Below are 57,671 nucleotides of genomic sequence, written 5' to 3'. Positions count from 1 at the left end.
AGAATTTCGTTCAAAGCTGTGGTTAAAGTTCATGGGATGGATGAAACTCTACCCACGCTTTGATGTGGACAACCACAGTAAAATAACGATTCTCATTGTTTCTTAACAATCAACTTGTTTTCTTTTAGGGAAACGGGATGTCGAAGAGACCTGTCGAAGAATGCGCTTTCAAAATCTGATGGATGCTCCTCCCCCGGATTGGAGTGGCAAGTTTCGTTATTTTTCAACAGCGAATGTCACCACTTTCACCAGGAGGGGGCTCTTCAAGTTGAGTTTTGTCAGCTCGTCGAGAATCAGGTGGCGAGCTTTTTCGGCAGGAAAACCTCCCGAACCGGCACCTATCAGAGGGATGGCCATCGAGGAAAAGCCCTGCTGTTCCGCGAGTTGTACGGCATTACGAGTCGATTGGCGGATGGAATACTCACTCGCCAGCCAGCACAGGTTGATCCCCGCGACATGAATAATGCCTCGAAAGTGCAGACGCCCAGCCGACGTTAAGACTGCAGAGCCCAGGGGCATGATTCCAGCTCGGCTGAGCTCACGGAATGGGGCTGTCCCGGCATGACGTTTGATCGCACCTGAAACACCTTGGGGTAAAAGCAGCCACCAGGGAATGAAGTTTCGATTCCAGGAATTGACAATCACATCCACCGGTTGTTTAAGGAGATCTCCCGAGACGAGTTCGACCGTGGGTGCAGCCATGAGTTCACTTCGGCTCTTAAATTGTGATAAACCAGCAGAGAGAACTCACTGCCAACTGGGTATTCGAAGACTCCGCCGATCAAGGCCTTGAATTCTCACTCGATCTGCAGGCATTTTTGAGTCATGCTGGCGAAGAGTTCATGAACTGTCGTTTTTGATCTGAGGGGAACCTCAGAAGTGCGGGATTCGTAATGATGTCCAAACAAGCTGCAGGTAATCAAGGAAATTGGATCAGTCATCTGATTGGAGTCATCGGGTTTGTGATTGTACCGACGGTGATCACGATGATCGCACCTGTTTCATACGTCATGCTGGAGAACCGGGAAGGACGACCAGTCGCGCAGGCATCGACGTGTCTGCTCTTTGTGATCCCCTTTCGCTCAGCCGTCATTGATCCTTTGCTGGCTGTCGAAACCAGGGTGCGGGCTGCACGGGAAAGAACCGCTGAAGAGCGGCGTCGACACAATCAGGGGCGGGGCCAGATTGACGGCGAAGGAACACTCACGTTTGTCGGTGAAGGACAAAGTTCCTTTTCGATCTCGGTTTCTCCGGTCAGTATTGAGGGAGCCAAAACGCAGGTCGAGAATTTCATCAACCACAAAGAGACAGATTCGAAGTGGCTTTTCTTACCAGCCAATTGGAAGTTCAGCGTCTTTTTTGGAGGTTTCTGGGCATTTCTCACACTGCTTTATGTGGTGGGTGTGACTCTCAAGCTGCTGATGGGCTTGGTCTGGCTGCTGGGCATTGGTCGCCGGTCTGCTGGATTGGAGGAATCCACTTCGTCTGAGGTGGCTTCGTGAGTTTTTTGGTTCGTAGCGAAAGGTAAGTCTTTATGAATCTGGTGGTCAGGAACTCTCTGGTCATTGTTGCCTTGGTCTTTGCTGGCTTTGGCCACGCGCAGGGCGCCGATTACACGACCGATTCACTCGATGTGGTCAAACAGCAGGTTCAGGAAAAGAAAGCCCTGCTGGTCGATGTGCGTGATCAGGCGGAATGGGATCGTGGACATGTCGAAGGAGCCTTGCTGGTTCCCTTTCGTAAACTGCAGAAAGGGATGACGCAGGCAGACGTCGAGAAAATATTGCCCAAAAATCAGATCATTTATACTCACTGCGCGGTGGGTGCCCGATCGCTCGGAGCCGCTGGAGTGCTGAAGGATTATGGCTACGATGTCAGGCCACTTCAGAAAGGTTACAAAGACCTTGTCAAAGAAGGCTTCCCTGTCGCCAAGTAAATTTGAATGGCGGTTCACTCAAGAATGACTCAGAACCATCCATCCACAAAAAAACTCGACCTGCCATGGCAGATCGAGTTTTTTGCTTTTCGCCGACAGGCCGAATCCCGCTTTATCAAAACACGCAGTCATGACACCGAACAAAACGGTCCTCCTGCGAGATGTTTCGATTAGCAGCGGCGGCGGAACTCGCCGGTCTCCGTATCAATTTCAATCTTGTCGCCAATTTCTACGAAGGCCGAAACCTGAAGCTCGTACTTTGAGTGCTTAAGGACCGCTGCCTTGGTAATCTTTCCTGAGGTATCACCGCGGGTCACAGGTTCGGTGTATTCAACTTCGCGAATGATGACCTTCGGGAAGACCACAGAAATTGGCTTACTTTCGTAGAATGTCACTTCGACGACATCTGTCATTTCCGGCATGAGGTATTTTTCAACATCAGCCATCGTTTCGGCATCGATCTCGTACTGGTTGTAATCGCCGTCAACGAACACGTGAACCGGTGGAGCTGAGTAGGAATAGGTACATTCTTTCTTGTCGAGAATGATCTGTTCCATTTTTTCGTCGGCTTTGACGACCGTTTCTGAGACGCGACCTGTCAACAGGTTCTTCATCCGCAGTTTGACAACGGCAGCGTTGCGACCTGACTTGTTGTACTGGGCTTTCAAAACAACAAGGGGATTTCCTTCGACGATCACCACATTGCCCGACTGCAGGTCGCCTGCCAGCTTAACACTCATGAAACAATTTCCTGGAAGATGGTCACAGTCTGATGGGGAGGAACCCAGGCTCTCAAGAGCTTGAAGTTTCCTCACGGATTTTTCTTACGAACATTTCCAGATTGTTTGCGAGATTGCTCTTACGGTCAAGCCGGTCGGCCCATTCCTCGCTGTGTCGATTCCATTCTTGTCGAAAATGAAGCAGTTTTTCCCAGGCGTCTTCGATGCCGCTGGTATGTGCCCAGGAACGATCCGGCGGAATGTGATTCCAAAGACGCCAGAACTCAGAAACTGCCTCAACATTGGAAAAACCCCTCAAATACAGGCTCAGAAAGGCTTCGAGCTTCTTATGGTGAGCAGCATCTTCCTGCGGATAAATCTGCCAGATCAGAGGTCGATTCGCCCATTGAGCACGAACAAAAGAGTCTTCCCCCCGCACAAAATTGAAATCACAGCTCCAAAGCAGTTCGTCGTAAGCCGGGGGTGGCAGAAAGGGCAAAATCAAAAGCTCAAGAGCACCAATTTGCCGTCGATCGCCCGCTTTGAGTGAATAGCCACACCATTTGGCAACCTGATTGGTCGCTAACCCGTGGGTGACAAACAAACTCGTGGGAGCACTTCGGGATGACCAGTAATCGAGAAGTCTGGGAATCCACGGATTCTGATAACAGAATAAAGAAACTCGCAGTTCACCGGGCATTTTCTGAGAGTCAGGAAGTTGGTTTTCCCCCGTTTTCCCAACTAGTCGAGCCCACAGGTCTGGCGTCGCCTGAGAACTTTGAGATGTGAACTTCTGCTGGTAGCGACGAACCTGCCCCCTGAGACCAGCTTCCTTAAGCAGCCCCCCCGTTTCTGTCGTGAAACCCGGGAAGAAGAAATGCTTCCTCAGGCTGGTCGAAGAACCCGGAGTCGCCAGCCCATGGCATTCAGAAACCCAATTCTCGGCACTGAGATATTCCAGATTGATCCATACCACTGGAGGATTTGGCTGTGACTCATGCAGTGACAGGAGTGATCTTTGGTAACAGCCGGGAATCTCACAGGCAAAAGCTTCAATGACCACTCGAGCGGGCTGAGTCTCTTCTGAACAAGTCTCCCATTGACAGATTTCGATACCATCCACCTGCTGACAGCCGAGGTTCATTCGGACTTGTGGGCACAGGTGAGTCAACACATCGAGTTGATCGATCCAGAGCCGGACGCGAATTCCCAGTTCATGATGCAACTGCCGAGCCAAACGCCAGCACACACCAATATCACCATAATTGTCAATCACCCGACAGAAGATATCCCAGTGATCTGCCACGATAGAGCGTGCTCTTTCAGCGTATCAAAAAATATTAGTCGAGAGTTTTTCAGCACTTGACTGGGAAAACAATCGCTAAAAACCTGTCAAGAGACAGTTTTGAGATAGCCACTGATGGTATCACGGATTTCATCACGCACACGGCGGAACATGACCATCTTTTCCTCGTCGTTTCCTTCGGCGTGGGCCGGGTCTGCAAATGGCCAATGCAGCGTGAGTTTCGCTCCTGGGAATACAGGGCATGCCTCTTTGGCGTTATCGCACACCGTGACCACCAGGTCGAAGTTTTCATTCTGATACGGTGCGACCGACTTACTCACGAGGTTCGAAATATCGATCCCCAGTTCTCCCATGGCTCGCACGGCCAGCGGATGAACGTAGCCGGCAGGACGTGAGCCTGCCGAGACCGCTTCCCACGTAGGCTGGCCCAGAGTGTTCCATAAACCTTCGGCCATTTGCGAGCGGCAGGAGTTTCCCGTGCAAAGAATGAGTACGCGTTTCATGATTCGAGCCTGTCTGTCGTAGGGTTATTGAGCTGGAGTTCGTCTTGTGGATTGGCAGGTATCGGAATTTCCTGGTGGAGTTGCTGAAAACTCAAGACAGCGAACGCTGATCCGATGCATGGTGCCAGGATGTAGATCCACAATGAGGCGAGATTTCCGCTGATAACGGCTGGCCCGAATGAGCGTGCCGGATTCATCGAAGCCCCTGAGATCGGGCCGCCGAACATGGCTGCAAAAGCGACGACAGCACCAATGGCTGCTCCTGCCATCACACCTTTTTCGCGAGCCCCCGTGGAGACACACAAAATGACAAACATTAATATGGCGGTAAGAATGATTTCGAGAATCAAAGCCTGCCACCAGAAATAGACCGGCAACGTTGCCCCCAAAGTGGGGTGGTACATGAAGAGCATTCGTAACAGGCTGGCTGCAGTGACAGCACCCAGTATCTGGCTGGCGATATAAGGTGCCAATTGGCGTGCTGGCAGTCGCCGTGCAAGCCAGAAACCCAGTGTTACAGCGGGATTCAGGTGGGCTCCTGAGATATCGCCCAGGGCGTAAATCATGGCCATGACCACCAGGCCGAAAGTTAAAGCAATTCCGGGATGGGTAATAACACCGCCACTGAGATCGTTAACAACGATCGCCCCTGCTCCGGCAAATACGAGGGTGAAAGTACCGATCGCTTCAGCAACATAGCTTCGTGTACTCATGAGGTTGGGTCCTCAGCGAGGCTTTGTTGACGCTTCGTGATATCACATTTGAGAACGTTTTCCAGGCAGGTGAAGAACCCATCGAGACAACCACAGCTGACCCGGTAGAAGGACGTGGTTCCGGCTTTACGTGCTGAGACTACTCCTGCTTCGCGCAGCACAGCCAGATGTTTGGAAACCGTCGATTGATCAAGTCCCAGTTCAGCGGTGAGTTCGGAGACGGAACATTCGCGATCATGCATCCAGTCGAGCATGAACAATCTGGCTGGATGCGCCAGCGCCTTCGCGATCTTTGCCCGGGCTTCGTATTTGATTCGCTGCTCGTTATTCATGGTTGCATGGCAATGTAGCCATGGATTTTACCTCAGGTCAAGTGGGCGAAATCAGATCATAGGAAATCACGCAGAACAAAGGCATTCCGAGTCTCGCTTGGTCTCATCAGCTTTTGATGGAAAGTGGTCTTTTGGGCTGAACTGCAGTTTTTTCGGAATTTGAGTTGACATTTTTCGAAAACGTCCCGATACTAACTACCACTCAGTGAGTGATAGATCTGTTGGGCCACACGGCTCAAGGGTGTTTATCTCGCTGAATCTCCCCTTCCATCGTGTCTGAGACTTGAGGAGTCTCTCATGGATTCGTTCCGAAAATCTCGAAAGGCATTCTGCAGTCGCATTGCGGAAGCTCTGGTCGTTTCTCGTAATCCTGGCTTCAAGCACGTTGAGCTGTGTTCCATTGGCATGCGCTCCGTTTGTTGTTGTTAGTTCAGAATTTCACGTCGTGATCCCGGGTTGAAATTGGTGCCCATGGATGGTGAACGGCGTATCAAATAGGCCTGACAGGCTGTCCATTACAGGCTGTCTCTTGCGAAGAATCACCTGGTCGTTATTTGGCTTATTTTTGAATGCCAGGCCAGTCCATCGGTTGGCCAATGATGACTGCCGATGGGAGGCAGCTCAGTCCCTCCTCCACGTGATGTCGCTCGCCTCCGAGGGCAGCAAAAGCATGTATCCTCGCTGGTTGAGTCGCTTATTTAGATTGGGAACAGCTAGCCCCAATCTGTGTCTGTATATTCAAAAGTAAACACGGCGTAACGCCACAGAAAGATATTATGGTTGCCTTTAATAATTCCGATATCGCCAATTCTGTTTCGCCTTCTGAAACAACGACGGAAAGACAGCTCTACGAAAGGCTCTTCATTCAAGAGCCTGACACATTTCGCTTCATTCAGATTCATATCAGTAACGGTGTGCTTGTCCTGACGGGGACCGTAGACAGCTATTTCGAGAAAGCGCTGGCCGTACAAGTCGCTCGTCGAAGTGTGTTCCAACTCGATGTTGCAGATGAACTTCAGGTCAATCCCTCAATTTCTCGAACTCTTCGCAGCCTCAACCGCATTGCACGGCATGTCACTTCGAATTCCTAACGATCAAATTGAGAACATAGATATTCACAAAGGGTTGATCATGAGTTTTAAGAAGCAAGGATTTACGCTGATCGAATTGCTTGTTGTGATAGCAATTATTGCTGTCCTGATCGCTTTATTGCTCCCTGCTGTGCAACAGGCGAGAGAAGCTGCACGCCGGACACAATGCCGCAATAATCTCAAGCAGATTGGTCTGGCACTTCACAATTATCACGACTTGCATAACACTTTTCCGCCTGGGAATGTCTTTTCATCAAGGCAGCCGGATGCGGGGTATCGCATCAATCTCACGACCGCGAATCGAGCCACGGGTTATTCCTGGGCAGCTTTGATTCTCCCTCAGATTGATCAGTCCACTCTTTACAATCAATTGAATATCGGTAATCGGGAACTCGTTGAATTGCTACTGAATGCGAGCACTCGAAATCAGGTGCAGGCTGTGGTTCCTGGGTACCGCTGCCCTTCGGATACTGCGCCTCAACTGAATGATCAGCGCGGTTTCACCAATGCCGCCTATGGAGATACTGCCGCAGCGACAGCCAGTTATGTCGGTGTTCACGGGACCCGCTGGGTGCACGCCGACGATTGGGTGCTTAATCAGGCAGATCCATTTGGGACTTTCTGGCCAGGAAGCAAAGTTCGCTTAACTGATTATACCGACGGTGCGAGTAACACATTTATTGTCGGTGAACGTAACTGGGACAATCTTTCAGCAATCTGGATTGGCGTTCGAAACTATACAGGCAATGCTGATGTGGGCTTGAGGCAAACTCAGGGACTTGCCAACTGGAAGTTGAATCTACCAAATGCACCCGGACAGACAACGGCTGGCCGTGGATTTCATAGTGCTCATATCGGTGGTGCCCATTTCCTCTTCGGTGACGGCCGGGTGCAATTCGTGAGTGATGCGATCTACTTCGATAATACGCCAGAAGTCGTCGGGAATCCTCGTACCTTGCTAGGAACGTACCAGCGGCTGGCAATTCGTAATGATGGATCAGCATTAGGTGAATATTAATGATAGTTGTCATCAGTAAATTCGTAGGTAGGGTTCTTGATAGAAGGTATTATCGCCAATGAGAGTTTCTTCAAAACTACCACCCATCTGGTCGGTGATAGGTGTGGTCTGCGGAGCGTCATTTCTTCCCGGTTGCTTCAATTCCGGGCCTGCCCTGAGTGAGGTCCATGGAAAAGTGATGTCGGCTGGTAAACCGGTGGCTGGGGTGAGTGTCGAATATCAGCCACTCGATTCAAAAACCGCTTCATCAGTGGGGTATACAGACCAGAACGGCAATTTCCGTCTTCGTTTTACGCGCGATCGCTACGGTGCTGCTCCCGGGCAGCATCAAGTCAAGCTCTATATAGATCCTGAGTCCGGGAGTGATACGCCTCCGCAATTTCGTTTGCCAGATAAATACAGCAAGAAATCTGAGATTAAAGTCAACGTTCCCGGTCTGGAAAGTGAACACATTTTTAATGTGGAGCTGGAACCGTTCAATAGAAACGCGAATCGTCGAACAAAACAGGTCGCTATTCGTTAAGTCATACTTATGTGATTCTTGCAGCTGAATGCCTTGGCAATGGCCATCAACCCTTCGTCTTCCAAAAAGTACTGAACCATGAGTTTTTTTACGAAATGCCTGACGGTCCTGGCTGTGGGGATGGCCGCATCTGGTGAGCACCTTCAAGCGCAGGTCAAGACACCCGCAACTGCCGAAGAGTCCAGGCAGGTCGTCTCAGCGCAAAACTCGCTGAACACTCGATCTGTTGTGGTTTCAGGATCTCTACAAGATTCACAGCTTCCAGCCGATTTTGAATTCTTTGAGAAGAAGGTTCGGCCAATCCTCGTGGCGCATTGTTACACATGTCATTCCGCTGACAACAAAGCTGCTGGTGGTTTGCGCGTCGATGATTATCAGGGATTGCGTAACGGTGGTAATCGAGGTTCTGCAGTTGTTCCACATCAGCCTGAAGAAAGCCTGTTAGTTCAGGCTGTTCGATACACTGGCAAGCTGAAGATGCCTCCTGAAGAAAAACTGCCTGACGAGAAGATCCAGATTCTTGAAGACTGGATTCGTCGCGGTGCTCCCTGGCCTCGTGTGGAAGTTTCACATGAGATCGGCAAAGGGAGTAGTGATTATCAGGAGCTTTTGGCCAGCCATTGGGCTTGGCAGCCATTGAAAGCTGTGACCCCACCTGTCATACAAGATTCGAACTGGGCCACTGACCCCATTGATCAGTTTGTGCTGGCAAAGTTGAATGATCACAACCTTTCCCCTGTGAGTGATGCTGACCCTGCCTCCCTATTGAGGCGAGTCGCCTTTGATCTCACGGGATTACCTCCCGGCGACGAGCAATTGCGAGCTTTTGAAGCAAACCCATCGACTGAAAATTATGCTCAACTTGTCGACGGATTTCTCGCTTCTCCTGCATTTGGAGAGAAATGGGGTCGCCACTGGCTGGATGTCAGTCGTTTTGGCGAGTCCACAGGGTCTGCTCGTAATATTCCCTACCCTCAAGCCTACAAGTATCGTAACTACGTTATTGATGCGTTTAATAAAGATAAGCCCTTTGATCGATTTATCGCTGAACAGGTCGCGGGTGACCTGCTCCCCTACTCTTCCGAAAGTGAACGCATCGAAAACCTTGTGGCTACGGGCTTCCTGGCACTGGGTGTCAAAGATGTAAACCAGAGGTTTAAGGTTCGTTTCGTCATGGACAATGTTGACGAAGCGATTGACACCGTGACCCGTTCAGTCCTGGGAGTCACTGTCAGTTGTGCACGTTGCCATGATCATAAATTTGATCCGGTTTCGCAGCGTGAGTACTACGCACTGGCAGGAATTTTCACGAGTACTGATATTCTGGCTGGTGTCCGAAATAAGATGGGTGGTGGAGGTCTGGATTATTACGACACTGCGGCATTGCTGGTGATTTCACAAACCAAATCTGAACCTGATCCTGAGCAGCATCAAAAAGTTGAGAAAGCTCAGCAGGCAGTTGCCGAAGCGCGTGAGGAATTTGAAAGACTCCGTGGGACACCCGAAGGCCAGGAGAAAGGCCCGAATGGCCGTCCCAGGCAGCAGATGGCTCGCCAGAAATGGAACCGTCTTCAAGCCGAGTTAAACCTCCTCACTGATCCAGCTCATTTAGGCGAAGTGACTCTTGGTGCCCGTGACAGTAAGCAGATTTCAGACACAGAACTTCGCCTGCGGGGAGAGGCTGAGCAACTCGGGCCGGTTGTCCCCCGTGGATTCTTGAAACTGGCGACTTGGGAAGGTCAGCCACAGATTACCGCTGGGCAAAGTGGCCGGGCCGAGCTCGCTCAATGGTTAACTGCACCGCAGAATGCCATTACTCACCGGGTGATAGTGAATCGTGTCTGGCATCATCTATTTGGTCGAGGAATCGTCTCGACAGTCGATAACTTCGGTCTGACGGGTGATACCCCCTCTCATCCGGAACTCCTCGATTTTCTCGCTCAGGATTTCATTCAAAATGGAGCCTCGCTGAAGAAACTGATCCGCAAGATTGTTCTCACAAAAACCTATCGACTCAGTACGGAAAATGTCGCTGCATATCAGCAGATCGACCCTGCGAATCGCTGGATCTGGAGGCACACTCCTCGCCGCCTGACTGCCGAGGAGATTCGCGACAGTATTCTGGCCACAACTCAGTCTCTTGATACTTCTCGTCCCGAGAGGTCTCCCGCTGCTGAGTTGAAGGTGATCGAAATTCGGAACAACGGCCCGGAGGCCCGCAATCTTCAAGTGGCGGCCGAGAACTCAACTCTCCGCAGTGTTTATCTTCCACTCGTCAGGGGGATTCTCCCCAGAGCGTTAGAAGTGTTTGACTTTGCTGAGCAAGGGATGGTGACTGGCGCCCGAGACCAAACAACTGTTGCTACCCAGTCGCTCTACCTCCTGAACGACCCTTTTGTGCGGCAACACAGTGTTCGGCTGGCACAATCCTTGCTTGATGGTGAAGATCACGACGATCGATCCCGCATCGTTCATGCGTATCGCCAGATTCTTGGACGAGATCCCTCGGTAACTGAAGTTAACACAATCGTTGACTATTTATCTGTGTATGAGAAAGAAGCCAGTATCTATCTGGCATCAAACACTGCTGGGTCATCTGAATCGCTTTCAACAAATCGATTGATTGCGGCTGCCTCCAGTAAGCCTGAAGAGACGTCGGCTGCTTCGGGAAACAATCCTTCTGGGGCTACAAATAGTGCGTTGGCACTCGCGAATGCCGATGAGATGGAGCAAAACGATCTTCCGGTTGCCCTGAAGAAGATCTCGATTCGAGATTCCCGGACCGCAGCCTGGGGTTCATTCATTCAGGCTCTCTATGCCTCGGGTGATTTTCGTTATCTCAAATAGTCTGATTGATGCAAAGAGGTGACAGAGTCTATCTCTTGTTCAATGCTCGAAAAAATACGTAGTGCCTGATTTTTGCAAGGATGAATTTCATGAGCTTCCGATCCATTCCACGGGGAAATGCCGATCACAATGGTCAGCCACTGGGTCGCTTTCTGCCTGACCGCCGTCAGTTGCTCAAGTCGGCCAGTGCTGGTTTTGGCTATCTGGCCATGTCGGCACTGTTGGCCAGCAAGGCACGCAGTGAGGAGGTTGCGCCGGCTTTGCCTCCAGGGCATCTGGCACCTCGAAAGCCACATTTTCCCGCCAAAGCCAAGCGGGTAATTTTCCTCTTCATGCAGGGCGCGATCTCCCAGATGGATACCTGGGAATACAAACCAGAACTCCAGGCGCGGGACGGCCAGAGCGGTCCAGGTGGTGGCAAGCTGATGGCTTCGCGATACAAGTTTGCCCAATATGGAGAGACGGGTACGTGGGTCTCTGAGCTTCATCCGCATTTAGCCAAACATGTCGATAAATTCTGCTGGCTGCGTGGATTGCACACCGATACTCCTGCACATCCACAGGCCGTCATTCAGCTTCATACCGGGACAGCCATTGCCTCACTGACGAGACCATCGATCGGTTCGTGGCTGCTTTATGGTCTTGGTACGGAGAACCAGGATTTGCCAGGTTATATTACAATCAATCCACCTCCCAATTTTGGTGGTACCGTTAACTATGGCAGCGCTTTTCTGCCCGCTCACTATCAGGGAACCCGTATTAATGATGCCGGCTATCTACCGAATCTTGAAGCACAGACTCCCATCGCACTCCAGCGTCGCCAGCTCGACCTGATTCAGTCCATGAATAAAGATCTGGCATCCAGGCCGCATGCTCCCTCTGCGATTGAAGGTGTGATCTCTTCTTACGAGCTTGCCTTTCGAATGCAGTCGAAAGTACCTGAGTTGCTCGATATCTCTAAAGAGCCTGAGCATATTCAACAAGCGTATGGAATCAAAGATGGGCCTGCCGGCAGTTTTGCCAGGCAATGCCTGATGGCTCGCCGCTTGAGTGAAGCGGGAGTTCGGTTTGTCGAAATCTGCCATCCGGGCTGGGATCAGCACAACAACCTTCATCGCGGTCTGATGAACAATTGCCAGGCTGTTGATCAACCGGCTGCAGCACTTCTGGCAGACCTCGAAAGCCGTGGCCTTTTGGAAGACACATTGGTGTTGTTTGGCAGCGAGTTTGGTCGTCTCCCTTCGGCTCAAGGCCCAGATGGACGAGACCACAATATCACCGGCTATCCGATGTGGCTGGCTGGTGCCGGTGTGAAGCCTGGCTTTACTTTTGGCGCGACGGACGAAGTTGGCCAGTTTGCAGTGGAAGGGAAAATGCACACCAATGATCTGCATGCGACGTTATTGGCACTCATGGGGCTGGACCACGAATCTCTCACCTACGAATACGGCGGACGAGAGTTCCGCTTGACCGATGTCGCCGGTCAAGTTGCACGCGAAATCTTCGCTTGAAATAGGGACATCATCAGTTATTTAGCATGTTTTCCCAGCGTGACAAAATCAGTTCCAAAAGGCGCCAATCCATCCCAGAAATGCAGCAAAAAGTGATGCAAAAATCGCCTGACGAGCCATCATTTTCACGGCAAACCGCCAGCCCATCTCTCGCGAAATCTGCAATGCAGTGACGAGACAAGGAAACAATACTCCTGCAAGATAGACGGCAGTAAGAAACTGGAGCGTTGTCATGGGAGTCGCAGCTCCTTCCAAAGGTGTCAACAGGAATATTCCATCCTTTCGAATACTTGCCATAACCATAGCGACTGATGCTGAAGCAGGTAGATTAAAGATGGTCATGATTGGTGAGAGTACGGCCGAAAGAACCGCAATCGCTCCACTGTACGCAAGCAAGGATGTCACTCCACAGATCACGACGAAAATCGGCATGGCCTGAAATAGGAACTGTTCCAAAGTCCCTCGGATTTCCCGATAAATCGCCGCCCACGACGGCCATTGCAGGAATGGTCGCTGGAAATGCATCAGCATGTTCAGGCGATCTCTCGAAACAGAAGTTGATGTCAGCCTCAGATAAATCATCGTGGTTACGGGTAGATAGGCGAAATAGCCAAACATGGGCCATAATGGATTCGTTCCGTTAGCAACTGCGCCAGCAGAGAGAACTGCCAGCGTCGCGGGCAGTTGATAACTGCAGGCTGCCCCAAAAGAGATCGCCGAGATCGCATTCCCCCGCGAACAGGAGGAGCATGCTCGAGTACTGATCACCGCGGGCACATTGCAGCCAAAGCCTACCAGAACTCGCACCAGGTCTCTGCCACTTAAGCCCAGTGGGCGAACTAAAGGATGCAAAGTGACATTAATCCGTTCAATCAGTCCTGTCGTTTTGTAAATCGCACTGACTACTGAGAATAGTAAAACGGTCGGAAATGCCCACACGAGCAGGAAAGGCCCCATATTGAGCAAACCATAGCCAAAGTCGTCATATTCGGCAGTCAATGGGGCTGCCAGCCATGCGGGAAAACTGGCATTGACCCACTCAATAGCTGGTTGGATTGCTTGAGCCACCAGTGGATGCAGAAAGTCGGCCAGTCGATTCGCACCAAATATTGTCAGAAGGGCTGGAATCAGAAGTAGTATCAGGCAAAAAACTGCCCCGAATCGTCCTTCCAGAATCCCCGGTCTAGGCTCAATGCGCCATCCAGTTTTTGACTTTGGTGGTTTCTCAGGAAAAGCCTGTGAATGCTCGATGGCTTCCTCGAGTTCGCGTAGTTGTTCTGTTGCTGGCATCCGAGCATTCATAGCAATGAATCGTAGCCTGGTCTCCTTTTCCAGACGTTCAAGAGCCTCTTGCGAGGCCTCTCCCGGTTGTACTTTATCCCAGAATGTGACAGCGACCGCGCCTCGCTTCCCTTTCAATAATGGCAGCATCTCGGCTAAGTCCTCGTCGAGACAGGTTGCCTGCACGACGAGAAGCACGGTTTCGTGCTGGTCCATTTCCTGCATAGCCAGACGAGTTGTCTCGCTGTCGGAGCTTCTAAGAATTCCCGGTGTATCAACCAGATCGAATCGCTCAGTACGGTAGTGTTCGATGTGAACAGTTGAGCCCCGGAAATTATCCGATCGCGCCGGTTGATTGGCCCAGGCAGCAGCCAGCTGGCTTTTCCCCACACTTTCTCGACCTGCCAGAAGCACTGTTTGACGTTCTAGAGCTATTGTTATCGTCACGATGGATCCCTGCTAAATAAAAACGGAAGGTTTCAGTGGGAACTTTCACTGATCGCAACAGAGCATGCTCAACAGGCACATTCATCGAGGCAGCATGACAAGTCATCCAGAAACATCTGCTTTTTGCGATAAACTTCCAGTGGCGAGAGATCCAGCCCCATTCGTTGACCAATCGCATTCGCAACAACTGCAAATCGCTGTCGGTACTTGTAGATGAAGCACATGATGATCGCTCCATGCCGCACCATTGGTCCGCATAGAAACAGCCCTGGCGTAATCGTTGACTCGTCATCCGGCGAAAGTTGGAGCACGCCGGCTTCATCTCTTGCGAAATGAGACTTAACTAAAGAGAGACTGCCATCAAAGCCGGTCGCCAGAAGGGGCGGAGTCTTTGTGCGAAGGACAGTTTGCTTCTTCTGACGCTGCCTCCCAATCACCAGAAACTCTTCACCCTCGCGTTGAACCTGCATCACCTTGAAGTTTTCCAGTACTGACAGCCGCCCCGTTCGATCGGCCTGTCGCAGACGAGCTTGAGTAAAAGGAGAGAGTACAACACTTGGATCAGATGTCACAGACGATGAAATGGACCGGCGATCGAGAACCGTTACCGTCTTTCCCAATCGACATAGCGCTGTAGCTGCATCGATTCCACTTTCGTAGCCGCCAATGATCAGGAACTCATCGCCAGCGACATCTCTCCAGCTGGAAACGGTTGCTGTATGCGGGCAATACTCAGCGCCGGGAAAAGGATCGATTTTCGGATACTGAAATTCTCCAGCGGCCCAGATGACGTATTTGGCTGTCCTCGTACCCGCATGAGTCATGATCTCGAAGCCGTCAGTGGTCGATCGAACTTCAGTGACATTGACTCCGGTTTGCACCGGGACGTTGAACTCCTTCACAACACGACGCAGATAGCATGCATATTGACGACCGGTTGGGTGTTCCGTTTCAAGTGTGTACCCGGGAGAAGTATCGACCGTTATGGCATTGAGGTCAGGGAACCCATAAGCGTTACTGGGGAATGATGGAGTTATCAGTCGCATCTCCCGGGGCCAGCGTTGAAAACTGGCGCCGACTTCGTACCTGTCGAACACGACAAAGTTTTCCAAGCCTAAAGCCTTGAGAACGCAAGCGACCCCGATCCCTGCTGGCCCTGCTCCAATCACGACCACGTCAAACTCATGTGCTGGCCGAATCATCGTGGAACCCCTTGGGAAAAGCCTTGGAAAGATCTCGTTGAAAGTGAACCACACCATTTCAACACCAAATTAACTGCACAATAATTGCAAAAGAACACAGTATGGCGTTGTGGGCGATGTTTCACAAGTTCGGCAGAAATGCTGGCTGTGCAGGGAGCCGTTGCCCAAGGGTGGCCGCTCACGCTGGCATCGATTCGCTCGACAGCAGCGACCTGCGTAGAACTTCTTGTTGGAGGTTCTATTCCCTAACCCCAACAGAGCCTGATTTTTGCAATCGAATCAAAGACCGATTTTTTGGATTCGGGCTCTTCGACTGGGAATCCCCGTAAACCCCATAGAAAATTCAGAATCCTCCGGCCCTGCTAGCTATACGGCATACAAGACAAGAGGTCATCAAAGTCGAGGAACGAGAACGCGAATAGAACTTTTCTGACATGAGTCCGTGACTGGGAAGTCGCCACAAGTCATCTCATTCTGTTTCTGGTATCGTCAAGGTTACCGAACGTCTGCTCAACTTTTATCCGTTTCGTTAAAAGCGATTATGTCTGAACGATCGTAGGAAACATCTTGAAAGTCACCGAAGTCATTCGCCCCGAATGGCCGCATCGAGTGTATTACCAACTTTATGGACTTAACGGTTCATGCACCGGGCTCAATCCTTATAAACGGCATTTGAAGCGGCAACCTGGACTCGCTGCCCGATTTGGACGGTCAATAAGATCGATCAGGACTGGCTCTCAGGCGGTCCTTGATGAGATGCTGCTGTACATGAACGCCCTATTGGCCATAATGTCGTACTGAATTGACAGCTTGCCGCGTATGGCATCAAGCGGCCTCTGCTGAGTAAGGGCACGGTTGTGGGAGAGTCCTGTGTTATGGCCTAGGCCATCACATGGATCGATGGCAGGGCGTTTTTCGGAATTTGAAAGATAAGAATGCGTCCAGAAAGGGTCTAATGACGAAAACCTGTTTGTTGATGCTGTGTGTAGTGACAACCGCTGGAATCGCTTGGGGACAATCGGCTGACACGATCTACCATGGTGGCGAAATCGTGACCATCGACGACAAGAACCCGACCGCCGAAGCGGTGGCCATCAAAGGGAGCAAGATCATCGCCGTCGGCAAGACAGCGGATGTGCTCAGGCTCAAGGATGACAATACCAAACTGATTCACCTGGGTGGCCGGTGTCTGTTGCCGGGATTTGTGGACGGCCACGGGCACGTCTTCAACTGCGGCCTCCAGGCGGTCTCGGCCAACCTGCTACCCCCGCCTGACCACACGGTTAAGGACATCCCCAGCCTGCAAGCCGAACTGAAAAAGTGGGCGGCCACCGAGACCTCAAAGAAGTTCAAGATCATCCTCGGGTTTGGGTACGACGACGCCCAACTGAAGGAGCAGCGGCACCCCAACCGGCACGACTTGGACGAGGTGTCGAAAGACCTACCGGTCTACTGCATCCACCAGTCCGGCCACTTGGGCGCGTGCAACACGAAGGCGCTGGAAATCGCCGGCATTTCCGCCGAAAGTAAGAACCCGACGGGCGGGGTGATCCGCCGCGAGATGGACGGCAAGACCCCGGACGGCGTACTCGAAGAGACGATCCACCTCACCGCGCTGATGAAGGTGATGCCCAAGATGGGCGAGGCCGAACTGGATGGCCTGGCTCAGGCCGGGATGAAGATGTACGCCGCCCAAGGGTACACCATGGCCGAGGAGGGGCGATCCATCGAACTGATTGATAAGTCATGGATGCGACTGGCCGAGAAGGGGAAGTTGCTCATCGACGTGATCAGCTACCCGGACATTTCGTTCAGTGAAAAGCCCTTCGGTCTGGACACCCCGTGGTATGCCAAAAACCTGAAGGGCGGGTATCGCATCGCTGGGGTAAAAATCAGTCTGGATGGTTCACCGCAGGGTAAGACCGCATTCTTGACGCAGCCGTATTTCATGCCGCCGCATGGTCAACCGGCCAGTTTCCGCGGCTATCCCGCCATGCCCGTCGAGGACGTGAACCGCAAGATCGCCCTGTGCTACGAGAAGGGCTGGCAGTTCCTCGTCCATTGCAACGGTGACGCCGCCGGCGACATGATGCTGGGGGCGATCAAGGACGCACGCGCGAAGTTCGGCCCCGGCAACGACCGCCGGGACGTGATGATCCACTGCCAGACGGTTCGCGAGGATCAACTCGACTTGATGAAGGAGTGTGGCGTGATCCCCTCGATGTTCGGCATGCACTGCTTCTACTGGGGCGACTGGCACCGGGACTCGGTGCTTGGAGCGGAGCGCGCTGAGCGGATCAGCCCGGCTCGTTCGGCTCTTCGCCGAGATATGATTTTCTCTCAGCACCATGACGCCCCGGTAGCACTTCCTAACGCGATCCGTATTCTGTCGTCTGTGGTGACCCGCCGTACCCGCAGCGGCGATATCCTCGGGGCCAGCCAATGCATTCCGGTCGAGGCGGCATTAAAGTCACTCACGATTTGGCCCGCCTATCACCATTACGAAGAGACAAACCGAGGGTCAATTGAGGTGGGCAAACTGGCAGACTTCGTGATCCTGGACAAAAATCCGCATAATGTGCCCATCCTGAGCCTGTCGGACCTGAAGGTGATGGAGACAATCAAAGATGGGAAGACAATCTACGTCGCAGAATAGAACCGCACATTGACTTGAGCACTCCCCTGTATCTCCCGCGGAACCAGAGAGTCAAAATGAATCAGATTAAGAATTCGAGATGGTTTTTCGCCTCCAGGAGCAAGGTCTGCCTGTGTCTTGCCATCGCGACGTTGCTTGCCACTCCACCAAGCACATTTGCATGTACACGTCTTGTTTACGAGACGGGCTATCAATCGTACATCACAGGACGGTCCATGGACTGGATGGATCCATCGGCTCAGACCGCGCTGTGGGTCTTCCCCAGGGGAATGAAGCGTGATGGCACGGTGGGAGCTAACCCCATCCAATGGACCGCCAAGTACGGTTTGATTGCAGTCTCATTCTACGATGTAGGCACGGCCGACGGCATGAATGAGGAAGGTCTCGTCACCAACCTGCTATATCTGAAGGAAACGGAGTGGGGTGACGCTGCGAAATCGGGAAAGCCAACCCTGACCGCTGGTGCCTGGGCTCAGTATTTCCTCGACAATTTTGCCACAGTGAAAGAGGCCGTGGCTGCGATGGTTGATCCTCCCTTTGCTATTATCGCTCCCGCCTTGCCCAATGGTCACGCAGCAGGCCTGCACCTTTCGCTCTCTGATTCCACTGGCGACTCTGCAATCCTGGAATACATCGATGGCAAGCTTGTGATACACCACGGCTCGCAGTACCGGGTGATGACGAACTCTCCCACGTTCGATCAGCAACTGGCATTGAACACTTACTGGGAGCGAATCGGGGGGAGTCAATTCCTGCCTGGCACCATCAGTGCCGCCGATCGTTTCGTGCGAACAACCCACTATCTCAAACTGTCACCGAAGTTCAAGGAGCCAGAACTGGCACTTGCATCGGTGTTCTCGCAGATCAGGATGGTCAGCGTTCCACTCGGTCTCGCCGATGAGAAGAATCCCAACATCGCGATGACCCTGTGGCGAACTGTGGCCGATCACAAGGCGAGAGTTTTCTACTTTGAGTCAGCCGTGTTTCCCTCGGTTTCCTGGATCGACATGAATAGGGTCGATTTCACGAAAGGTGCGGAACCGAAGGTCGTTCGGGTTGTGCGTGGTCAACCGCTTGCGGGCGAACTCTCTGGATCGCTCAAGACTGCCGAGCCGTTCAAGTGGCTCGGAGCAAAATAGCAGTGCTCGTTTTCAGAACTTCCACAGAAACCGCGTCGCGGCAATTGTCGTGTTTCTGTCAAGAAATGCGTTGGGTTCGAACTGGGACAAGTCTGGCTGGCGACAGACAGTCCACCTTCGTACCAAACTGGACGGCCACGTGCACATCCCACGCCCGATGTTCACCCAGATGATGCCATTCGCGTCGGCGTGCAAGCTTTTCGTCCGCATCCGCCATTCTGTCGAAACAGGTTCGATGTTCGTTTCTGACAACGCCATTTTTAAGGGTGATCAGAAAAATGGAAGGCGGCAATCAAAAAGAACTCGTGCAGGAAACTAGAAAGACGAGCGACCCGATATTCTGTCGTGGTACACGAAATGATCGTAAGTCCATGAATAAAGCCAGCGTGCGACAAATCGCAGGCCGGCTTTACATGGAGGCGGGGGGACACGAGTAGAACTTTTTCTGACAGGAGTCCGCGAATTCGGTTCTTCTGGAGGCGAAATGATTCGGATCATGCCGGAACCACTTTCAAGAAAGTTGCAGACACTCGTCAGGTACCAGCGTCTGGATCACTTTTCACGAGGATTCATCTGATGGAGAGTCACAAATGCCGAGGTTGATTGAAGTCGCCATCTGCGTCTTCGCACAATGCGTCTGTGTCCTCGGTATCCTGATAGGGTTGAGGTTCGTCACGCCGCTGCTGAAGTATGCCTCCAGTGCAATTCAGGGGCAGCCGTGGCATGCTGGAGAACTTGCCCGGCTGATCGCGCTGGTTTGCGGACCGGTCTTGATGGGGTTGCTGACCTTTATCGGGTTGTCCTGGCATCTCTGGTCCTCGCAAGTCACTCGACAGCGGATGAGGCAGTATCCAGATCAGCCGTGGATGTGGCGGTCGGACTGGGCCGCGAAGTTGATTCGTTTGTCAAACCACAAGGCAATCTTGGTTACAGTCATTTCATCCGCACTTTATGGTCTTATCGTCGCGCCGATGGGGATCTACTTGGCCTCAGTCAAGAATGCGACTCTCGTCTATTCATTCTTGGGTGCTGTCGGATTCTTCCTGCTGATCTTCGTTCGCTTGCTTTGGGTAAATCGCCGTTGGAATTGCTCCAGCATCGAATTGGAGACACTCCCCGGCGTGATTGGCGGACGATTTGAAGGAGTGGTCTCAATTCCGGAATCGATTCCAGACGGCACGGTCATGCGCATCGCACTACGATGTCAAATGACACGAAGTACTCGTTCTTCATCGGATCGGAGAGAAGATCTGTTCGATATAGCCACTGGCATGAAGCGGAGCGGGAATGGACAGTCATCATCACAGACTCAGACGATCTATGAAGACGTTTGCCTATTCACCATCATAAGAAATTCACTCGGATCGGCGGCAACCGTTTTGCCCGTCTCGTTCTTGATACCAGAAAAACTGCCCTCTTCTGGCAAGCAGCCTCTATTAGCATCAGATGGTCTATCCCATCGCACTCGCATCAACGACTACTGCGACTGGCAAGTACAGGTCAGACACGAACAGACGTCTGATTTGAGAGAAATCGTCTTCGAGGTTCCAATCTTCGACTTAGCGAACTCAGCCATCTCGATGCCATGACTGAAGATCTCCGCCAAGGAAGCACACCTGATCTCCGCGAAATCCTTCCACGACAGCAGAAGATTCAAAATCCCCTTGCCTCGCGTGCCACAAGACATTCAAAGACAAGGGGCTTCAAAGTGGAGACGCGAGAACACCAATAGAACTTTTTTGGAGGGACTGACCAGTTGGGGCATTGAAATCCGGCGGCGGCTGGCTAGCGGCGAACGCGAGCAAAAAATGGAATTGCCATTGGGCTTACGCGTGCCATGCAGTTCACTTTCCTTCGGTTTCCAGTGAGCGCAGTTCTGAGAAACGTCGCTGACAGTCGTCTGTCCGCCCTGTCGACGATTTTGATCTTCGCATAAGTCGCGATTGAGATGACTGGGCATCAGAAGTCCAGAGATCATTGTTGTTGCCGACCGCGTTTCGGCTTATCTGGTCTCCCTCCGCCTTGATTGCCGCGCGGGCGTTCGGCTTGGGGGTCGTAGCTGGGATTGGGACCAGGCGGAATGGATGCGTTGGTTTTCTTTTGCCATGCCCGTAGCGTCTTCGCGAGTGCGGCGGCCTTGTCGGGCATCACGGAGGCAAGGTTTTTCTCCTCGTTTGGATCGTTTTTCAGATTGAAGAGTTCGACGCGTCCCCCTTCTTCAAAGAACTCAATCAGCTTGAAATCCCCTTCTCGCATGGCACTCGACGGAGTCGCTTTGCCGACATAGCACGGGAAGTGCCAGAAGAGTCGCTCACGGTCGAGCGTTGCATCGCCTTGAAGAAGCGGGGCGAGGCTGACGCCGTCAAGCACTTGTCCTTCAGGCGGCTTGATACCCGCCAGTTCGAGCAGCGTCGGATATAAATCAATGCTCGACACCGGCACATCGCATCTGCTGCCGAGGCTCTTGACTCCTGGTCCGGCGACAACCAGCGGGACGCGAATGCCACCTTCATAGAGTTCGCCTTTGCCACCTCGTAGCGGCGGTGTGTATTGCTGGGTGCCGCCATTGTCTGAGGTAAAGATCACGACTGTGTTATCGGACAGCTTTAACCGTTTGAGGTGATCCATGATTCGTCCCACGTTGTGATCGACGGCCTCGATCGTCGCCGCACAAGCAGGATCGTCGCGACGATCGTTGCTCGCTGCCGCCTTTCGCTCGTATTTCGCCAGTAACTCCGGCTTGGGATTGAATGGTGCATGGATGGCATGATCGGGGAGATAAACGAAGAATGGCTGCTCGCGATGCTCGTCCACGAATTTGAGAACTTCATCGGTCAACCGATCAGTCAAGTAGTGCTTGCCATCATCAAAATACTCATCTTTGCCGAAGCCAAGGTTTTCTGGAAAGACGACTTTCTGGAAACCTTGACCGCCTGGTGTGACTGGCCCGGTGCGACCGCGTCCGAGGTTCCACATGCCAAAGAATGCGGTCGCATAGCCCCCATCCCGCAGCGCTTCGGCGATGGTGACGACGTTCGTGTCGAGTTCTGATTTGCTTTCTGCTGCCTGCCACTTATGCCAGGGCGAACCGGGTGGCTGACGAGGATCGACGACGGTGTAGATTCCGTGCCTGGGCGCGTACTGGCCCGACATCAGACATGCACGCGTCGGGGCGCAGTTGGGGGCGCTGGCGTAGGCCTGGGTAAACACCAAGCCGGTCTTTGCCAAACGGTCGATATGAGGCGTCTCGACGAACTTGTTTCCCATGAATCCGACATCGCGCCAGCCCATGTCATCCATCAGGATGAGAATGATGTTCGGTGGCCGGCGGCTTTCAGCTGCTAAGGAATCGGCGTGAAGAGGCAGCCAGAGCGTCAAGCAGAGTATCGCCACCCGCATCGTAAATTGTCGGATGGACGTGGTCAGGAATCGCGTCATGATCGTCACCGAGCGTCCTTCCGTTCGTATTTGAAGTCGAGCGTTCCGGTGGCCAGTGTGATGTCCTTGATTGCCGCGAGCAGTTCCGCTCGTGACGCTTTCTCCGGAGGCAGATTCAACTTGGCCGAGAGAGCGTAGACCGTAACGTGGTATGTCTTGACGCCGGGGCCTTTCGAGCACATCGGGTCGTATTCGGCGCGACGGCGATCATTAGCGCCCACCGTTCCTGCTTTGGGCGACTTTTGAGCGAGGCTCTGCGTCGTCACGGGGATGTTGTAGACGACCCAGTACGATTTCTCCTGATCCGGAGCTGTATGCCAAAGACTGACTGCTAACGACTTCGTTCCCTCGGGCGCGTCTTTCCAGGCGACGGCAGGCGATTCCCGCTTCCCGTCGCAGGTGCATTCGACGGAAATGAAACCGTTCGCGTCGATTGAGGAACTGGTCACTTTCAACTGGGGAAGTTGGGCGTTGATTGGACTTGCAGCCTGGTTCGCTGGTGAGCCTTCAACGTTACGAGGAGGCGGAAGTCCTTCGTCGCGCGGCGGGCGTTGCCCAACACGGGGGGGTGGATTATCACGAGGCTGAGGCGGTGGTCGTCGCTCTCCGCCTCCCGGGCCGCGCTGCCTTGGTGAGTAAGTTTCCTCAGTCGTCTTGCCATTCGTGTCGACGAACACAAACTTCGCCGATCCATCGTTCGAGAGGGTGTAACTGATGGTTCCCTTGGATCCTCGAACGTCATAGGTCAAGGTGTAACCGCCGGACTTGGTCTTCTGGAAACCGGTGATTTTCGCATCTCGTAAGGGGGGGAGCGCCGGACGGAGCGGTTCCGCCCGTGGTTGCGGATCGACCTGGCCATCACGTTCGGTCACAACCCCGTAGAATCCGCCATTGAGATACGGGTACTTCTTCGTCGCGTGATAGTGATAGTTTCCTTTGGCATCTTTGTGGCCGTTGAGAGCATCGAGATTCTTGACGGGTGAGCCGTCCGGCTCCTCGTAGCCATAGATCGGGTAGCCATCCAGGGCATAGGCAATGGGCTTTCCCTTGCCATTCGTTTTTTCCAGATGCACCGGCGCAATGTGATAGTGGTAATCGTCTGCCCGCCCGCAGTGACCGCCGAATTCATCAAGCTCCCCGAACAGGTAGGCATCATCGCCCCGATTATTGAGCGGGTTGAAGATGGGAATGCCATTGACAGCGACCGCAATCGCTCCTCGCAGAAAGCGATTTTTAGCCGTGGCAGGGGTCTCAGCGGGGATGGGATGTAACGGGATTTGCCAGGCATTCTCGCCGACGTATCTCTGCGGCAGCGGTACCTGCTGCTGCCAGGCTGTGATGCCGACCATCATCTGGTGATCCGGCGTTCCATTCGATTCGACGTAGAAGAAACGGTCGTCCCAACGGGTCTGAATCGCCTTGAGGTTCACGAACGTCTCAAAGGCTTTGGCGATTTCAGGAACCTGCTCGCGTGCCACGATTTTCTCCGGCTTTCGATTTCCTAATTGTGCAAGGAGCAGCTCCGCTGGCAGATCTACATTTCGGCGAACACCCTGTTGAAGCGGGAACTCGTTCGTGACGAGCGGAAAGAATCCAACCGCTTCATTGGGCTGTGGAAGACGCATGGGTATGTCGAGTCGCAAATTGCCTTCTGAATTTGCCCGCACGAGTCCGTTCGTCTCAGCGAGACGCTGAATCTCGGACATTCCCCGCTCGATCCAGTTTTGATCATCGCTCCGCAGCAGCGCGATGGGGATTGAAACCAATGAGTCGTCGTCACGGCGGATCTGAACCAGGCCATCGCGCGCCATGACGAACGACCCCTGTTCACGAAACGCGCCGGTCGAGGACGTCCAGATGCGTTCTGAGGTGACTGACGCTTGATTGTCAGCGGGTGATGACCTTTTACGATGCGAATGGCCGGGATGAGCCTGTACGATCGAGGTCGTGAACCCGATGGCCAGAATCAATAGTCCGGCTCTAATGGGAACGTGCATGTCAGTCTCCTGAAACATATCTGGGAATCGCCCTGAAGCGGGCTTCTCATTTCGTTGCGGGTTTCCCGGGTTTGTTCTTCCCACCACGTTTTTTCGGTTCAACTGGCTGATTGGGGTCGAAGTTCGGGTTCAGTGTCGGGAACTGCGCATCGACTTGGGCAAGGTATTTGTCGAGACGCTCACGGAGCTTTTTCGTCTCGGCAGGGCGCTGTCCTGCGAGGTCATCTCGCTCGCCGATGTCTTTGGAGAGGTCGTACAACTCGTCGCGGTTGTCTTCGTAGAAGTGCAACAGTTTCAGGTCACCAAGGAAGATCGCCGAGTGCGGTGCATCCCCCTGATAGTGTGGAAAGTGAAAGACAAGTTCCTCTCGCGAACGCTTGACGTCTCCCCGACCTTCGGTCTTGAGCAGTGAAGCGATACTGCCTCCTTCGATTCCCTTCGGCAGCTTGCCGGGAGCGATCCCCGCCCACTCGCAGAAGGTGGGAAAGAGGTCGTAACCGACCACTCGAGTGTGACACCACGAGTTCGGCTTTACGCCTGGGCCACGCACGATGAAGGGAACACGAATCCCTCCTTCCCACACTCCCCCTTTACCGCCGGCCAGAACTTTTTTGCCACCGCCAGCACCGTTATCAGCCATGTAGATCACGTAGGTTGTTTCGGTCAGGCCGAGTTGGTCAATAGCCTCCAGGACACGGCCCACCCCCGTATCAAGGTCTTCCGTAATCGCCGCTGTGGTGATGCGTTTTCGGTTCTCGCCTTTGAGTTGCCGCTCGTATTTGGCAAGTGTGGCCTGATTCGCATTCTCCGAGGCGTGCAATGCGTTCCAGGAGAGTTGAATGAAGAACGGCTTCTTGGCCTTGGAACTTCTATCCATAAACGCGGCCGCGCGATCGGCCATGCCGAAGATATCGACGGGGTTCGGGTCTTTGAACTGATAGGCGTTCTCGTTGCCGGTGTCACCATCCGATTTGTCAAAACCGTGCTGTTCTGGACCGCCGCCGCCAATATGCCATTTGCCGTAGTGAGCGGTCGCGTAACCTGCCTGGCGCAGGACATCACCAATCGTAGTTTCATTCGCCGGGATGCTGCGGATGTTTCGTGGCTCTATCAATTTGTGCCCGGTCTCCGGTGGAGCGGCCTTTGTCCAGTGCAGCGCGGCTGGACTTTTTCCGGTCATCAAACTGATGCGGGTTGGAGAACAGACCGAAGCTGGCGCATATCCAGCTGAGAACCGCATCCCTTGAACCGCAAGTTTCTCCAGATTTGGCGTATGAAAAATATCTCCCTTAGAGCCCGCTAGCTGGGGGTGCATCGCCACCGATAGACCGTTCCAGGCTTGATCATCCGAAAGCATGAAGACAATGTTGGGACGTTCGGCTGCGACGCCAATGGTCGGCAGCAATAGCAGACAGGTCGCGAATAGAACTCTCATCAACAGGGACCTCCTGACGTGTGCCATCAGCAGACAGGGCGAACTCACCGCTTCGATTTTTTGGGAGGCGAATCCGGTATCTCATTATTCAGGTTCGAGAAGTCGGGCCTTGTTTTCCCATCCGGCAGTGACTTGACGACATGCCGAAAAATGACGGTGTTGTCGAGCTCGATGTCATCGGTCCAGATGAACTTTGCTCCCTTGAAATCATGTTCGAAGAACGGTTGTTTCGGTTCGACTTGCGCTTCGGTGTACTCCTTGGCGTGGCCCCAGTCGCTATCATCAAAATCGACGGCGTACCAGTCTTCTGGAATCGGAAGATTCTCGACGCGCGGGTTCCTGGTATCCCGGTTAATGGGCCCCCACGAGTACTTCTTCGCTTTCCACTTCGCATTCGTGACTGTGCCATCACCGAACTTCAACACGAAGCCGGCGTCTCCGATATTCGTGTTGGCATATTCCATCCCGGTCTTCGGATCGGCGTTGTCCCTGGCCATGACTGCGATCGTCATCGGATAGCTGGGCAGAATGTCGACCGAGACCACGTTGTGCGGAATGAACTTGATGGAATCAACGGCAACAAGCTCGCCGTTGATGTAAAGTATGAACCAGTTGTCGGCGTAAATACTTGCTTTGATCGTGTCGCTTATTTGTGGCTTTCGAGGTTTACCGGAAGGAGGCGAATTGCGATCCTGCCCAAAACTCCAGGCGGCGAACAAAGTCAACGGCAGTAACGACCAGATCATTTTCTTCATCGAGTTACTCCACCTCCACAACGCGATCTGACGCATGGTGTGATTGGTGATCAAAGAAAGTAGGTCCAAGTGGGCGTTCTTCTTCTTGAGTGAGCCGCACTGTGAGATGCTCAGGACCGTAAGGCATCTCTATAAAACGAAGTTGGTGAATCTGACCGGTAGGAACAGAGTAAGTGATTTCAACCCGCTGCGGCCCACGGTGGCCACGTTTCTTCACTGCGACAAGTAGCCGGGTCGGCAGGTCCTTTCCCGCCGAATCGTCGCCATTCTCAATCGGCAACAGTTGGATCTCGTAGGCGTTTTGTAACTGGGCCAATCCCCGTTCGATCTGAATCAGCGGAAAATCATGTTCATGGCCCGGCAGATCCCGGTTAAATCGAGTCAGGTCAGTGCTGATCCGAACGGGACCATCTGGCCGCACTGCCCAACTCGTCTGACCATTGCTCCCCGTTACGAACTGCTGGCCGCTCGCCATTTGACGAATCAGCACGAACTGGTTGCCCTTTCGGACATGCAACACGGCATCATCCAAGGGAGGCTTCGGAGGGCGATTCCCGTCGATCACGGGTTGCCGTTTTCGACGTGGAGTGGGTGCTTCTTCGACCGAGATGCGATATGTCCTGTCGAGTTCCGTTTCCTGAGCCGAGATCAACCGTTTGAGTTCCGTAGACGCCACTGCCGAAGTCTGACCGACTTCCAAAGACATTAGAAACAACGTGACGAATGCTGCCATGACACCACACGCGATGATCACGGATCGCCAGATCCGCCGAGGTACTGGGAAAACTGTGTCGGGTTGATATCTCGGTGAGGGTTGGGTGATCGAAATCGCCATTTGCTCTCCACGCAGGCGGTCGTGGAGCAATACAATGCGGGCGAATTCCCGGGCATGATCTGGCGATGAGCGCAACCAGTCCTGTAAATCGCGATGTTCGTCCTCGGTCAACAGATCATCCAGGTATCGAGAGACAAGTTCGCCGGGATCGCGCGTCATGGCATTCCCTTTTCGAAGGAGACTTTTCGCTCAATACATGCTCGTAACTGTTCACGTATTCGCTGAAGCGCCTTGGAGACTGTGTTGCCAGACATACCCAGTGATTCGGCAATCGCCGTTGGCTTCAGATCGCGACCATACCGAAGTTCGCAGAGTTCGCGGGCTCGACCCTCGAGCTGATCGAGACAGCCCCGCAGAAATCCGAGGGATGGCGACTGTTCCGGAAACGCCTCCTCAAAAGCCGCCGCTAACTGAACCAGTACATCTTCGTCAAACACCAGTCGATCGCGTTGAATGCGTCTGAGGTACAGGCGGACTTGATTCTGGGCGATCCCCATCGCCCAGGCGACGAATGGCCGCTGAGGATCATAGCGATCAAAAGATTCCATTACCGCGACGGCTGTTTCCTGCAGAACGTCGTCCCGCGCTGTAAAGTCCCGCACTGCCGAAACGACGAACGCCGACACGACCGGCTGTGCCAGTGTCCAAAGTCGCGTGGCTTGTCGTGTGTGATCGTCCAAGTGGCCTCCCATTCTTTCGCCATGGTTTCTTAACCGAAGTGGAGAAATCGTGACCAGAATTCGCAAAGTTCTGCAAAAATAAAATCGCTTGGAAATGATTTGCAGCAAATGCAGTCGCAATGTTCCGTGAGAACAGAATGGATGAACGATCGGGCCACGTGACAGCTGGTGCAATCGCTGCCGGGTGGGACGGGTCAACTGTAGTCGCAAACAACGACTGTCACCTTGATCCGAAATCAACAGGCGAGCCCGTCTGGCCGAATCATTCCACAGCGAGTCGGTAACCGACTCCTTGTTCTGTCAGGATGTATCGGGGTCGGGCCGGATCGTCTTCGAGTTTCCGTCGCATGCTGGCGATGAAGACCCGCAGGTAATGGTTCTCCTGCGAGTCCTGCGGTCCCCACACTTCACGCAGCAGAAACCGGTGCGTCAGAACTTTCCCGGCGTGCTTGATCATCGTCACCAGAAGCTTGTATTCGAGCGGCGTCAGATGCACCTCTTTGTCGCTGCGGTAAACGAGCCGGGCTGCCAGATCAACACGAAGAGCACCAATTGTGGCGGTCGTCGCCTCCGGCCCGACTCGGTGAGCATGACGCATGGCCGTTCGCATGCGGGCGAGAAGCTCTCCGATGCCGAACGGCTTGGTCAAGTAGTCATCGGCACCACTGTCGAGTGCCTTGATCTTCTGCGTCTCCTGGTCCCGTGCGGAGAGGACGATCACAGGAGAAGTGTACCATTCCCGAAGCCGCTTGAGCACGTCTTGTCCATCGAGGTCGGGCAGACCCAGATCGAGAATCACAAGATCGGGTGGTTGGGCCGACGCCATCCGCAAACCTTCTTCACCGGCCACTGCTTCACTGACCCGATAGCCCTCGTTCGATAACGAGGCCTTGAGGAACCTGCGAATCGGTTGCTCATCTTCGATGATCAGAATGTGATGGCTGTTGGCTTGCATTGCTCTATTCTACCATGACTTGCGGTGCATCCTTCGAAACCGGTAAACGGATCACGAATTCGGCACCGCCACCGGGTCGGTTGGCAGCGACGAGAGTGCCGCCGTGGGCCTTGATAATAGCCCGGCAGATGGCGAGTCCAAGACCACTGCCTCGACCACCATCAGCCGTTGGAGACGCTCGATAGAACTTGTCGAAGATTCGCTCCTCGGCACCGGCAGGCAGTCCCGGCCCGTTATCCGAAATACCGATCCGCACGTGATCACCATCGAGCGCCGCCCGGATTGTCACTTTCGTTCCCTCCGGTGTATAACGTGCCGCATTCTCGAAAAGATTGACAAACACCTGTTCCATAAGCAGTCCATCAACGTACAAGAGCGGCAGTTCGCTTGAGAGTTGGACAGCAACGTCATGCTGGGCCAGTTCACGACGAGTGCGATGGAGTGCCGAGCCAACCAGTTCTTCCAAGACGTGCCATTGGCAAAGGGGAACTGCTGCCCCTGCATCCAGCTTCGACATCTGAAGGATGTTTTCGAGGAGACGATTCAGACGTGCCGCTTCATCGGCCACGGTCTCGAGCAACTGACGGCGTGTCTCTTCGTCCAGCGACGTGGCTTCCAACAAGCTGCTGCTGGCCCCGGCAATGGCTGCCAGGGGAGTTTTGAGGTCGTGAGACACGCTACTGAGCAGGCTGCTCCGGACTTGTTCGGCTTCCGCCTGAATGCGAGCGTTTGCGGCCTCGATAGCGAGTTGGTCTCGTTCCAGTGCCAACGCCAGTTGATTGGCACACGCATCCAGAAGACGGCGGAATTCGGGGTCGAGCAATCGCTCGGTGTCCGGCACTCGAATAGCAATCGCACCGTGTGTGCCTTGTGAGCCGGTCAAAGGGAAGAACAGGGCCGCGGCATTGGGAAGTGTATTCGTACCGGCCCCTGCAAGTTGATCATGTTCAATGACCCACTGTGCCACGGGTAGACTCACTGAATGCTTGACAATTGTGGTGTCATGCCCGAAAGCGAGTTCGGGCGGGCCGGATGGCTGACGTAAGTAGATCGCCACTTCACCGCCCACCATCTCGGCGACCTTGCCACCTGCCGCTCCGACGAGAAACACATTCCCGTACAAAGAACTCAGTTGCTTGCCTAGTTCGTAAAGCGAAGAAGTCCGTCGCTCTCGCAGGCGAGTGTTCTCGATCTGTGCCCGGAGTCGAGATGTCAGCGTGCTGATCACCAGCCCGATGGTCAGCATGACCGCAAACGTAACAACATACTGCGTATCGGCGACGGCGAAGGTGTGGAACGGTGCGACGAAGAAGAAATCGAAAACCAGCACGGCCAGCACGCTCGCAAACACGGCTGGCCCCCGGCCATAACGGAAGGCAGTCCAGGCGACTGCCGCCAGGAATAACATCACTGTGTTTGCTTCCGCATCAGCGAGATGCAGAAAGCGAAGTCCGTAAGCGAGCAACCCGGTCAGACTGACGAGTCCAACCGCCCAGAAGTACGGGAGCTTTTGAGTAGTCGATGCTGTTCGGGCGGGAGCGTGTGCTGTTTTCTCTTCCTCGCCGCGAATGACATACACGTCGATGTCGCCGCTCTTTTCAAGCAAGTCATCCACGACGGTGCCAGCGAGCAGTCGCCGCCAGCGAGGCTGATTCGTCTTGCCGATCAGTATCTTGGTGACGTTGCGAGAACGCGCATAGTCGAGAATCGTTTCCGAGACGTTCTGCCCAGCCAATGTGACCGTTTCCGCTCCCAGGCGTTCGGCGAGGCGGAAATGCTGGCTGACCTGCTGCTTTCGAGGACTGCTCGCTGGTTCGCCGGTGAGATCAACAGAAACCGCCAGCCAAGGTGCATCGAGAGCCGCCGCCATCCGTCGAGCGGTGCGAATGACACGTGCGGTCGTGGGGCTCGGCCCCACGCAGACCAGCAGCCGCTCGGCAGTGGCCCACGGCTGGATTGCCGCCTTCTCTCGCCGAGCCGACTCAACATCGGTGTGAATGCGTCGAGCCGCCTGTCGCAGCGAAAGTTCCCGAAGTGCGGTAAGGTTCGACTTCTGGAAGAAGCTTTGAATCGCTCGTTGAGCCTGATCGGGAACGTAGACTTTGCCTGCCTTGAGTCGGTGTAGCAATTCTTCTGGTGTGATGTCGACAAGTTCCAGATCGTCCGCCAGATCAAACGCCCGGTCGGGAACCGTCTCTCGCACGGTGACGCCCGTGATCTGGCCGATGACGTCATTCAGGCTCTCAATGTGCTGAACATTCAGCGTTGTCCAGACATTGATCCCGGCTTCGAGAAGCTCTTCGACATCCTGCCAGCGTTTCTCATGGCGACAGCCGACCGCGTTCGTATGGGCGAGTTCGTCTACCAACAGCAGGTCGGGATTTCGAGCCAGAGCGGCATCGACATCAAAGTCTCGCAGCCTCACGCCACGATACTCAAACTCACGCAGCGGAAGGACTTCGAGACCAGCGAGCAATGCCTCCGTTTCCGGGCGACCGTGTGGTTCAACATAACCGACGACGACCTCACGCCCAGCCGCTTTCGCTCGCTGAGCATTTTCCAGCATCGTATAAGTTTTCCCGACACCGGCAGCGTAGCCGAAGAATACTTTGAGCGAGCCACGCGTGGACTCAGTATCTTCGGCCTGCACCTTGGCCAGCAGATCATCAGGATTGGGACGAGCATCAGGCATAGACGGCCTCAATTTCCCTGACGTTGATCCAAAGCAAGATTCAGTCGCAGTACATTCACACGAGACTCCCCAAGGATTCCAAGTTGTCGGCCTTCTGTATATTGGGAGACGAGGTCACGCACGGCTCCTTCCGACATTTTCCTCGCTGCGGCGATTCTTGGCACCTGGAACTCGGCTGCCGCCGGAGAGATGTGAGGATCGAGTCCGCTCCCGGAGGCGGTCACGAGATCGACCGGAACCACTTTGCCCGAAGAACCTGCCGCGTGCAGGGCCAGAATGCGATCTTCGGCAGTTTCTTTGAGCCCCGGATGTAACGGGCCGAAATTGGAACCGCTGGATGCCGCTGCGTTGTAAGGGTGAGGACCAGTCGCCGAGAGCCTTCCCCAAAAGTATACGGGGCGAGAAAACGGCTGCCCGATCAGTTCTGAACCAGTGATTTGCTCTCCTTGTTGAATCAGGCTGCCGTTGGCCTGCCTCGGAAACGCCACTTGAGCGACGATAGTTACCACCAGTGGATAGACACCGCCAGTGAGAATGGTCATAGCGATCAGTACGAGTGTCGCCGTGCGAAGTTGTTGAAGCATGTTTTCTCTCTCCTTATGCCAAGCCCACGGCGGACAGCAGCATGTCAATGGATTTGATGCCAATGAACGGCACAATCAATCCACCCACACCGTAAATGAGCAGATTATTGCGAAGCAGTTGAGCCGCTCCCACCGGTCGGTAGGCCACACCCTTCAACGCTAGCGGCACCAGGGCGATGATGATTAAAGCGTTGAAAATGACCGCCGAAAGGATGGCACTGGAAGGAGACGACAATCGCATCAGGTCTAACGCCTTGAGGGCCGGATAAGTCGCTGCGAATGCCGCCGGAAGAATCGCAAAATACTTGGCGACGTCGTTAGCGATGCTGAACGTTGTCAGTGAGCCGCGAGTCATTAACAGCTGCTTGCCGATGTTCACGATCTCGATCAGTTTCGTAGGATTGGAGTCAAGATCGACCATGTTCCCGGCTTCCTTGGCAGCCTGCGTGCCGCTGTTCATGGCGACCGCCACGTCGGCCTGAGCCAGAGCCGGTGCGTCGTTCGTGCCGTCGCCGGTCATCGCCACAAGGCGTCCGCCCTTCTGGTAATCCCGGATGAGTGACAGCTTGGCTTCGGGAGTCGCCTCGGCCAGAAAATCATCCACGCCCGCCTCGGCGGCAATGGCGGCGGCAGTCAAGGGATTGTCGCCCGTGATCATCACGGTTTTGATCCCCATCTGCCGCAGTTCTGCGAACCGCTCCTTGATGCCCCCTTTCACAATGTCCTTAAGTTCGATCACACCAAGCACTTTGTCGTCCCGGCTGACGACCAGCGGCGTCCCACCGGACTTGGCGATCTCCTGAACGGCACCTCGGACATCTTCCGGCAGGAATCCGCCAAGGCTTCTCACGTGCGTCTCGACAGCTTCGGCGGCCCCTTTACGAATCGAATGGCCATCGAGCGTCACGCCGCTCATCCGAGTCCGAGCCGAGAACGGAACGAAGTGCGGCCGGATCTGTTCCAATTCCCGGCCTCGCAGACCGAACTGCTTCTTTGCCAGAACAGCGATGCTGCGTCCTTCGGCGGTTTCGTCCGCCAACGATGCCAAATGGGCTGCGTCGGCCAGTTCCTTCTCGGTGGTTACCGACGCCGGAATGAAGCGAGTCGCCTGACGGTTGCCGAGCGTGATCGTGCCTGTCTTGTCGAGCAGCAGCACATCCACGTCACCCGCCGCTTCGACCGCCCTGCCCGACATGGCGATGACATTCGCCTGACTGAGGCGATTCATTCCGGCAATGCCAATGGCGGACAGCAACGCCCCGATGGTGGTGGGTGCAAGGCACACGAAGAGAGCCACCAGCACCGTGAGACTGATTGCCCTTCCCTGGCCGGAAACTTCAACACTGAAGATCGAAAAGGGGAGCAGCGTGGCCACCACGAGCAGAAAGATCAGGGTCAGGGCGGCTAACAGAATTGCGAGGGCGATCTCGTTGGGAGTTTTCTGCCGCTTGGCACCTTCGACCATCGCAATCATACGGTCGAGAAAACTTTGGCCGGGGAGCGTCCTCACCTGGATAATAAGCCAGTCAGAAATCACTCGTGTCCCTCCGGTCACCGAACTGCGGTCGCCGCCGCTCTCTCGCACAACCGGAGCACTTTCGCCAGTGATGGCACTCTCATCGACCGAGGCGACTCCCTCAATGACTTCGCCGTCCGCCGGTATCGTTTCGCCCGCTTTGACAATCACGATGTCGCCGATCTTGAGGTCGGTCGCCGGAACTTCTTCGGTGATCCGATCTGCCTTATTGGCGATCTTGCGGGCTATGACCGTTGTGCGACTCTTCTTGAGAGAAGCCGCCTGGGCCTTGCCATGGCCTTCAGCGATGGCCTCAGCGAAGTTGGCAAACAGCACGGTGAACCATAGCCACACGGCCACGCCAAGCACGAAGGTTGATGATTCGCCGGTCGATCCGCTCAGCGAGTTCAGCCACAGAATCGTTGTCAGGATGCTGCCCAGGTAGACGGCGAACATCACCGGATTGCGAAGCTGCACACGGGGATCGAGCTTCAAGAACGACGCCCTGACGGCATCACTGAGAATTTTGCGATCAAACAGTGTTGTTGATGTTTTGGTCATGATGATTACTCCTGGTTCGCCGTTAGCAGGTGCTCGACAATTGGCCCTAGAGCCAGGGCTGGGAAGAAGCTCAAGGCTCCCACCACGATCACCACGGCCACCAGCAGGACAACAAACAGCGGCGTGTGTGTTGGTAAAGTTCCCGGCCCAGCAGGCACGGTCTTCTTCGCCGCCAGCGAACCGGCAATCGCCAGGACCGGCAGCATCACCCAGAACCGCCCGACGAGCATCGCCAGGCCCAGAAGGCCGTTGTAGAACGGCGTGTTCGCTCCCAGTCCCGCAAAGGCACTGCCGTTGTTGTTCCCTGCTGACGAGAAGGCGTACAGCACTTCGCTGAAACCATGTGGACCAGGGTTGAAGATCGTCGCTCGACCAGACGCCGAGACGACGGACACCGCCGTTCCCACAAGCACCATCGCACAGGGAAACAGGATTGCCAGAGCAGCCATTTTCATTTCGAAGGCGCCAATCTTCTTGCCGAGATATTCCGGCGTGCGTCCGACCATCAGGCCGGAGAGGAAAACAGCGACAATGGCGAACATCAATAAGCCGTAGAGGCCGGAGCCGACGCCACCGAAGATCACTTCGCCCAACTGCATCAGCCACATCGGTACAAGACCTCCCAGGGGCGTGAAGGAGTCATGCATCGAGTTCACGGAACCGTTCGAAGCAGCAGTCGTTGCCACCGCCCACAGCGACGAGTTCACAATTCCAAAGCGGGATTCTTTTCCCTCCATGTTTCCACCCGGCTGTGAATCGGATGCCGACTGGTCGGCCCCCAGGCGGGCGAGGATCGGGTTTCCCGACTGTTCAGTGATCGTCGTGGCCGCCAGCAGCGGAACGAAGATCACCAGCATCGCCGCCAGTACTGCCCAACCCTGGCGGCGGTCGCCAATCATCTCGCCGAACGTGTAGCACAGGGCGGCAGGAATCAGCAGAATAGCTAACAATTGAAGGAAGTTTGAGAGCGGCGTGGGGTTCTCCAACGGGTGGGCCGAATTCACGTTGAAGAATCCGCCGCCATTAGTGCCAAGCTGTTTGATCGCAATTTGCGAAGCGGCTGGACCGACAGCGATGCTCTGTGTGGTGACGGCATGACCTTCGGCATCAACGGTCGGTTCAAGAAACGCGACTTCGTGATACGAGTTGAAAGTCTGCACGACTCCCTGCGAAACGAGTGCGACGGCCAAAAACAGCGACAGCGGTAGCAGGATGTAGAGCGTTCCACGCACGAGATCGACCCAGAAGTTGCCGATAGTTTCCGTTGTGTGCCGGGTAAAGCCCCGAATCAGAGCGACCAGCACGGCCATGCCAGCTGCCGCCGAAACGAAATTCTGCACGGTGAGGGCCAGCATCTGCGTGAGGTAGCTCATCGTGGTCTCGCCGCCGTATCCCTGCCAGTTCGTGTTCGTCGTGAAGCTCACCGCCGTATTAAACGATGAATCAGGCGAGACGGCAGGCAGCGATTCAGGGTTGAGCGGCAGCCAACCTTGCGTTCGCTGAAAAGCGTAGACCGCAAGGAAGCTCACCAGACTGAAGGACATCGCTGCCACTGAATACTGGCGCCAAGTCATCTCGGCGGATTTGTCGATGCCGCAGAGTCGATACAGCAGTCGTTCCAGTGGTCCGATGAAGCGGTCAAGAAAGGTTGCCGACCCGGAATATACCCTGGCCATGTAAAAGCCCAGGGGCTTCACGCAGGCCAGAAGAACTCCGAGATAGATTGCCAGTTGCACAAGTCCGTTGGATGTCATGAGAACTTCTCCGGTGCGAGCAGAGCAGCCGAGAGGTAAATCACCAGCACGACCGCCACGACGAGAGCGAGAATTGTTGTCCAGTCCACAGCTAGTCCTCCGCCCTTAGGCTGCCGAAGAAATGCACAAGGCCGCACGAGCCGACAAAGAAGGCGACCCCGGCCAGGAGCCATACGATGTCCATGTCTGATTCCTCCTCGATGGGTTTCATCGAATGAATTGAATCAGATGTCACATCAAATGGGGGTCAAAAGAGGACCGAGAGTTATCAAATTTGTGTCAAGATTGTCCCAAACACATCTTGTCTCACTCCCAAGTCGGATCGAGGCGTCTGACCCGTGTCTGTCTGGTTCCTCGGGTATCAGGTGGAGCAAAGCTGATGGGCCTGTGATCGCGGATCACTCCCCGCCGTATTCCCCTGATCCGAATGACGTCCGTGATGAAATGGCAAAGTGCGTGGCTGTTGGTGATGACTCTCATGGTGGGCTGTTCGACGAATCCCGTCGGGACCGAAGCCGCTGCCCGAAACTTCTTTCAGACAGAATTCCAGAAGTGGATTGCCGGTGAGTCGAGTGACGTCGCCACCAGGCAGTCACAACGACTGCTGCTGGCTCCACCGATCAGTTACGACATCCGGAGTATCGTCCGGGACGAACCCGATTTCTTCGCCTGTCAGGAAACGGAGAAACTGCCCTCCAACTGGCAGACCTGGCCAGCTTTCAAGCGGAATGTCACCATCGAGTGGAAAGCTGAAGACAGTTCTCTGACCAGGCAAAGGCGGTTGGTCATCTGCAAAACCGTTGTCAGTGTTTTGGCAGTGTTTCGGGTGACTTTCAGCAGCAATCACTGGCACAGCCTGACACTTTCCGCCAACAAGACGGGGCAGGCAGCCATGACGCAAAGTCTTGCAGTTTGTCACGTGTGGCGCTCATGAACAAAAAAAGTCGTCAGGTGACTCACCTGACGACCTATGGAGGCGGGGGGAATTGAACCCCCGTCCTGTGATGCCGCGGGAACAGCCTCTACGTGTGTAGTCCGTTGATCAATCTCACACCTCGAAGCTCGCCGGACAAGGCTTCTCTAGTGCCAGCGTCCCACAAATCTTGCTGCGGGCGTAGGTCGCATTGACCCGCAGCCAGCCCGTATTTGCGAACGACTTTTGAACGCCATGGGCGGGGCTTTCGCAGTCGCGGTTACCTATCTCTAGGCAGCCAGAGCGTAGTTGCCAGTGTTGGCAGTTGTTGTTTGATCAGATTTTTACGTGGCCGTCTGATCAACCACGACACGCCACCATTCCGTATAACGATCCAGTCGATTCCGATCGCCCCCGGTTCGGTCACAGTGAAAAAAGACAAACTTGCTCAGGGCTTTTCTCCTTCACTGCAGTTGCAAGGATAACTGTTGGCGGGCTGTCGTCAATGGTGAGGCTGTCTTTGCTGGTTGTGAGTGGATGGTTGATAGTTGTAAGTGGCAAGAAGAGACGGACCTTAAAGTTGTTCTGTCCGAATCTACTTTGATACCACCTGGACGGATCACTTCAGGGACATGGTGACCGTTTTGAGTTCCGTGTAGCTGGCGAGGGCCGCTTCGCCGAGTTCGCGCCCCATGCCGCTCATTTTGAAGCCGCCGAATGGGGCAGCGGCGTCAAAAACATCGTAGCAGTTGATCCAGACGGTTCCTGCCCGCACGTTATGGGCAATGCGGTGCGCTTTGGCGACATCCCGCGTCCAGACGGCAGCCGCCAGACCAAACGTGGTGGCATTGGCGCGACGAGTCACTTCCTCGATGGATTCAAAGGGCAGAATGCTGAGCACTGGCCCAAAGATTTCATCGGTCGCAATGGCCATGTCGTCGGTGACATCGTCGAAAACGGTCGGCGCAACGAAGAAGCCACTCTCGCCCACGCGGTGGCCGCCGGTGACGCAGGTGGCCCCCTGCGATTTGCCGAGTTCGATATATTTCATGATCTTGTCGAATTGATCGCGGTCGACCTGCGGCCCTTGAGTGGTCTCCATCTCAAGTGGATTTCCCAGTTTGCGGGCCTTCGCACGGGAAACAACCTTAGCGACGAACTCCTCGTGGATTGATTTTTCCACGAACAACCGGCTGCCCGCACAGCAGCACTGCCCCTGGTTGAAGAAGAGGCCGAACTCCGCTCCGGCGACAGCGGCATCGAGGTTCGCGTCGGCGAAGACGATGTTCGGGCTCTTGCCGCCCAGTTCAAAAGTGATTCGTTTCAGTGTGGTAGCGGCGTCGACCATGATCCGCTGGGCTGTTTCGCCGGACCCGGTGAAGGCAATCTTGTCGACATCGGGGTGCTTGACGATGGCGGCCCCCGTTTCACCAAAGCCAGTGACGACGTTGATCACACCGGGGGGAAAGCCAGCTTCCATCGCGAGTTCAGCCAAGCGGAGGCATGTGAGAGGTGTTTGCTCGGCAGGTTTCATGACGATGGTGCAGCCGGCGGCGAGCGCAGGGCCCCACTTCCAGGCAACCATCAGCATGGGAAAGTTCCACGGAATGATCTGTCCGCAGACGCCAGTCGGTTCACGGCGGGTGTAGGTGAAGTATTCACCTCGAACAGGAATTGTCTGGCCCACAATCTTGTCGGCCCAGCCCGCATAGTAGCGAAGGCAATCAATCACCAGCGGAAGATCAGCACCCCTGCTATCGCGAATTGGCTTGCCATTGTCGAGCGTTTCGAGAGCGGCCAACTCGTCAAAGTTGGCTTCGATGAGATCTGCCAGTTTGCCGATCAGTTGGCCGCGATCACGGGCATCCATGGTATGCCACGGTCCCGATTCGAAGGCCTTCCGAGCGGCGGCTACAGCGCGATCGACATCCACTTTTACAGCGAGAGCAACATCCGCGATCTTCTCTTCGTTCACAGGATTGTAAGTGGCAAAAGTTCGGCCATCGGCAGCATCGCACCATTCGCCGCCAATGAGGAGCTTGGTCTGTTTAATGGCTGGAGCGGCATACTTTCGAGGCGGAGTCAGGGTGGTTGTCATGTTGTGGCCTTCTTTTCACACAGGTGTCGATGAATTCAGGATTCTTAATCTGTCGTGGTGAGATACTGGCGGTCATATCAATTGTAACAGATGAATCGATGTCGCTTATGAAAAAGTCGTCGATCAAAAGCTGAAGTTTCCCTTCAGGTTGGTGTAAGTAAGGAAAACTCAAACAGAAGTCTTACAAAACATTCAGGTTTCCAGCCTTCTGGAGTCAGTGAAATTGTTGCTCGTCATGTCGTCCACTTGCTCTGAAGCCGAAAAGAGTCTTGAAGAGGGGCCGGTTTGTATCCGACGACTCCATCCTTTGGATGTATCACAGTTTGACCTGATGAAGTGGCGAACACTTTTCAGTGAATCCATCGAACCCAATGTATTTCTCGATCCCGAGTTTGTGATTCCTCTGATCGAGGAAGTTCCTACCGGTTTATGTCCCATACTATTGATTGCAGAAGATTTGAGGACAGGCAGATGGTTGGGGCTCTGTCTGTTTGAAGTCGCCTGCTGGAGTCTGTTGAGTCCTTTACCGATGGCGAGAGGATTAGCTTCGCCATACGCCTTTCAGCAGGGGTGGTTAGTTTCCCGTGAAAGCGAAAAACGGGCCATCGATGCGCTGTTGGACTATCAGTTACAGCAACGAGAGTGGCATGGATTTCAGATCAAGAATCTCCCTGTGAAATCGATGCAGACTCAACTCATGATTGAAGCCGCTGAGAGGCTGGGAATCTCTGTGACAACGACTGGAGAATGGCAACGAGCAGAGTATGTGACGGGCAGAAACCAGACGACCGAAGATCTGCTGCAGGCGTGTTCGAAGAGTCGACGGAAGTCGTTGAAACGCTGTCGGCGTGCTTTAGAAGAATTGGGAGAAGTTCAGTATCGGCTCGAACCCGTGCAAAGCAGTCGTGATCCTCAGGTCAATGACTTTCTGCGTCTGGAAAAATCGGGTTGGAAGCTGCTGTCTGGCACTGCCATTGGATTGAAAAGTGCGGACGAAGCTTTTTTTCGAAGAATGATCGATGGGCTGGCACGCGAAAAACGAGTGCTGTTCGGTGAACTGCAATTGAATGGTCAGACCATTGCCAGTACCTGCAATCTGCAAAGCGGTGATACACTCGTGGGATTCAAAATTGGCTGGGATCCTGCTTACTCGGCTGGAGCGCCGGGGTTGTGGTCCGAACTGGAAATGGCTGCGGCTGTCAGTCAGCGATATCCGGAAATTACACGCATCGATAGTTGTGCAGTGCGTGGTTCTTATGTGGAATCAGTCTGGAAAGACAGGCAGGAGTTATTTTCCGGGACGTTCTCCTGGTCGCGACGAGGAAAAGCTCTGCAGGCGGCGAAAAGTTGTTATCGCACGGTCCGCGATCTCTGTCAGTCTTCAGTCAAAAGTCATGATGAGTAACATCGTGTCCAACATCCTGCAGAAACCCCCGGCCTACGTTCCAGAAGATTTGGTTGGCGAATCAGCTGATTGCCTTGCATGCTCTTAAAGACTGTCCGATGAATTCGTGCTTGAGAAAAGCAGCCCATCTGTGGTAACACCACACGAATTCACCTCACACTTCGACTATGGTCGTTTGCTGCGGACAGGAGTTCGCTGGCTGACTGATTCCTGGATTCCCCTATGGATGACCGTGCTCGAGAATTCTTAAAGAATCTGTTGCATCAGGCCATCCATGCCGGAGTCTGGCAAATGATGTGGCGACTCCCCACCTTGTGGCTGGTCGTCGCCTTAGGTCTGATGATCGCGGCAGTGGTCTATTGGCAATTGTATTAGACTGCCCATATTTCAGTTGAAACTCACACGATCAACTGGCTACCGATGTGAGCAGGGTATCTGTGGTCTGAGGCAAGAGTTTCAAGAGACCTTGGGAACGTCGATCCACTTTCCTTCGGCTGAAGAAGCGAGGACAGCATCGGCCACAGTTTGTGCATGAGCACCGTGATCAAAGCCAGGCATCGCTGGTCGATCTTCTAAAATCGACGAAACAAACTCATAAACGAGGTCATAGCGGAAGAGAGTGGTCGGAAGACCATCTGTGGTCGATCGTGGGCTGCCCGCTGGTTTTAAGTATTGGGAAGGCACATCGACCTTTTCCATCGAACCACCGTGTTTACCAAGCATAATATGGTGCGGTTCATTCAGCAGATAGGCGGCTGAGCCTTCGCTCCCATTGATTTCGGCCCATTCGTAGCCGACACCTTTGTTGTGGTGACCTTTCATCAACGTACTGCCTTCCCAGACACCCACAGCACCGCAAGCAAAGCGGCCAATCATGGCTGACCAGTCATCGACATCGGAAGGTTCGCAGGATTTGCCATCTGCGGTTTTGTCACGAGGGACAAAAGTTTTGACAGCCCCGCAGACACTTTGAATCGGGCCGAGCAGATCTTGTGCAAAGTCGATGCGGTGGATGGTCATGTCGTAAAGATCCCCTGCCCCGGCAAGTTTTTTGTATTGTCGCCATCCCCAACTCGTTTCAGGCCAATCGAGGAATCGCTGGCTGCGAAAATGCCTGGGTTCACCGAGACCACCCGATTTCAGGAGATGTCGGAGATAAATCATGGATGGGGCAAAGCGGTAGGTGAAGGCCGTCATGTGTTTGAGTTTCAATCTGTCGGCGAGATGAAACATCTCCCAGGCCTCGGCTGCAGTGACCCCGAGTGGTTTCTCGCACATGACGTGCTTACCACCCTCCAGGCAGGCTTTCGTGATCGGCAAATGTGTAAAGTTCGGCGTGGCGATGATCACTGCATCAACATCTGGAGATTGGGCAATTTCCTCGTAACTTGTGGTGTACAGCGCGTCGCCCCATTCGGTCTTCCGCTTGTTGAGAAGCTCTTCGTTGGGGTCGCAGACGGCAGTGAGTTTGCTCCGCTGGTCAATCCGAATCCCTGGCACATGGTGAAAATCGGAGACCAGCCCTGCACCAATAATGGCTATACGAACGGGAGCAGTCATCTGTCAGGCTTTCGGCAAATGGATGTTGTGCGGAAGAGGAGGAATCAAGTGTGATTATCAAGGCATATGTCGATGCAAAGATTCGCTCATGGAGATGAATTTCGCAACTCCAGAGGTGTTTTGTGACACATCGATGGCCTGGCCCACCTTTTGGATTAAAAATTGCAGCCAACCATCCATCTGTGGGATGACATGCAGCTTTTGATCAGGTTCGAGGGAGATAGTTTTCATCAGCGAGCCACTGATGAGCGGCTTCACGGCTGGTGAGCCGGCCTTCGAGTTGGCCATCTCGTAATTGTTCGAGAATCTGTTTGAACTGTGGGCCGGGCGAAATCCCCCAGTGAATGAGGTCTTCGCCTGTCACTTGTAACGGCGGATCGATCTCCTCCTTTGACCAGGATTGCAGCCTTTCAATGGCAGCATCGACATGGCGGCTTTCCAGTAATTGGGCACTGGCCAGAGCCTGGCCTGACGCAATCAGTTCATTGACCAAAGGATATGCCAGAAGCCGCTTTTGTCGGCATACCGGCCAGTCACTGAATTCCAGCCATGCCGACTGCATGGTATGCAGCCAGACGATGGCATCGCGTTCCTGATTCGACAGGCGAAGTTGAGAGCAGATGCTTCTCAGCGTCTCGACGGGCAGTTCCCGCAACCAGAGAGCCATGGCTGTTTCAAAGTGGTCTGTCTTCAGCGATTGGAGAGCGAGGAGTAAATCAGGGCTGGTGGCTGAAAGAATCTTGCCGAAAATAGCTCCTGTTAATCCCGCGTGGTCTAAAGTCTGGATCGATGAATGACGTGAAGGATGGGCCAGCATGCGGCGCAGTTCCGCAGCAATACGTTCGTGGCTGACAACACAGATCTCGGGTGCCAGATCTTGAATCGCTCGCCATGTCTCGAATTCAATCGAGAAATCCAGGATGGAATTAAACCGAACTGCCCGGAGCAATCTCAGCTTGTCTTCTTTGAAGCGGTCGGCTGCGATGCCAATTGCGCGGAGTTGCCTGGACTGCAGATCAATCTGGCCTCCCACAAAGTCGTGAACGGTTTCAGTCAGTGGGTCGAAGAACATGCCGTTGATCGTAAAGTCTCGCCGTTGAGCATCTTCTTCGGGGGAAGAAAACGTGACAGTTTCAGGGCGGCGACCATCGACATACAGACCATCTTTGCGAAACGTGGCAACTTCCACGGGTGGTATGGCTGGTTGATCAGATTTGTGATGGGGTTCGCCTTTTTTGCGAGCAGGGAGCACCATGATGACGCCAAAACTGGCACCCACGGCTTTCGTGCGGCGATAACCAAACAACTGCTGGACTTCCTCCGGATTGGCAGATGTCGCAACATCATAATCTTTAGGAGTTTTGCCAAGCAGCAGATCGCGCACACATCCACCAGCAAACAGAGCGATGTGCCCTGCCTGCCGGAGTGTGGTGACGATTTCGATGGCGAGATCCCACTGTGATGACATGACTAGGGTGTTGACATGATTAGGGTAATGACATGATGAAGGTTAAGCAGTTGTGAGAAGTGCCGGTCAGCGGGGCATGTTACGAATACACACCAGTTCGGAACCTTTCCGGATCAGCAGACTGCCTGTGACGGCAGCCACTCCGTACTGAGTCGGGCCGGAAAAATTAGCGGCTGCCCGGCGTCGTTCCTCGGTTTTCTCTCTTTCGGCAATGGATGGATCGGCTACAATTTTCTCGGGATCCCAGAGCCGGTTCTCACTCAGTTTCTTGAACTCCGGACCCGTGGCGAGAACTGTCGTCACGCCTTCTTTGCCGAAGATGTAGAGGCGATCGCCAATGCCAAGTGGTGTGGCCCACATCGATTGAGCCAGCCGCTCAGCGTACTTTTGTTCGCCCGTTTGTGTGTCGATACAAAAGACGACTCCCGCACGATTGACCCAATAGGAATGACCTGCAAATGTCATCGGTGAACCAAACGTGGGCATTGCGTCTTTAGCGATCCATACGGTTTCCAGTGCGAGACCTGCGGGGCCCGTGACCATACGGACGGCCATGTTCGATTTTTTGGCGTTCTCGGAGCGACCGGCATCATCGCGGCCGACGGAAGCCCCGACGAGGAAGAGACTCTCGCCAGCAGGGATCGGTGTGGATGAAGTATTGCCACCAACATCCGTGCGAGATGCCAGCAGCTTGCCATCCTGGGGATGGTAGACATCCACACTTCCGGCTGAACTGCAGACAATCACGGGTTGGCCTTCATGCACGACAATCGCTGGTGAGGCCCAGCTTTGCCGAGCTGATCGGTCGATCTTCCATTCTGTTTCACCAGTTTTCTTCGAAAGCCTGGCGATGTATCCGCCGGCATTGTGATCCATCAGCACAGCAATCCAGTCGGGGCCCTGCACTGGCGAAGCAGCGAGGCCAAATTCGTTCACCAGCGGACCATAGTCCTTGGTCAGCGCACGCGTCCAGAGACGGTGTCCGGTGTGATCACTTGCGAGGATGTCGCCACTTTCGAAGATTGCGTAGACACCATTGTCATCGACCACAGGTGTGGGGGCTGCTCGACTGACATACAGGCTGGATTCAACTGGTGCAGTATTGGCAATGGTTGATCGCCATTTTTCAGCGCCGTCCGACAAGTTCAGGCAAACCAGATAAAAGGTATCTTTTTTAGGTCCTTCGACCGAGGTGATATAAACGTGATCCTTCCAGATCACGGGGCTGGATTGGCCATAACCTGGGAGTTGAGCACTCCAGGCAATGTTTTTGGATTCATTCCATTCGAGTGGAATCGATTGCGGATCAATCTCTCCGCGGCCCTGTCCGAGAAAAGCAGGCCAATGAGCACTGGCTGGTTCATTCGCATGGAGTGCCGTTCGATCTACCGTTGCGAATGCCAAACAGCCGACGACAGCAAGGATCATTTGAAATCGAAAAGATGGCAGATTCATGAGTCATTCCACTGGACTGTTGTTGTCAGTAAACGGGGATGGCCCGACGTGATCTGGCTGGCAAATCCTGAAACCTCTGGTCGCTGGATAGGACATCGCGAAGAGGCCTCAAATCGCTTGCTGGAAACTCTGCTGGCAGTTTAGACAGAATTGCGGCAAAATACTCGTGAGTATAAAAACTCTTAAAAGGCAGGATGCAGACGAACCTTACAGAATGGTTCAGGCTTCAGGGATGAAGGAATGCGGCACAGTTGGCGACATTGGTGCGAGTTTCAGGCCTTTCGCTGCGCCGTCTGCGTCTGCGAGATGTTGCCTGTCGTGTGGGTCGATAGCCTGGCGCACACGTTGGCCTGGCTGCTCTGCGATGTACTGCCGGCACGATGGACTCGAAAAGCTGTGGCGATGGAGAATATTGGCCGGGCATTTGGCCAGACCCACACATTGAAGCAGCAGGAGGCAATTCTCCGGCAGATGTGGGTGCATCTCTTTCGCATGATCCCCGAGATGGTTCAGGGGCCTCGTAAACTGCATATTCATTCCTATCGCAGGATTGTGCGTTATGCAGAATATCAGCCCACCGTCGAAGCGATGTGTTCAGGTCGACGGGTGATCTTTGTGGGTGGGCACTTTGGAAACTGGGAGTTAGGAATCAGCACCTTCGGGCTTTGGGGATTTCCTTTAGGAGTGATTGCTCGAGCTCTGGATAATCCGTATCTGCATGAATGGTTCAAGGAGTATCGTGAGGGGACAGGTCATCGATTGATGCTCAAAAGAGGCGACTTCGACGAAATGCTTGAGCTTCTTTCGCGTGGCGGGCATCTGGCGCTGCTGGGTGATCAGGATGCTGGATCAAGAGGTCTGTTCGTCGATTTTTTTGGTCATCCCGCATCGACCTTCAAATCGATCGCCCTGTTAGCACTGGAGTACGATGCACTCCTGATGGTGGGGTATTCGACGAGATCGAAAGACTCATTTCATCAACAGCACTGGGTTGAGTTCGAGATGGGCTGTGAAGCCTTGATTGATCCTCGCACGATCACAGCCTCAGATCCTGTGCGGGCGATTACTGAGGAATACACCCAGGCTCTGGAGCGGATGATCCGCCGTTCGCCCGAACAGTATTTCTGGGTTCATCGCCGTTGGAAGAGTGAGCCGCGAGTACGTCGCAAAGCCGCCTGACGTCTGTGAGATGACATCTTCGGAGTATAACGATGCGGTTTGTGCCTCTGGTCGCTGTCACCGAATTCTCGGCAGGTTCTGCGGGTGAGTATGTGGTCGAAGGCCGGATTATAGCGCTGTTTCATCGCGAGGAAGGTCTTTTCGCCGTCGAGGGGATGTGCCTGCATGCCGGTGGGCCAATTGCCCGTGGTGCTGTGCAGGGCTGCCTCGTGACCTGCCCCTGGCATGGTTGGCAATACGATTTGCGGAGCGGCGAGCATGCCTTAAACCCCCGGCTGAAACTGCAGTCTTTTAGTACGCAGGTGATTGACGGCATGATTTGCGTCGAGTGGCCGGAAGCTGATGTCTGAAAATCGGCAAGGTTTGCTGCATCAGCCAGCGTTGTTGTCGATTTTCCCGTCATGATTGATTCGATCGGACGACGATACTGAAACATGAGAATGGATGCTGGCCAGGATGGCGCGTGCATGCTCATGAGCTGGTGAACGGAGATATCTGAGTACTCTGCGACCACACGATTGTTGCAGGACCGCAAAATTCAGTGCGCTGGATTGAGTACCGGATTGATGGCGTTCTGGAATGGATTCAACTGTCAGTGAGCCCAGGGAAGGCGTCTCAATGAACAGGTCTGTCATACTCTGGTTGTCGGTACTCGTGCTCCTGGTTGAAGCCAGAACCACAGCACTTGCCGGTGATGGCCCAAGGTTCTGGTCGAAGGAATGGTGGGCTGATCGTGCCACTGATCCTCCGGGAACACGTCAGGTTTATAAGGATGGAAAAGAGTGGCCCCCCTATCCTCGTCCGGTAGGTCGCGGTCAGACGTTTGTGCATAAATACCATCACGCACATTACTGGCCACATCCTTATCGCTGCGAAGATGAAGCTTCAGTGCGGGATATGTTTGCGATTCAGGCCAATAATGGCTGGGCCGATGCCACGACAATTCATGAGTATCACTTCGATTCCGACACCAATATGCTCACCTCTTCGGGGCTGAGACAGGTGCATTGGGTACTGACATCGGCACCTCCTGAATATCGCATGCTCTACATGGCTAAGTCGGGTGTACCAGAAGTTGATCAGGCACGGATGACACAGCTGCAGGCGGCTGTGGGGACGATTGACCCCAGTGCCATGAGTTTAATTCAAGAGCGTATTGACTATCCCACAGGTCGGCCGGCCCGGGAAATTGATCGGTTGAGGAATCTCGAACTTCAGAGTATGCCCACTCCGAGGCTGCAGATGACCGTGGGGACATCCTCAGGAATGCCATCTTCTGGAGCTGCGACCTCCACGGGCAATATGGGATCTCCTGCCATCGCTCCATAAGTCCAGGCGTCAATCTTCTGGCAGAAACAGGTGGATACTGTCGAGTTGAAGGTCTGTTGATCTGTAGAGAGGCTTGAGGGGGTTTCAATGAGCGATAGCACAGGATCGCAGCGCTCCCCCGGAAGCTTGCCTCCCTCCAGGATCGAGGCGCATCATTCCAAAGACGATGCCATCAAAGATCTGTTCGGGGTTCCCTCTCGACCAGTTGTTCGAACAGCAACCGCTGCCCAGTTCATCGTGAACGATGATGAACTTGAAGAGTCAGAAGGCATGCCCTTGCCATCAGCCGGGCGACAGCGGAGTCAGAATCCTGCCGTCTTGGTGCCGGCACCACGTGTGCCGACCAATCTGAAAGAAACTGGCCTGGGGCTGGGGGCGATGGCAGAGTTCGTCCTCAAAGAACTCTATGTTCATGGAAACATGTTTGGGGCAGATATCGCCCGGCAATTAAGGCTCCCCTTTCCGATTCTCGATGAAGCTCTGCGGTTTCTTAAAGATCAGCGGTGTGTTGAGGTTTCTCAAGGCGATCTTCTGGGGCGAGTTTCTTATCGGTTCAGTTTGACGGATATGGGGCGCGTGCGTGCTCGGGAATGCTTTGAGAGTTGCCGCTATGCGGGCCCTGCCCCAGTCACGTTGGAACAGTATGTGGAGCAGTGCCGGCGCCAAGCGGTATCAGGTGTGTACTGCAATCCGCAAACGATCATGCAGGCCTTTCAGGGGATGGTTCTGAAGCCAGGGTTGCTTGACGAAATTGGCCCGGCAGTCTGCAGTGGCCGCTCGATCTTTGTCTATGGCCCGCCCGGTAATGGGAAGACCATGATCGCCAAAGGATTGGGGCGCTATCTCAATCTGTATTGCGGCGAGATCTATGTCCCTTATGCAATTCAGACTGAAAACAGCATTATCACGGTCTTTGATCCCATCCTGCACAAAACGACAGACGATGCGGAACAACCCACGACAGGAAATCCCGCCCAGACCACTTCAGCAGGATACAACACCTCCAGTGGATCTTTGGTCGTTGGGAATGGTGTGGCTGACCCGCGGTGGCGCCGAATCCGACGTCCAGTGGTCATCACAGGCGGTGAACTGACGCTGGATATGCTCGAACTGCAATACAGCAAAGTTTCGCAGTTCTATGCAGCACCTCTACACATCAAGGCAAATGGCGGGGTGTTTCTGATCGATGACTTCGGCCGGCAACTGGTCAGCCCGAGGGATCTCCTCAACCGGTGGATTCTGCCACTGGAAGAACGCATCGATTACCTCACGCTGGCAACTGGCCGCAAGTTCTCAGTCCCCTTTGAGCAGTTGACGATTTTTTCTACGAATCTCGATCCCGGAGATCTGGTTGATGATGCCTTTTTAAGGCGTATCCGACACAAGATAAAAATTGAGGCTCCTTCCCGTCCGCTGTTCACAGAAATTTTCAAAATGGCCTGTGAACAAAGGCAAATCATCTTTCGGGAAGAGGCAGTTGAGTATCTTTATAGCAATCACTACGACCGTGGCAGATTACCTAGATCGAGCGATCCGCGAGATTTGCTGGAGATTGTGGTGGCGATCTGTCGATTCAGAAATATCGCTGTAGAAGTCTCCCAGAAACTGATCGCCGATGCGGCAGCGCGTTTCTTCTACACGGGTTGATAAGAGTTGAAATTCTGGCATTTTCTGCGGCCACTTTTGTACCCAGGAATGACCAGTGAGAACACGAACTGGCGAGCGATTTCAGAGCCGTCAGTATGCGGGTTTTAAGGAGAGAATCCGACATGTCAAATCCTGATGCCGAGACTGCAAAAGGGTGTCGTGTTCTCCTCAAAAGTCAGCAAAGAGATCACACAGCTTCTGCCAGAACTGTATGCTTCCTGGTGATGGCCAGTCTTTCTGCTGCGTTTCTTGGAAATGGCTGTACAACGACTCCCGGACAGGCTGCTTCCAGCATCTGGCCGACGACATCACGTTCAACCGACAACGATCCTGTGAAGCTGCGCGATCCCGTGCGCATGCATGTGGCTTACGGGCAGTGGAATGAGCGATCTGGCAACAGCAAGGAGGCGCGGGCCTCCTATGACGAAGCCATCGAAAAAAATCCCAAGTCAGTGGATGCCCTGCTCGGGCTGGCAAGGTTAGACATTCTCGGCGGTCGCCATGCGGATGCTGAGACCTTGATTGCGAAAGCGGCCAAGCAAGCTCCACAGAATGCACAGGTGCGTGCCACTCGCGGGCAACTGTTCGAATCCAGGGGTGAGTGGGCACTCGCCATCGAAGAGTATCGAGCAGCGGTGAAACTGGCACCGGAAGAGACGAACCACCGGTTTCAGTTAGGTACGGCTCTGGCCAAAAGTGGGGATTATGAAGCGGGTCTGGCTGAACTGACCCGTGTTCAAGGGGCTGCGATCGCGCACTACAATGTGGGCTATATTCTTCACGAGAAAGGCGAACGTGGTGCCGCAGAGCGTTACTTTGCCAAGGCTTTGCAGTTCAATCCCGAATTGAAACCGGCTGGAACGATTCTCGCACAGTATCGTGAGGCTCGTGGACAGATCTCTGCCGACGCACTGGCTCGAATGGAAAACCCGGAAAGTGGCGTACGACAGGTTTCAGGCTTAGTGAAGCCAGAAGATGCCAATCGCGTGACGGGTGATTTCAAAGCTGAGAGTGCCGTCTATCGATCGGAATCGATGGCGCCACCCTCGAACCTGACCGATGCGCAGCGTGAACAGTGGATGAATCAGCAGGTACAGCCCTGAACTCTGGTGGGGCATGATTTCCACTCTGTGAGTGATGCTGTAGATGACCAGGGGACATGGTCTCCCGCATGCCTCTTTAGTTGCAGATCATTCTCTGCAAAACACGATTTGGCTGTCCGGTTTTTGGCCTAGCAGCAAGTTTTTGTTGATCAAGGGTGATACCTTTCCAGACTTGCGGGAATGAGGCTGGGCTGCTGCAATTCAGCGAAGAATTCATTTTCGCTGGAGCCCTGTGGATGCAGACCGTCGTATTATCAGATGCTGAAGAAGCCATTCGCGCCTTGAAGGCTGGTGAGTTGGTAGCACTCCCGACGGAGACGGTTTACGGGCTTGCCGGGCTGGGTTTGAATCCAGAGGTGCTGGCCAAGATTTTCTCTGCCAAGGATCGACCCACGTTTGACCCTTTGATTTTGCACATCGCAAGGCCTGGTCAAGTCTCTCAACTGGCCAGCGAAGTACCGCATGATGCCCGGCGGCTCGTCGATACCTTCTGGCCCGGCCCTCTAACGCTCGTGCTTCCCAAAAAGCCGCATGTTCCGGATCTGGCGACGGCTGGCCTGGGGACGGTCGCCGTTCGATGTCCGAAGCATCCGCTGATGCGAAAAATCATTGAGAAAGTTGGCGTGCCTCTGGCTGCCCCGAGTGCGAATTTGTTCGGGCGATTAAGCCCCACCAGTGCCCAGCATGTGGTGGAACAACTTGAGGGACGTATTCCTTATGTCCTGGATGGCGGGGCATGCGAAGTGGGTGTGGAATCGACCATTATTGGTTTCATGCCGGATGGTGTTTACCTGCTCAGACCTGGGGGCTTGCCTGTGGAACAGGTCGAGCACATGATCGGGCCGCTGAAGAGATTGCCTGCTCAATCTGTAGAAACAGCAGCGAGTCAGGCAGCTCCCGGAATGCTCATGAAACATTACGCACCTGCAACACCACTGGTGATGATTGATCGATTTGAAGAACTCAAACCCGGAGATGGTGTGTTAACCTTTTGTGGTCGACCCCAGGGGCATCTGGGGCCCGTCATGGAGCTTTCTCCTCGAAAGAACCTTCAGGAAGCCGCCAGCCTGCTCTTCCAGGCTTTGCATCAACTGGATCGATCAGGTGTCCCTCGAATTGCGGCATTACGATTCCCGGAACATGGGCTGGGCATGGCCATCAACGACAGACTTTCGCGTGCAGCAGCGACACATCGGCCCGCTTGATGCTTTCCCCGGGATCTTGTGATGCGATCGTGATGCATGAATCGTTCCTTGAGTGACAACCCTTTACAGTTGCGGAACCTTGCCGAAGAGGCCGCCACGATTCTTTAAACCTATCTCTTGGCATGGATGCAGGTTACGAGCGTATTGGAAAATGGGTTCGAGCGAATCGATCTCACTGGGGCTTGAAAATGATTTGCGGCGTGGTACTCTCCCTCCCGACATGGGTGCTGGTGAGGCTTGTGGCTTCACTGGAGAATAGGGAAGACGGTGCGAATCCGTCACGGTCCCGCCGCTGTATCCGGGGACGACATTCACGTTGAGCCACTGCGCTGTAAAGCGTGGGAAGGTGTGATTGGTCGAATGATCCGGGAGTCAGAAGACCTGCCCAGATGTCATTTTGTTGCCAGCAGGTGAGTGATCACAGATCTGGCGGTCTGAGTCGTCTTATTGATCTGAGCAAGGGATACCAACCGTCATGAGGTTGGGCCTCAAACTAAGATTGATAGCAGATTCAGTCTGCCTTGATGTGACTCTATGCGCAGGCAATTGAACCTTCGTGGTTAAGGTTTTGACAATGATGTTCTCTCTCCCGGCCGCATCACGCAGCGGCAACAGGCCCCCTCTGCGCCGTTCAACACGAGGTTTTACCCTCATCGAACTTCTGGTGGTCATTGCCATCATCGCGGTCTTGATCGGGCTTTTACTTCCGGCCGTGCAACAGGCCCGAGCAGCCGCCCGGACAACCCAGTGCCGAAACAATCTCAAGCAACTGGCACTTGCCGTTCATAATTATGCCGATGTCCACAACGGTCATATCGTCCCTTATGTGATTGATGATGTGCGACAGCAGCAGTATGTAATGGCTGGATATACTCCTCCGAATCGTGGCAGGAATATCTATTGGTTTGGTGAGGTCAATCGTGATGAGACCGATCCTTCCCGCCAGCTCGATTTTCAGAAAGGGCCGCTGGCCCCCTATATGGAAACTAATCGTGCTGCCTATCAATGCCCTGATTTCGGGCCAGGTCAGGTCGACGGTATTCGCTTTGGACAGATGGCCTCAGGCTATGCGCTCAACGCGCTGGTTTCGCCCGGATTAAGCTATGCCGGCTGGCCACCTGCAGTCTCTTCGACTCCCGTCACGTATCGCTTCCGCGATGTTGCCCAGATGACGAATACGATTCTTTTCTCAGACAGCGCACAAGTGGATTTCACTCTGAAATTGCTGGAAAACTGGCGTCTGGAACCTCCCAGTGCTAACTATCCCTCAGTTCATTTCCGGCACTCGGATACAGCCAATGTGGCCTTTCTCGACGGGCACGTGGAAACCAGACCTAGAAACTTCCGTATTGAAGTCCCTGGCTCCAACTACATGACCCCTGCCCAGGCCGGATTGATCGAAGAGAAAAGGCTTGGTCATGTCAGTAACGGAAATCTGAGTGATCCTCTTCTGCAGAATGAACTTTACGACCGTAATTAAGGCCAGTTCGTCCCCGCGATGAATTCGTCGTGTTGTATGGACGTTCCTTCAGAGGTCCAGGTCGATACGTGGGCCTCTGGAGCGTGATCATGGAGTTCAATTTTATGGAAGCGAGTCTGGCTCAATATGATAATGATCAAATACTCCAGGCAATTGTCGGTATGCTGCATGATTCTATGTTTCATGCTGGCGTCCATCACCTGCGGCTGTTCTTCATCGACAGTCCATGATGACGAACGACCGCTGACAACTTTTGTCCGGCAAGGAACAGGAGAAGCGAAAGAGTTTCGAGTTCTTCCTGTGGGAGAAGAACAGGAGTGGTTGCCAGCTTTGTGGTGTCCCAGTTGCCAGAAATGGCAACCCATGCCACCAGGAGATGAATGGCAAAGAAACCCTGCTCTGCGAGTCTGTACGAAGACAAAGACAGCACTGGTTCAAAAGCCCTGAGTTTCGACCCGGAAGACCAGATGGGTATTACGCGATGGCGTGGAAAGTTTTCTACGATTGCCGGTGTTGAGTTTGTGAGTTTGAATTGACTTGCTTAATGCCTGCACTGACTCGATCGGTACTTGTAATGCCCATCAAAGTAGTTGTTTCCTGGAGTGGCGGTAAGGACTGCATGCTCGCCTTGCACAGGTTATTTTCTCAACCATTGGCTTTTGAAGTTCATGCGCTTTTCACGACGTATTGCGAAGAAAGTGGGTTGTTAGCAATTCATGGGACACCCTTGAGCATGATTCAAGCACAGGCCAGATCCATGAGTATTCCGGTTGATCTGATTCCTCTTCCTGATCAATGCTCGAACATCGAATATGAAAATCGGCTCGCGAAGTATTTTTCCAAACTTAAGAGCCGTGGGGTTGATCATATCGTCTTTGGTGATCTTTTCGTGGAAGAGATTCGAGCCTATCGCGAAGGGCTCTGTGCTCGCCACGGGATGACTCCTTTGTTCCCGTTGTGGAAGTTGCCACCAGAAGATGTCGTGCCGCAACTGGTTGCGGCGGGGTATCGATCCATCGTGTGCAGTGTGCTGGCACCTTGTTTGAACGCTGAATCCCTGGGATGCGAGCTTGATCATCATTTTCTGGAATCGTTACCAGCAGGAGTGGATCCTGCAGGTGAGAATGGCGAATACCATAGTCTGGTGGTGAATGGCCCGCTGTTTCGGTGGCCGATTGAGTATCTCCAGCAGGGGATTCGCCACGAAGGGCCTTACCGTCAGTGCGAATTCGCCATAGCCTGATGTTTAATCGTTTCGTTTATAGATTGAGCCAGCCATGCAGAGAAGACCCGAGCGGATTGTGTCGCTGATCGCCAGCGCGACAGAAATTGTGGATCGCCTGGGACTCGTTGAAGAACTCGTGGGCCGTTCTCATGAATGCGATTATCCGCCACAAGTGCTGAGTTTGCCCAAATGTTCTTCGGCCAAACTGGATGTGAATGGTTCCAGTCTTGAGATTGATCAGCGTGTCAAAGATGTCCTGAAAGATGCGACTTCTGTTTACAACGTGGATGTGGAACTTCTGAATCATCTTGAGCCGACTTTGATTCTCACGCAGACTCAGTGCGAGGTCTGTGCCGTGAGTCTCAAAGATGTGGAAGCAGCCATGTGCGCGGTGGTGACAAGTCAGCCTCGCATTGTCGCCTGTGAACCCAACTGGCTGAGTGATGTCTGGAAAGATATCGAAAGAGTGGCCGTCGCTGCTGGTGTGGCCGAGCGGGGTGCTCAGTTGATTGCAGATTCACAGCGGCGATTGGACGAAATCTCGCAAACTGCGAGTAAAGTCACCCGAAGACCGCGAGTCGCTTGTATTGAATGGATGGAACCCATTATGGCGGCAGGAAACTGGGTTCCCGAACTGGTGACATTGGCCGGGGGTGAGAATCTTTTTGGAGTGGCTGGGCAACATTCGCCGTGGATGACCTGGAATGAACTCCTGGCCTCCGATCCTGATATCGTGCTGGTGATGCCTTGTGGATTTGACATTCCCCGTATTCAGCAGGAATGGCCATGCCTGGCGAAACAGCCTGAATGGGCAAAGCTGCGGGCTGTGCAGGGAGGACAGGTTTACATCGTTGATGGCAACCAGTATTTCAATCGACCTGGGCCTCGACTGGTCGAATCGGCCGAAATTCTCGCGGAGATTTTCCATCCGCAGATCTTTTCCTTTGGTCATCGTGGAAATGCCTACATTCCATCGGAATGATCGTATTGTCTGGCAACTATTGCCGTTATGACGCAGGCTTCATTCGCATCATCCGTAAGGTTGATTCAAGGGCTGGTCAGTCTTTCGTCGATTCTGATGGGAAGACGAACGGTCGTTGGATGTCGCTGGAAAATCCCAGATATGAGCTCGGGATCTTTCGATCTGACAGCGACCTGAACGATGATTGGTGTGTTGGTGACAACCATCGCTGGAGGAGGCTGCCATCATGCGAATACTCTACGGAGCCAATTCGCAGGGTCAGGGGCATCTTTCGAAGGCCGCCAGTCTCATTCCCATTCTGGAAGCGCGAGGACATGACGTCCGACTGATCACTTCCGGGCCAGCTCTCACTTCCAGTGGATATCAGTTCCGCTGGCATCGGCACTTCGCAGGCCTGCCTTACGCAGTTCATCAAGGACAGACCGATTTTCAGAAGACGGCGTGGAACTGGTTCAAGGAATCGCCGAGAACATTTGGTTGTCTCCGTGCAGTTCGGCGAATCGTCAGGGAGTACCAGCCGGATTTGATCATCAGTGACTTTGAACCGCTGACTGCCAGTCCGCTGCTGGCTCCTCGTTGCGAGGTGCTGGCTGTTAGCAGGCAGGTGGCGCTCCTGGACCGTGATCTGGAGTTCCCGGCACACCTGGCCAAGAATGCACGTCTGGCTCGGGCTGCCATGCGATTATTCACTCTCGGGGCAGACCGCTTTTTTGGATATCACTATGCACCGACGACCTATCGATGCCTCCCACCTGTCGTCCGCCCTGAAATTGTGAATTCCCAATCGAAGCGAGGTGAGCATCTGCTGGTCTATGCCCACTTTGCCGACTCCGGCAAACTGGTCGAATGGGCTGCCAGAGAGAAAGTTCCCGTTGTGGCGTATGGCTTTGCCGCAGCGAGTTGGATCGAGCAAAAATGGGTTCAATTTCGTCAAGCCAGCCGCCAGCAGATGGAAGTGGATCTGTTGTCAGCACGGGCAGTGATTACCAGCGCAGGCTTCACGACACCTTTGGAAGCTTATCTTCTGGGCTTACCCGTGACTGTTGTTCCACTGCCCAATCAGTGGGAGCAGCAGGTGAATGCCTGGCAACTTGAGCAACTGGGGATTGCCTATGCCTGCCAAGACTGGGACTACGAATTCGCCTGGCGTCAGGAGGCGGCGGGACTGAATCTTCCCTTGCGCCGGTGGCTTTCGACGTCGATTGACTTTATTGCAGACCGAATTGTCGGACAAAAATCCCATTCCCGCGACTCGACGGATCAAATTGATGGTCAGGGAATCCGTACTTTCGACCGTGCGGCTTAAAGCCACATTTATGGGCAGAGATCCCGGCAACTGATCTGGACGAATGGGAAGCCAGCAAGGTAAAAGCCAATCGTGGAATAGAACCCCGGTCTCCAGGAAGAATCAAGAATTTCTCTGGTGGGCTTCATGTTAACGGAAATGAATCCTTCCGACCTCATGGCAAGTCACGCGGAAATGCAAGCAACATCGAAGACTGTTGCGTTCGAACAGAGTCAGCGATGGATGTTTCCATCATCGTGGCCTTTCGGGCTGTGGAGTCTGCTGCTAGCTATGACTACGATCACTTCTTCATGTGCTTCGTGGCAAAATGATCGTCAACTGGGTTTTCAATCCTGCCCCTGGCCCGCGGGCCAGCAGGTTCGCGAAGTCTTAAAGATCACTCCGCTTGGTACTGAGCGTGAAGAAGCGATGGCCAAGCTTCAGAAGGCGGGAATTCAAGGCAGTTACGGCGCTAATCAATCGATTTTCTACTGTGATGTGTGGCGCCGGGAAGATTCGATCTGGCACATCAATGTGGCTCTGCTCTTTGATGAGAACAATGTGATCTATGCGACGATGCCAGATATTGATGGGCAGATGGTGGAAAGCCCTAAGTCTGCCAAGGGAAAACCCGTCATGAATCAAAATGCTGCAGAGCCCACTCAAAATGCAACATCCGACGATCCATTTTTACAATGAATCGTCGGATGGTTTGAGTATCCGGAAATGATCAACTGCTCGTCGCCTGTGCACTGCTGCTCAAGGTCTATCAACGAGTAGCTTGGCATTGATGCTTGTGGGGCATGTGGTTTCCAGGGGATGTGGCTACTGGTTCTGAATCTGTCGCAGATTCCGTGGGGAGAAGCATCAGGCGACCATCACAGTGCCGGCAGGCCACTTTTAATCCCAGG

The 57,671-nt window shown here is 53.9% G+C and carries 50 protein-coding genes, 1 other RNA gene and 1 riboswitch (1 of these 52 cut by a window edge); of the genes, 25 read left to right on the top strand and 26 right to left on the bottom strand.

Going from position 1 to position 57,671, the window contains the following annotated elements; genetic code table 11:
• Positions 1–216 precede the first annotated feature (216 nt).
• On the bottom strand, positions 217–702 hold the full coding sequence (locus tag PLIM_RS09850; protein WP_013110162.1) for a macro domain-containing protein: 486 nt from the start codon (positions 700–702) through the stop codon (positions 217–219).
• Between the two features lie 191 nt (positions 703–893).
• Here PLIM_RS09850 and PLIM_RS09845 point away from each other — a divergent pair, with 191 nt between their 5' ends.
• Positions 894–1,502 carry a hypothetical protein gene (locus tag PLIM_RS09845; protein ID WP_013110161.1) on the top strand — a complete coding sequence of 203 codons (609 nt, stop codon included), beginning with the start codon at positions 894–896 and terminating at the stop codon, positions 1,500–1,502.
• Between the two features lie 32 nt (positions 1,503–1,534).
• Positions 1,535–1,936, top strand: a complete 402-nt coding sequence (locus PLIM_RS09840) for a rhodanese-like domain-containing protein (RefSeq protein ID WP_013110160.1) — start codon at positions 1,535–1,537, stop codon at positions 1,934–1,936.
• A 170-nt stretch (positions 1,937–2,106) separates the two neighbouring features.
• Here the strand turns inward: PLIM_RS09840 and PLIM_RS09835 are convergent, their stop codons facing one another.
• The 5 genes from PLIM_RS09835 to PLIM_RS09815 all read right to left on the bottom strand — a co-directional run bounded on the left by PLIM_RS09835 (position 2,107) and on the right by PLIM_RS09815 (position 5,509).
• Positions 2,107–2,676, bottom strand: coding sequence for an elongation factor P (locus tag PLIM_RS09835; RefSeq protein ID WP_013110159.1), 570 nt, complete (start codon positions 2,674–2,676; stop codon positions 2,107–2,109).
• Positions 2,677–2,728: 52 nt separating this feature from the next.
• Positions 2,729–3,961 carry an elongation factor P maturation arginine rhamnosyltransferase EarP gene (gene earP, locus PLIM_RS09830; RefSeq protein ID WP_013110158.1) on the bottom strand — a complete coding sequence of 411 codons (1,233 nt, stop codon included), beginning with the start codon at positions 3,959–3,961 and terminating at the stop codon, positions 2,729–2,731.
• 86 nt (positions 3,962–4,047) lie between these two features.
• The gene (locus tag PLIM_RS09825) at positions 4,048–4,464 is read right to left on the bottom strand and encodes an arsenate reductase ArsC (protein WP_013110157.1); all 417 of its coding nucleotides are present in this window, start codon (positions 4,462–4,464) and stop codon (positions 4,048–4,050) included.
• On the bottom strand, positions 4,461–5,177 hold the full coding sequence (locus PLIM_RS09820; RefSeq protein WP_013110156.1) for an MIP/aquaporin family protein: 717 nt from the start codon (positions 5,175–5,177) through the stop codon (positions 4,461–4,463). The genes PLIM_RS09825 and PLIM_RS09820 overlap by 4 nt, the downstream gene beginning before the upstream one ends.
• Positions 5,174–5,509, bottom strand: a complete 336-nt coding sequence (locus tag PLIM_RS09815; protein WP_013110155.1) for an ArsR/SmtB family transcription factor — start codon at positions 5,507–5,509, stop codon at positions 5,174–5,176. Before PLIM_RS09815 ends, PLIM_RS09820 begins: the two co-directional genes overlap by 4 nt.
• Positions 5,510–6,285: 776 nt before the next feature.
• Between PLIM_RS09815 and PLIM_RS09810 the strand changes: the two genes are divergently transcribed.
• The 5 genes from PLIM_RS09810 (at position 6,286) to PLIM_RS09790 (ending at position 12,499) form a co-directional block, all read left to right on the top strand.
• Positions 6,286–6,600, top strand: a complete 315-nt coding sequence (locus PLIM_RS09810) for a BON domain-containing protein (RefSeq protein WP_013110154.1) — start codon at positions 6,286–6,288, stop codon at positions 6,598–6,600.
• A 40-nt stretch (positions 6,601–6,640) separates the two neighbouring features.
• On the top strand, positions 6,641–7,618 hold the full coding sequence (locus tag PLIM_RS09805; RefSeq protein WP_013110153.1) for a DUF1559 domain-containing protein: 978 nt from the start codon (positions 6,641–6,643) through the stop codon (positions 7,616–7,618).
• Positions 7,619–7,676: 58 nt separating this feature from the next.
• Complete coding sequence (locus PLIM_RS22745; protein ID WP_013110152.1) at positions 7,677–8,141, top strand: transthyretin-like family protein; 465 nt, start codon at positions 7,677–7,679, stop codon at positions 8,139–8,141.
• Positions 8,142–8,219: 78 nt separating this feature from the next.
• Positions 8,220–10,988, top strand: coding sequence for a PSD1 and planctomycete cytochrome C domain-containing protein (locus tag PLIM_RS09795; protein WP_013110151.1), 2,769 nt, complete (start codon positions 8,220–8,222; stop codon positions 10,986–10,988).
• 89 nt (positions 10,989–11,077) lie between these two features.
• Positions 11,078–12,499: a DUF1501 domain-containing protein gene (locus PLIM_RS09790; protein WP_013110150.1), complete on the top strand. Its 1,422-nt coding sequence runs from the start codon at positions 11,078–11,080 to the stop codon at positions 12,497–12,499.
• 48 nt (positions 12,500–12,547) lie between these two features.
• On the opposite strand, the gene PLIM_RS09785 is transcribed toward PLIM_RS09790, so the two are convergent.
• Both PLIM_RS09785 and PLIM_RS09780 read right to left on the bottom strand, forming a co-directional pair.
• Positions 12,548–14,227, bottom strand: a complete 1,680-nt coding sequence (locus PLIM_RS09785; RefSeq protein ID WP_013110149.1) for a nucleoside recognition domain-containing protein — start codon at positions 14,225–14,227, stop codon at positions 12,548–12,550.
• Positions 14,228–14,295: 68 nt separating this feature from the next.
• Positions 14,296–15,429, bottom strand: coding sequence for an NAD(P)/FAD-dependent oxidoreductase (locus PLIM_RS09780; protein ID WP_013110148.1), 1,134 nt, complete (start codon positions 15,427–15,429; stop codon positions 14,296–14,298).
• A 955-nt stretch (positions 15,430–16,384) separates the two neighbouring features.
• Here PLIM_RS09780 and PLIM_RS09775 point away from each other — a divergent pair.
• From PLIM_RS09775 to PLIM_RS09760, 3 genes are all read left to right on the top strand, one after another.
• The gene (locus tag PLIM_RS09775; RefSeq protein ID WP_196349561.1) at positions 16,385–18,085 is read left to right on the top strand and encodes an amidohydrolase; all 1,701 of its coding nucleotides are present in this window, start codon (positions 16,385–16,387) and stop codon (positions 18,083–18,085) included.
• A gap of 56 nt (positions 18,086–18,141) precedes the next feature.
• Entirely contained in the window at positions 18,142–19,224 is a 1,083-nt protein-coding gene (locus PLIM_RS09770) for a linear amide C-N hydrolase (protein ID WP_081440246.1), read from the top strand.
• Between the two features lie 590 nt (positions 19,225–19,814).
• The gene (locus PLIM_RS09760) at positions 19,815–20,813 is read left to right on the top strand and encodes a hypothetical protein (RefSeq protein ID WP_013110144.1); all 999 of its coding nucleotides are present in this window, start codon (positions 19,815–19,817) and stop codon (positions 20,811–20,813) included.
• A 385-nt stretch (positions 20,814–21,198) separates the two neighbouring features.
• On the opposite strand, the gene PLIM_RS09750 is transcribed toward PLIM_RS09760, so the two are convergent.
• The 12 genes from PLIM_RS09750 to kdpF all read right to left on the bottom strand — a co-directional run bounded on the left by PLIM_RS09750 (position 21,199) and on the right by kdpF (position 36,515).
• The gene (locus tag PLIM_RS09750) at positions 21,199–22,662 is read right to left on the bottom strand and encodes a sulfatase (RefSeq protein ID WP_230849450.1); all 1,464 of its coding nucleotides are present in this window, start codon (positions 22,660–22,662) and stop codon (positions 21,199–21,201) included.
• A 5-nt stretch (positions 22,663–22,667) separates the two neighbouring features.
• On the bottom strand, positions 22,668–24,659 hold the full coding sequence (locus PLIM_RS09745; RefSeq protein WP_013110141.1) for a YHYH protein: 1,992 nt from the start codon (positions 24,657–24,659) through the stop codon (positions 22,668–22,670).
• 46 nt (positions 24,660–24,705) lie between these two features.
• A complete protein-coding gene (locus PLIM_RS09740; RefSeq protein ID WP_013110140.1) occupies positions 24,706–26,094 on the bottom strand; it encodes a sulfatase in 1,389 nt (462 codons plus the stop codon).
• A gap of 44 nt (positions 26,095–26,138) precedes the next feature.
• Entirely contained in the window at positions 26,139–26,849 is a 711-nt protein-coding gene (locus PLIM_RS09735; RefSeq protein WP_013110139.1) for a hypothetical protein, read from the bottom strand.
• A gap of 4 nt (positions 26,850–26,853) precedes the next feature.
• Entirely contained in the window at positions 26,854–27,843 is a 990-nt protein-coding gene (locus PLIM_RS09730; RefSeq protein WP_013110138.1) for a FecR/PupR family sigma factor regulator, read from the bottom strand.
• Positions 27,840–28,364, bottom strand: a complete 525-nt coding sequence (locus PLIM_RS09725; protein ID WP_013110137.1) for a sigma-70 family RNA polymerase sigma factor — start codon at positions 28,362–28,364, stop codon at positions 27,840–27,842. The genes PLIM_RS09730 and PLIM_RS09725 overlap by 4 nt, the downstream gene beginning before the upstream one ends.
• Before the next feature lie 262 nt (positions 28,365–28,626).
• Positions 28,627–29,319: a response regulator gene (locus PLIM_RS09720; protein WP_013110136.1), complete on the bottom strand. Its 693-nt coding sequence runs from the start codon at positions 29,317–29,319 to the stop codon at positions 28,627–28,629.
• Between the two features lie 4 nt (positions 29,320–29,323).
• The gene (locus PLIM_RS09715) at positions 29,324–32,011 is read right to left on the bottom strand and encodes a sensor histidine kinase (protein WP_013110135.1); all 2,688 of its coding nucleotides are present in this window, start codon (positions 32,009–32,011) and stop codon (positions 29,324–29,326) included.
• 8 nt (positions 32,012–32,019) lie between these two features.
• Entirely contained in the window at positions 32,020–32,595 is a 576-nt protein-coding gene (gene kdpC / locus PLIM_RS09710; protein ID WP_013110134.1) for a potassium-transporting ATPase subunit KdpC, read from the bottom strand.
• A gap of 13 nt (positions 32,596–32,608) precedes the next feature.
• Positions 32,609–34,672: a potassium-transporting ATPase subunit KdpB gene (kdpB, locus tag PLIM_RS09705; protein ID WP_013110133.1), complete on the bottom strand. Its 2,064-nt coding sequence runs from the start codon at positions 34,670–34,672 to the stop codon at positions 32,609–32,611.
• Positions 34,673–34,677: 5 nt separating this feature from the next.
• Entirely contained in the window at positions 34,678–36,426 is a 1,749-nt protein-coding gene (gene kdpA / locus PLIM_RS09700; RefSeq protein WP_013110132.1) for a potassium-transporting ATPase subunit KdpA, read from the bottom strand.
• Positions 36,423–36,515, bottom strand: a complete 93-nt coding sequence (gene kdpF / locus PLIM_RS24135) for a K(+)-transporting ATPase subunit F (RefSeq protein ID WP_148227056.1) — start codon at positions 36,513–36,515, stop codon at positions 36,423–36,425. Before kdpF ends, kdpA begins: the two co-directional genes overlap by 4 nt.
• 350 nt (positions 36,516–36,865) lie before the next feature.
• Between kdpF and PLIM_RS09695 the strand changes: the two genes are divergently transcribed.
• Positions 36,866–37,360 carry a hypothetical protein gene (locus PLIM_RS09695; protein WP_041401519.1) on the top strand — a complete coding sequence of 165 codons (495 nt, stop codon included), beginning with the start codon at positions 36,866–36,868 and terminating at the stop codon, positions 37,358–37,360.
• A 34-nt stretch (positions 37,361–37,394) separates the two neighbouring features.
• On the opposite strand, the gene ssrA is transcribed toward PLIM_RS09695, so the two are convergent.
• Positions 37,395–37,755: a transfer-messenger RNA gene (gene ssrA, locus PLIM_RS23655) on the bottom strand.
• A gap of 203 nt (positions 37,756–37,958) precedes the next feature.
• Positions 37,959–39,437: an aldehyde dehydrogenase family protein gene (locus PLIM_RS09690; RefSeq protein ID WP_013110129.1), complete on the bottom strand. Its 1,479-nt coding sequence runs from the start codon at positions 39,435–39,437 to the stop codon at positions 37,959–37,961.
• 235 nt (positions 39,438–39,672) lie between these two features.
• On the opposite strand from PLIM_RS09690, the gene PLIM_RS09685 reads away from it, so the two are divergent.
• Together PLIM_RS09685 and PLIM_RS24375 are read left to right on the top strand one after the other, a co-directional pair.
• Positions 39,673–40,842, top strand: coding sequence for a GNAT family N-acetyltransferase (locus tag PLIM_RS09685; RefSeq protein ID WP_041401517.1), 1,170 nt, complete (start codon positions 39,673–39,675; stop codon positions 40,840–40,842).
• A gap of 222 nt (positions 40,843–41,064) precedes the next feature.
• Complete coding sequence (locus tag PLIM_RS24375) at positions 41,065–41,217, top strand: hypothetical protein (RefSeq protein ID WP_013110127.1); 153 nt, start codon at positions 41,065–41,067, stop codon at positions 41,215–41,217.
• Positions 41,218–41,298: 81 nt separating this feature from the next.
• Here the strand turns inward: PLIM_RS24375 and PLIM_RS09680 are convergent, their stop codons facing one another.
• The 3 genes from PLIM_RS09680 to PLIM_RS09670 all read right to left on the bottom strand — a co-directional run bounded on the left by PLIM_RS09680 (position 41,299) and on the right by PLIM_RS09670 (position 45,325).
• On the bottom strand, positions 41,299–42,402 hold the full coding sequence (locus tag PLIM_RS09680) for a Gfo/Idh/MocA family protein (RefSeq protein ID WP_013110126.1): 1,104 nt from the start codon (positions 42,400–42,402) through the stop codon (positions 41,299–41,301).
• 205 nt (positions 42,403–42,607) lie between these two features.
• Positions 42,608–43,870, bottom strand: coding sequence for a CCA tRNA nucleotidyltransferase (locus tag PLIM_RS24545; RefSeq protein WP_013110125.1), 1,263 nt, complete (start codon positions 43,868–43,870; stop codon positions 42,608–42,610).
• Between the two features lie 66 nt (positions 43,871–43,936).
• On the bottom strand, positions 43,937–45,325 hold the full coding sequence (locus PLIM_RS09670; RefSeq protein WP_013110124.1) for an outer membrane protein assembly factor BamB family protein: 1,389 nt from the start codon (positions 45,323–45,325) through the stop codon (positions 43,937–43,939).
• Positions 45,326–45,565: 240 nt separating this feature from the next.
• On the opposite strand from PLIM_RS09670, the gene PLIM_RS09665 reads away from it, so the two are divergent.
• The 12 genes from PLIM_RS09665 to PLIM_RS09600 all read left to right on the top strand — a co-directional run bounded on the left by PLIM_RS09665 (position 45,566) and on the right by PLIM_RS09600 (position 57,459).
• Entirely contained in the window at positions 45,566–46,504 is a 939-nt protein-coding gene (locus PLIM_RS09665; RefSeq protein ID WP_013110123.1) for a lysophospholipid acyltransferase family protein, read from the top strand.
• Positions 46,505–46,536: 32 nt separating this feature from the next.
• The gene (locus PLIM_RS09660; RefSeq protein WP_013110122.1) at positions 46,537–46,854 is read left to right on the top strand and encodes a Rieske (2Fe-2S) protein; all 318 of its coding nucleotides are present in this window, start codon (positions 46,537–46,539) and stop codon (positions 46,852–46,854) included.
• 268 nt (positions 46,855–47,122) lie between these two features.
• Positions 47,123–47,833, top strand: a complete 711-nt coding sequence (locus PLIM_RS09650; RefSeq protein WP_013110121.1) for a hypothetical protein — start codon at positions 47,123–47,125, stop codon at positions 47,831–47,833.
• An 87-nt stretch (positions 47,834–47,920) separates the two neighbouring features.
• Complete coding sequence (locus PLIM_RS09645; protein ID WP_013110120.1) at positions 47,921–49,480, top strand: P-loop NTPase family protein; 1,560 nt, start codon at positions 47,921–47,923, stop codon at positions 49,478–49,480.
• A 122-nt stretch (positions 49,481–49,602) separates the two neighbouring features.
• A complete protein-coding gene (locus tag PLIM_RS09640; RefSeq protein WP_013110119.1) occupies positions 49,603–50,583 on the top strand; it encodes a tetratricopeptide repeat protein in 981 nt (326 codons plus the stop codon).
• 236 nt (positions 50,584–50,819) lie between these two features.
• Positions 50,820–51,788, top strand: a complete 969-nt coding sequence (locus PLIM_RS09635) for an L-threonylcarbamoyladenylate synthase (protein WP_013110118.1) — start codon at positions 50,820–50,822, stop codon at positions 51,786–51,788.
• A 205-nt stretch (positions 51,789–51,993) separates the two neighbouring features.
• A riboswitch (cobalamin riboswitch) is annotated at positions 51,994–52,191 on the top strand.
• 174 nt (positions 52,192–52,365) lie between these two features.
• On the top strand, positions 52,366–53,268 hold the full coding sequence (locus PLIM_RS09630) for a DUF1559 family PulG-like putative transporter (protein WP_041403442.1): 903 nt from the start codon (positions 52,366–52,368) through the stop codon (positions 53,266–53,268).
• Between the two features lie 183 nt (positions 53,269–53,451).
• On the top strand, positions 53,452–53,715 hold the full coding sequence (locus PLIM_RS24130) for a hypothetical protein (RefSeq protein ID WP_148227055.1): 264 nt from the start codon (positions 53,452–53,454) through the stop codon (positions 53,713–53,715).
• Between the two features lie 127 nt (positions 53,716–53,842).
• On the top strand, positions 53,843–54,511 hold the full coding sequence (locus PLIM_RS09615) for a Dph6-related ATP pyrophosphatase (protein WP_013110114.1): 669 nt from the start codon (positions 53,843–53,845) through the stop codon (positions 54,509–54,511).
• Between the two features lie 34 nt (positions 54,512–54,545).
• Entirely contained in the window at positions 54,546–55,475 is a 930-nt protein-coding gene (locus PLIM_RS09610) for a cobalamin-binding protein (protein ID WP_013110113.1), read from the top strand.
• A 226-nt stretch (positions 55,476–55,701) separates the two neighbouring features.
• On the top strand, positions 55,702–56,781 hold the full coding sequence (locus PLIM_RS09605; RefSeq protein ID WP_013110112.1) for a glycosyltransferase family protein: 1,080 nt from the start codon (positions 55,702–55,704) through the stop codon (positions 56,779–56,781).
• A 270-nt stretch (positions 56,782–57,051) separates the two neighbouring features.
• Positions 57,052–57,459, top strand: coding sequence for a hypothetical protein (locus tag PLIM_RS09600; protein WP_148227054.1), 408 nt, complete (start codon positions 57,052–57,054; stop codon positions 57,457–57,459).
• 70 nt (positions 57,460–57,529) lie between these two features.
• Here the strand turns inward: PLIM_RS09600 and PLIM_RS09595 are convergent, their stop codons facing one another.
• A protein-coding gene (locus tag PLIM_RS09595; RefSeq protein ID WP_013110110.1) for a hypothetical protein crosses the window boundary here: on the bottom strand, positions 57,530–57,671 show its end. The gene runs 368 nt beyond the window's last position; 142 of the gene's 510 nt are visible here — the last part of the coding sequence; its start codon lies beyond the right edge, outside the window; its stop codon occupies positions 57,530–57,532.

The sequence above is a fragment of the Planctopirus limnophila DSM 3776 genome (genome assembly GCF_000092105.1).
GTDB lineage: Bacteria > Planctomycetota > Planctomycetia > Planctomycetales > Planctomycetaceae > Planctopirus > Planctopirus limnophila.
Note: the sequence above shows the minus strand (reverse complement) of the source record. Positions and strands in the feature narration are given on the sequence as shown.

Bases quoted from the DNA above. Each gene is read 5' to 3' on its own strand.
- PLIM_RS09850 (WP_013110162.1), bottom strand. From the start codon at position 702: ATGGCTGCACCCACGGTCGAACTCGTCTCGGGAGATCTCCTTAAACAA.
- PLIM_RS09845 (WP_013110161.1), top strand. From the start codon at position 894: ATGATGTCCAAACAAGCTGCAGGTAATCAAGGAAATTGGATCAGTCAT.
- PLIM_RS09840 (WP_013110160.1), top strand. From the start codon at position 1,535: ATGAATCTGGTGGTCAGGAACTCTCTGGTCATTGTTGCCTTGGTCTTT.
- PLIM_RS09835 (WP_013110159.1), bottom strand. From the start codon at position 2,676: ATGAGTGTTAAGCTGGCAGGCGACCTGCAGTCGGGCAATGTGGTGATC.
- PLIM_RS09825 (WP_013110157.1), bottom strand. From the start codon at position 4,464: ATGAAACGCGTACTCATTCTTTGCACGGGAAACTCCTGCCGCTCGCAA.
- PLIM_RS09820 (WP_013110156.1), bottom strand. From the start codon at position 5,177: ATGAGTACACGAAGCTATGTTGCTGAAGCGATCGGTACTTTCACCCTC.
- PLIM_RS09815 (WP_013110155.1), bottom strand. From the start codon at position 5,509: ATGAATAACGAGCAGCGAATCAAATACGAAGCCCGGGCAAAGATCGCG.
- PLIM_RS09810 (WP_013110154.1), top strand. From the start codon at position 6,286: ATGGTTGCCTTTAATAATTCCGATATCGCCAATTCTGTTTCGCCTTCT.
- PLIM_RS09805 (WP_013110153.1), top strand. From the start codon at position 6,641: ATGAGTTTTAAGAAGCAAGGATTTACGCTGATCGAATTGCTTGTTGTG.
- PLIM_RS22745 (WP_013110152.1), top strand. From the start codon at position 7,677: ATGAGAGTTTCTTCAAAACTACCACCCATCTGGTCGGTGATAGGTGTG.
- PLIM_RS09795 (WP_013110151.1), top strand. From the start codon at position 8,220: ATGAGTTTTTTTACGAAATGCCTGACGGTCCTGGCTGTGGGGATGGCC.
- PLIM_RS09790 (WP_013110150.1), top strand. From the start codon at position 11,078: ATGAGCTTCCGATCCATTCCACGGGGAAATGCCGATCACAATGGTCAG.
- PLIM_RS09780 (WP_013110148.1), bottom strand. From the start codon at position 15,429: ATGATTCGGCCAGCACATGAGTTTGACGTGGTCGTGATTGGAGCAGGG.
- PLIM_RS09775 (WP_196349561.1), top strand. From the start codon at position 16,385: ATGACGAAAACCTGTTTGTTGATGCTGTGTGTAGTGACAACCGCTGGA.
- PLIM_RS09770 (WP_081440246.1), top strand. From the start codon at position 18,142: ATGAATCAGATTAAGAATTCGAGATGGTTTTTCGCCTCCAGGAGCAAG.
- PLIM_RS09760 (WP_013110144.1), top strand. From the start codon at position 19,815: ATGCCGAGGTTGATTGAAGTCGCCATCTGCGTCTTCGCACAATGCGTC.
- PLIM_RS09750 (WP_230849450.1), bottom strand. From the start codon at position 22,662: ATGACGCGATTCCTGACCACGTCCATCCGACAATTTACGATGCGGGTG.
- PLIM_RS09745 (WP_013110141.1), bottom strand. From the start codon at position 24,659: ATGCACGTTCCCATTAGAGCCGGACTATTGATTCTGGCCATCGGGTTC.
- PLIM_RS09740 (WP_013110140.1), bottom strand. From the start codon at position 26,094: ATGAGAGTTCTATTCGCGACCTGTCTGCTATTGCTGCCGACCATTGGC.
- PLIM_RS09735 (WP_013110139.1), bottom strand. From the start codon at position 26,849: ATGAAGAAAATGATCTGGTCGTTACTGCCGTTGACTTTGTTCGCCGCC.
- PLIM_RS09730 (WP_013110138.1), bottom strand. From the start codon at position 27,843: ATGACGCGCGATCCCGGCGAACTTGTCTCTCGATACCTGGATGATCTG.
- PLIM_RS09720 (WP_013110136.1), bottom strand. From the start codon at position 29,319: ATGCAAGCCAACAGCCATCACATTCTGATCATCGAAGATGAGCAACCG.
- PLIM_RS09715 (WP_013110135.1), bottom strand. From the start codon at position 32,011: ATGCCTGATGCTCGTCCCAATCCTGATGATCTGCTGGCCAAGGTGCAG.
- kdpC (WP_013110134.1), bottom strand. From the start codon at position 32,595: ATGCTTCAACAACTTCGCACGGCGACACTCGTACTGATCGCTATGACC.
- kdpB (WP_013110133.1), bottom strand. From the start codon at position 34,672: ATGACCAAAACATCAACAACACTGTTTGATCGCAAAATTCTCAGTGAT.
- kdpA (WP_013110132.1), bottom strand. From the start codon at position 36,426: ATGACATCCAACGGACTTGTGCAACTGGCAATCTATCTCGGAGTTCTT.
- PLIM_RS09695 (WP_041401519.1), top strand. From the start codon at position 36,866: ATGAAATGGCAAAGTGCGTGGCTGTTGGTGATGACTCTCATGGTGGGC.
- PLIM_RS09690 (WP_013110129.1), bottom strand. From the start codon at position 39,437: ATGACAACCACCCTGACTCCGCCTCGAAAGTATGCCGCTCCAGCCATT.
- PLIM_RS09685 (WP_041401517.1), top strand. From the start codon at position 39,673: ATGTCGTCCACTTGCTCTGAAGCCGAAAAGAGTCTTGAAGAGGGGCCG.
- PLIM_RS24375 (WP_013110127.1), top strand. From the start codon at position 41,065: ATGGATGACCGTGCTCGAGAATTCTTAAAGAATCTGTTGCATCAGGCC.
- PLIM_RS09680 (WP_013110126.1), bottom strand. From the start codon at position 42,402: ATGACTGCTCCCGTTCGTATAGCCATTATTGGTGCAGGGCTGGTCTCC.
- PLIM_RS24545 (WP_013110125.1), bottom strand. From the start codon at position 43,870: ATGTCATCACAGTGGGATCTCGCCATCGAAATCGTCACCACACTCCGG.
- PLIM_RS09670 (WP_013110124.1), bottom strand. From the start codon at position 45,325: ATGAATCTGCCATCTTTTCGATTTCAAATGATCCTTGCTGTCGTCGGC.
- PLIM_RS09665 (WP_013110123.1), top strand. From the start codon at position 45,566: ATGCGGCACAGTTGGCGACATTGGTGCGAGTTTCAGGCCTTTCGCTGC.
- PLIM_RS09660 (WP_013110122.1), top strand. From the start codon at position 46,537: ATGCGGTTTGTGCCTCTGGTCGCTGTCACCGAATTCTCGGCAGGTTCT.
- PLIM_RS09650 (WP_013110121.1), top strand. From the start codon at position 47,123: ATGAACAGGTCTGTCATACTCTGGTTGTCGGTACTCGTGCTCCTGGTT.
- PLIM_RS09645 (WP_013110120.1), top strand. From the start codon at position 47,921: ATGAGCGATAGCACAGGATCGCAGCGCTCCCCCGGAAGCTTGCCTCCC.
- PLIM_RS09640 (WP_013110119.1), top strand. From the start codon at position 49,603: ATGTCAAATCCTGATGCCGAGACTGCAAAAGGGTGTCGTGTTCTCCTC.
- PLIM_RS09635 (WP_013110118.1), top strand. From the start codon at position 50,820: ATGCAGACCGTCGTATTATCAGATGCTGAAGAAGCCATTCGCGCCTTG.
- PLIM_RS09630 (WP_041403442.1), top strand. From the start codon at position 52,366: ATGTTCTCTCTCCCGGCCGCATCACGCAGCGGCAACAGGCCCCCTCTG.
- PLIM_RS24130 (WP_148227055.1), top strand. From the start codon at position 53,452: ATGCTGGCGTCCATCACCTGCGGCTGTTCTTCATCGACAGTCCATGAT.
- PLIM_RS09615 (WP_013110114.1), top strand. From the start codon at position 53,843: ATGCCCATCAAAGTAGTTGTTTCCTGGAGTGGCGGTAAGGACTGCATG.
- PLIM_RS09610 (WP_013110113.1), top strand. From the start codon at position 54,546: ATGCAGAGAAGACCCGAGCGGATTGTGTCGCTGATCGCCAGCGCGACA.
- PLIM_RS09605 (WP_013110112.1), top strand. From the start codon at position 55,702: ATGCGAATACTCTACGGAGCCAATTCGCAGGGTCAGGGGCATCTTTCG.
- PLIM_RS09600 (WP_148227054.1), top strand. From the start codon at position 57,052: ATGACTACGATCACTTCTTCATGTGCTTCGTGGCAAAATGATCGTCAA.